The organism is Puia dinghuensis (assembly GCF_014642875.1).
Lineage (GTDB): Bacteria > Bacteroidota > Bacteroidia > Chitinophagales > Chitinophagaceae > Puia > Puia dinghuensis.
Window position 1 is genome coordinate 115,344 of record NZ_BMJC01000001.1, and the last position, 51,927, is coordinate 167,270.

General features: G+C 49.6%; 39 protein-coding genes. 27 read left to right on the top strand and 12 right to left on the bottom strand.

The features are described from left to right. Positions 1 to 29: 29 nt before the first annotated feature. From IEY39_RS00365 to IEY39_RS00375, 3 genes are read right to left on the bottom strand one after another with little or no spacing between them, the layout of a single operon-like run. Positions 30 to 1,844 (bottom strand): ABC transporter ATP-binding protein, encoded by a 1,815-nt coding sequence (locus IEY39_RS00365; RefSeq protein ID WP_188927416.1) that lies wholly within the window; start codon positions 1,842 to 1,844, stop codon positions 30 to 32. Between the two features lie 39 nt (positions 1,845 to 1,883). Next, complete coding sequence (locus IEY39_RS00370; RefSeq protein WP_188927417.1) at positions 1,884 to 2,672, bottom strand: bestrophin-like domain; 789 nt, start codon at positions 2,670 to 2,672, stop codon at positions 1,884 to 1,886. A gap of 28 nt (positions 2,673 to 2,700) precedes the next feature. Continuing rightward, complete coding sequence (locus IEY39_RS00375; RefSeq protein WP_188927418.1) at positions 2,701 to 3,519, bottom strand: hypothetical protein; 819 nt, start codon at positions 3,517 to 3,519, stop codon at positions 2,701 to 2,703. Between the two features lie 120 nt (positions 3,520 to 3,639). Between IEY39_RS00375 and IEY39_RS00380 the strand changes: the two genes are divergently transcribed. Then, on the top strand, positions 3,640 to 4,293 hold the full coding sequence (locus IEY39_RS00380) for an alpha/beta hydrolase family protein (RefSeq protein WP_188927419.1): 654 nt from the start codon (positions 3,640 to 3,642) through the stop codon (positions 4,291 to 4,293). A gap of 5 nt (positions 4,294 to 4,298) precedes the next feature. Here IEY39_RS00380 and IEY39_RS00385 read toward each other — a convergent pair whose 3' ends face one another. Further along, positions 4,299 to 6,548: a T9SS type A sorting domain-containing protein gene (locus IEY39_RS00385; protein ID WP_188927420.1), complete on the bottom strand. Its 2,250-nt coding sequence runs from the start codon at positions 6,546 to 6,548 to the stop codon at positions 4,299 to 4,301. A gap of 289 nt (positions 6,549 to 6,837) precedes the next feature. On the opposite strand from IEY39_RS00385, the gene IEY39_RS00390 reads away from it, so the two are divergent. From IEY39_RS00390 to IEY39_RS30145, 3 genes are all read left to right on the top strand, one after another. Next, a complete protein-coding gene (locus tag IEY39_RS00390) occupies positions 6,838 to 7,017 on the top strand; it encodes a hypothetical protein (RefSeq protein ID WP_188927421.1) in 180 nt (59 codons plus the stop codon). A 71-nt stretch (positions 7,018 to 7,088) separates the two neighbouring features. Continuing rightward, positions 7,089 to 7,595 (top strand): 2'-5' RNA ligase family protein, encoded by a 507-nt coding sequence (locus IEY39_RS00395; protein ID WP_188927422.1) that lies wholly within the window; start codon positions 7,089 to 7,091, stop codon positions 7,593 to 7,595. After that, positions 7,540 to 7,845 carry a nuclear transport factor 2 family protein gene (locus IEY39_RS30145; protein ID WP_373285406.1) on the top strand — a complete coding sequence of 102 codons (306 nt, stop codon included), beginning with the start codon at positions 7,540 to 7,542 and terminating at the stop codon, positions 7,843 to 7,845. The genes IEY39_RS00395 and IEY39_RS30145 overlap by 56 nt, the downstream gene beginning before the upstream one ends. A gap of 20 nt (positions 7,846 to 7,865) precedes the next feature. Here IEY39_RS30145 and IEY39_RS00405 read toward each other — a convergent pair whose 3' ends face one another. Next, positions 7,866 to 8,513: a putative polyvalent protein kinase domain-containing protein gene (locus tag IEY39_RS00405; RefSeq protein ID WP_188927424.1), complete on the bottom strand. Its 648-nt coding sequence runs from the start codon at positions 8,511 to 8,513 to the stop codon at positions 7,866 to 7,868. 206 nt (positions 8,514 to 8,719) lie between these two features. Here IEY39_RS00405 and IEY39_RS00410 point away from each other — a divergent pair, with 206 nt between their 5' ends. After that, positions 8,720 to 9,175: a GNAT family N-acetyltransferase gene (locus IEY39_RS00410; protein ID WP_188927425.1), complete on the top strand. Its 456-nt coding sequence runs from the start codon at positions 8,720 to 8,722 to the stop codon at positions 9,173 to 9,175. Between the two features lie 47 nt (positions 9,176 to 9,222). On the opposite strand, the gene IEY39_RS00415 is transcribed toward IEY39_RS00410, so the two are convergent. Then, positions 9,223 to 9,561, bottom strand: coding sequence for a VOC family protein (locus tag IEY39_RS00415; RefSeq protein WP_188927426.1), 339 nt, complete (start codon positions 9,559 to 9,561; stop codon positions 9,223 to 9,225). 116 nt (positions 9,562 to 9,677) lie between these two features. On the opposite strand from IEY39_RS00415, the gene IEY39_RS00420 reads away from it, so the two are divergent. The 4 genes from IEY39_RS00420 to IEY39_RS00435 all read left to right on the top strand — a co-directional run bounded on the left by IEY39_RS00420 (position 9,678) and on the right by IEY39_RS00435 (position 12,616). Beyond that, entirely contained in the window at positions 9,678 to 10,733 is a 1,056-nt protein-coding gene (locus IEY39_RS00420; RefSeq protein ID WP_188927427.1) for a Dyp-type peroxidase, read from the top strand. Continuing rightward, positions 10,726 to 11,532 (top strand): family 1 encapsulin nanocompartment shell protein, encoded by an 807-nt coding sequence (locus tag IEY39_RS00425; protein WP_188927428.1) that lies wholly within the window; start codon positions 10,726 to 10,728, stop codon positions 11,530 to 11,532. The genes IEY39_RS00420 and IEY39_RS00425 overlap by 8 nt, the downstream gene beginning before the upstream one ends. 153 nt (positions 11,533 to 11,685) lie before the next feature. Beyond that, positions 11,686 to 11,913, top strand: coding sequence for a hypothetical protein (locus IEY39_RS00430; RefSeq protein WP_188927429.1), 228 nt, complete (start codon positions 11,686 to 11,688; stop codon positions 11,911 to 11,913). Between the two features lie 160 nt (positions 11,914 to 12,073). After that, the gene (locus tag IEY39_RS00435) at positions 12,074 to 12,616 is read left to right on the top strand and encodes a DUF1801 domain-containing protein (RefSeq protein WP_229688702.1); all 543 of its coding nucleotides are present in this window, start codon (positions 12,074 to 12,076) and stop codon (positions 12,614 to 12,616) included. Between the two features lie 52 nt (positions 12,617 to 12,668). Here the strand turns inward: IEY39_RS00435 and IEY39_RS00440 are convergent, their stop codons facing one another. Further along, a complete protein-coding gene (locus tag IEY39_RS00440; RefSeq protein WP_188927430.1) occupies positions 12,669 to 12,920 on the bottom strand; it encodes a hypothetical protein in 252 nt (83 codons plus the stop codon). A 169-nt stretch (positions 12,921 to 13,089) separates the two neighbouring features. Here IEY39_RS00440 and IEY39_RS00445 point away from each other — a divergent pair, with 169 nt between their 5' ends. Together IEY39_RS00445 and IEY39_RS30150 are read left to right on the top strand one after the other, a co-directional pair. Then, entirely contained in the window at positions 13,090 to 13,392 is a 303-nt protein-coding gene (locus IEY39_RS00445; RefSeq protein ID WP_188927431.1) for a nucleotidyltransferase family protein, read from the top strand. A 29-nt stretch (positions 13,393 to 13,421) separates the two neighbouring features. Then, a complete protein-coding gene (locus IEY39_RS30150; RefSeq protein ID WP_373285428.1) occupies positions 13,422 to 13,568 on the top strand; it encodes a HepT-like ribonuclease domain-containing protein in 147 nt (48 codons plus the stop codon). Between the two features lie 75 nt (positions 13,569 to 13,643). On the opposite strand, the gene IEY39_RS00450 is transcribed toward IEY39_RS30150, so the two are convergent. From IEY39_RS00450 to IEY39_RS00465, 4 genes are all read right to left on the bottom strand, one after another. Further along, complete coding sequence (locus tag IEY39_RS00450; RefSeq protein WP_188927432.1) at positions 13,644 to 14,924, bottom strand: SH3 domain-containing protein; 1,281 nt, start codon at positions 14,922 to 14,924, stop codon at positions 13,644 to 13,646. 164 nt (positions 14,925 to 15,088) lie between these two features. Next, entirely contained in the window at positions 15,089 to 16,450 is a 1,362-nt protein-coding gene (locus IEY39_RS00455) for a DUF4236 domain-containing protein (protein ID WP_229688818.1), read from the bottom strand. Positions 16,451 to 16,550: 100 nt separating this feature from the next. Then, positions 16,551 to 16,970, bottom strand: a complete 420-nt coding sequence (locus tag IEY39_RS00460) for a hypothetical protein (RefSeq protein WP_188927435.1) — start codon at positions 16,968 to 16,970, stop codon at positions 16,551 to 16,553. A 12-nt stretch (positions 16,971 to 16,982) separates the two neighbouring features. Then, a complete protein-coding gene (locus IEY39_RS00465; RefSeq protein ID WP_188927437.1) occupies positions 16,983 to 17,204 on the bottom strand; it encodes a hypothetical protein in 222 nt (73 codons plus the stop codon). A 404-nt stretch (positions 17,205 to 17,608) separates the two neighbouring features. Between IEY39_RS00465 and IEY39_RS00470 the strand changes: the two genes are divergently transcribed. Both IEY39_RS00470 and IEY39_RS00475 read left to right on the top strand, forming a co-directional pair. Continuing rightward, a complete protein-coding gene (locus IEY39_RS00470) occupies positions 17,609 to 18,895 on the top strand; it encodes a metallophosphoesterase family protein (RefSeq protein ID WP_188927438.1) in 1,287 nt (428 codons plus the stop codon). Further along, positions 18,895 to 22,377 (top strand): ATP-binding protein, encoded by a 3,483-nt coding sequence (locus tag IEY39_RS00475; RefSeq protein WP_188927440.1) that lies wholly within the window; start codon positions 18,895 to 18,897, stop codon positions 22,375 to 22,377. Before IEY39_RS00470 ends, IEY39_RS00475 begins: the two co-directional genes overlap by 1 nt. A 1,269-nt stretch (positions 22,378 to 23,646) precedes the next feature. Here the strand turns inward: IEY39_RS00475 and IEY39_RS00480 are convergent. Then, positions 23,647 to 24,174 carry a hypothetical protein gene (locus IEY39_RS00480; protein ID WP_188927442.1) on the bottom strand — a complete coding sequence of 176 codons (528 nt, stop codon included), beginning with the start codon at positions 24,172 to 24,174 and terminating at the stop codon, positions 23,647 to 23,649. An 82-nt stretch (positions 24,175 to 24,256) separates the two neighbouring features. Between IEY39_RS00480 and IEY39_RS00485 the strand changes: the two genes are divergently transcribed. The 14 genes from IEY39_RS00485 to IEY39_RS00550 form a co-directional block, all read left to right on the top strand. Further along, a complete protein-coding gene (locus IEY39_RS00485; RefSeq protein WP_188927444.1) occupies positions 24,257 to 24,547 on the top strand; it encodes a hypothetical protein in 291 nt (96 codons plus the stop codon). Positions 24,548 to 24,730: 183 nt separating this feature from the next. Continuing rightward, a complete protein-coding gene (locus IEY39_RS00490) occupies positions 24,731 to 26,908 on the top strand; it encodes a glycoside hydrolase family 44 protein (protein WP_188927446.1) in 2,178 nt (725 codons plus the stop codon). 165 nt (positions 26,909 to 27,073) lie between these two features. After that, positions 27,074 to 31,129: a hybrid sensor histidine kinase/response regulator transcription factor gene (locus IEY39_RS00495; protein ID WP_188927448.1), complete on the top strand. Its 4,056-nt coding sequence runs from the start codon at positions 27,074 to 27,076 to the stop codon at positions 31,127 to 31,129. A gap of 155 nt (positions 31,130 to 31,284) precedes the next feature. Next, positions 31,285 to 34,617: a SusC/RagA family TonB-linked outer membrane protein gene (locus IEY39_RS00500; protein ID WP_229688703.1), complete on the top strand. Its 3,333-nt coding sequence runs from the start codon at positions 31,285 to 31,287 to the stop codon at positions 34,615 to 34,617. 16 nt (positions 34,618 to 34,633) lie between these two features. Further along, entirely contained in the window at positions 34,634 to 36,232 is a 1,599-nt protein-coding gene (locus IEY39_RS00505) for a RagB/SusD family nutrient uptake outer membrane protein (RefSeq protein WP_188927452.1), read from the top strand. A 31-nt stretch (positions 36,233 to 36,263) separates the two neighbouring features. Further along, positions 36,264 to 37,079: a hypothetical protein gene (locus IEY39_RS00510; protein ID WP_188927454.1), complete on the top strand. Its 816-nt coding sequence runs from the start codon at positions 36,264 to 36,266 to the stop codon at positions 37,077 to 37,079. Between the two features lie 17 nt (positions 37,080 to 37,096). Continuing rightward, positions 37,097 to 38,944 (top strand): cellulase family glycosylhydrolase, encoded by a 1,848-nt coding sequence (locus IEY39_RS00515; RefSeq protein WP_188927455.1) that lies wholly within the window; start codon positions 37,097 to 37,099, stop codon positions 38,942 to 38,944. Positions 38,945 to 38,965: 21 nt separating this feature from the next. Further along, positions 38,966 to 41,140 carry a beta-glucosidase gene (locus IEY39_RS00520; protein WP_229688704.1) on the top strand — a complete coding sequence of 725 codons (2,175 nt, stop codon included), beginning with the start codon at positions 38,966 to 38,968 and terminating at the stop codon, positions 41,138 to 41,140. A gap of 157 nt (positions 41,141 to 41,297) precedes the next feature. After that, complete coding sequence (locus IEY39_RS00525; RefSeq protein WP_188927457.1) at positions 41,298 to 44,492, top strand: SusC/RagA family TonB-linked outer membrane protein; 3,195 nt, start codon at positions 41,298 to 41,300, stop codon at positions 44,490 to 44,492. 26 nt (positions 44,493 to 44,518) lie between these two features. After that, positions 44,519 to 46,099, top strand: coding sequence for a RagB/SusD family nutrient uptake outer membrane protein (locus IEY39_RS00530; protein WP_188927459.1), 1,581 nt, complete (start codon positions 44,519 to 44,521; stop codon positions 46,097 to 46,099). 24 nt (positions 46,100 to 46,123) lie between these two features. Then, positions 46,124 to 47,608, top strand: coding sequence for a glycan-binding surface protein (locus tag IEY39_RS00535; RefSeq protein WP_188927461.1), 1,485 nt, complete (start codon positions 46,124 to 46,126; stop codon positions 47,606 to 47,608). Positions 47,609 to 47,623: 15 nt separating this feature from the next. After that, positions 47,624 to 49,108, top strand: coding sequence for a cellulase family glycosylhydrolase (locus IEY39_RS00540; RefSeq protein ID WP_188927463.1), 1,485 nt, complete (start codon positions 47,624 to 47,626; stop codon positions 49,106 to 49,108). Next, a complete protein-coding gene (locus tag IEY39_RS00545) occupies positions 49,105 to 50,697 on the top strand; it encodes a GH39 family glycosyl hydrolase (protein WP_188927465.1) in 1,593 nt (530 codons plus the stop codon). The genes IEY39_RS00540 and IEY39_RS00545 overlap by 4 nt, the downstream gene beginning before the upstream one ends. Positions 50,698 to 50,702: 5 nt before the next feature. Further along, a partial coding sequence (locus tag IEY39_RS00550) for a family 43 glycosylhydrolase (protein ID WP_229688705.1) occupies positions 50,703 to 51,927 on the top strand: 1,225 nt, incomplete at its 3' end.

Here is a 51,927-nt window from a genome sequence, read left to right on the forward strand (position 1 = left end):
AGGGATTGTAAAAAAAGGAACAGTGAGGTTCAGCGATAGCCTGCTGCCTGTAGCTCGAAAAGTTCGGCATAGCGGTTGCCGGCCTTCAATAGTTCTTCGTGGTTGCCCAATTCGGTTACCCGGCCGTCGCTGATGACGGCGATGCGGTCGGCGATGCGCACCGTGGAGAACCGGTGGGATATGACGATGCCGATGCGCCCTTTCAGGTTTTCTTTTAGTTCGGCGAAGATGGCCGATTCGGCTTCCGGGTCGAGGGAAGAGGTGGGCTCGTCCAGTATCCAGATATCGGCGTCCCTGTACATGATGCGGGCCAGCGCAAGGCGCTGCCACTCCCCGCCCGAGAGATCGTGGCCGCCTTCGAACAGTCTTCCTACCTTGGACTCCAGCCCGTTCGGCAATTTTTTCACCAGCCACTCGCTGCGGGAATCTTTCAGCGCCTTGGCTATCCTTTCCTCTTCGATATCCCTGTATGGCCAGCCCATGACGATATTTTCTTTCACCGAGAGCTCGTAAGTGGCATAGTCCTGGAAGAGGACCCCGATGCGGCTGCGCAATATTTCGGGGTCCATGTCTTTTATGTCGACGCCGCCGATGCGGATAGTCCCTTTTTCCACGTCATAGAACCGCAGAAGCAGTTTTACGAGGGTGCTTTTACCTGCGCCATTCTCGCCGACAAGGGCGATCAGTTCGCCGCTGCGGATATGCAGGTCGAGATTTTCCACGGCCGGGCCGTTGCCACCCGGATAAGAAAAGCTGACGTTGTCGAATACGATGTCCGAGATGGTGCCAGACGGGATAGGCCGGGGATCGGCGGGTACCGGAAGCAACGGATCGATGGCCAGGAAGGAGAAATAATCATCCAGGAAGGTGGTATGCTGGTCGACGGCGACAAAGGTGCTGGTGATCTGCCCCAGGGTTCCGGAGACGGCGGTGAAGGCGCCGATGACAAGGACAACACCTCCCGGATCGATGGTCCCGGCTATCCCGCGGATGGCAACGAACACATAGGCAAGGCCGAGGATAGTGCCGGATACGATGCCGCTGAGCATGGAAATCCGGGCGCCCGAACGGTAGATGGTCTCCCTTTGTTTGAAGAGACCTTCCGAGATGTTGTGGTGCCGCCCCAACAAATAGTCTCCCAGCACAAAGGCCCTTATTTCCTTGATCGATCGGGATTGGACGAACATATCGCCGATGTATTGGCGCTCCCTCTCTTCCGGGGTCTCTTTATAAAAATATTTGTACAGCCGGGAGGTGATGCGGCTTTCTATGGCCAGGGAAATGAAGGAGGCGGCCAGTGCAAGGACTACCAGCAGCCAGTGCAGGCTGGCCAGCAGGCCCGCCATCAGGACGATGGTTACGATATTCCCTGAGAGCCCCAATACCGACCAGGTGAGGTCGCCCGGCCGCCACGAGACATCGCGCCTGGCGCGGGAAAGACGATCGTACCAGTCCGAATTGTCGAAATGCCCCATGTCGATCTTCGCGGCTTTGGCCAGCAGCCGGCGTTCGGCCTCCAGTTCTACCCGGCGGATGTAAAGGTTGCGGCCGTAGCCGATGTAGGCGCCGACAGACCGTTGGATGATAATGGTGGCCCATAGCCCTAAGATCAATGGGAGGATATCCTGGAAGTGGGTAGCGTGTATACGGGCATTGGCGATCTTATTGACGAGCTGTGCGCTCAGATATACCGATATCGGCGGCATAACGGCGTTGAACATGCCCAGCAGCGTATAGCGTATTAAAAGACTCGGGGAAGCAGCCCAGGCCAAAGCCATGCCCATCCGCAGGTTTTTTCTCACCCTGTGGAGGCGGCTTCCCTCGCTAAAAAGACTGGTTCCCATTGCTCCAAGATAAGGGAAAAACGTGGAAACCGGAGAGTGCTATTTTTGCTCTTCCTTGTAGTGTTTCAGGATCTTTGTGAAAGCAGAAGGCTCGATCTTGAGCATGCCTTTGTAAGGGTGGTCCAACATGTTTACCAGGATGAGATTAAAGACAATGATGACGGAGAAGAGGATTATTTTTAAATAATGCGTCTTGTTATTGTTGGTCTTGAATAAGATGGCAAAAAGGATGATAATGAGCCCCCCTGCGATCAATATCTTCCACATGAGGGGTGGCAACGATGGATCGATGTCGGAGATGCGGATGCTCCTGGCCTCGGCGAACTGGTTGATGCTCGTGACCATGGATGCATACCAGACTTTTTCATTATCCGTCTGTGGCCGGATGGCGTAAACCATATCCCAAACCTGGTTATACCTTTTCTGCGTGATGGCACTGGTGGTATCATTCTCCATGGAGGGAAACTCATCGTTTACGACGGAGGTGACATAATTGATCACCGTGGTGCGGATCTTTTTTCCGGTCGTGGAGTCGGGGAAGGCGTAACTTGCCCTGTAGAGATTGAAGACCTTTGTCGACTCTTCCTGTATCCTGTCACCGGTGTTCTGATATTGTTGCCAGACAATAACGACGATGAAGGCCAGCAAAATGGAGTATACGGCGACGATGCCACCGTAAATGATGCCGCCGATATCCAGATCGAGCGAAAAACGTTTTAAAAGGGGATTCTTTTTGACAAGGAGGAAGACGGCCGTTATGCACAATAAAAAGATGCATGCGGCCAGATAAAAATGATTGAACATGATCGAGTCGATAAAGGGCGGCAAACTACAAAAAATTTTGCGATTTGACCCACTACATTGGCCTGTAATTGACGGCTTCCGGCTGGAGCGTCAGGAGAGGTTCATTGCTGCACCGTCCGGGCAATCTGGTGAGGGCGGAGGGTTTGTTGATCCGTTTCCCTGAAGCGGCAGGTACACGTTTGGGCCTGGCTGCTTTTTCCGCCTTTTGGATCTCCTGCTTTTGTCTTTGTTGCTCCCGTCCTTGTCTTTGCTGTTCCCGCCTTTCCTGCATCATCCGCGCATAGGGGGTCATCCGTTGTTCGCGTGTCAGCTGAGGCGTTTGGAACATTTGTGGCGTCCTGCTGATCTTGGCGATAAAGATGGCCGTACCGATGATAAAGCATAGCAAGGTGGGAATGTTCCCTTGCAGATGAACGGTCTTGTATTTTGTGTAAGGAAGGGAAATATCCGCATTTATAGCCAGAGAGCTGATGCCATTACGGATACTTTGGGGAAGATGATCGTGCACCAGGTATGTGATAAGGCCCCCAACTGTTACACAGATGAGAAAAATAAATGCACCCGCAAAAACTGCCCCTTGTCTTTGAGCGACCTCCCGCAAGGAAGGCATGCCCCGCCGGGAAGGATAGACCAGGATCATGACTGTATAAAGAATAATGAATAGGCCCGGCACCAGGATCAGATCGACCGTGAACGGCACACGAACGGGAATATCCAGGATGGTGAGGCTTGGATTGACTTTTGCGAGCCCGGATATGCCGGGAAGCAGCGGAGCGATCAGGCGTTGGCCCAGGAAGAGGCATGCCAACAACAGAATGAGCACGATAGCCACTGCGGGGAACGGCCTTTGACCGCTGGTTTTGATAGCCATATAAAAAGATTTGTAGATTTGGGCATATTCCTCCGCTACCATTGAGGAATCAAATATTGTACCAGTGGGGGTGGCTTATCGGCTGGCAAAGCCTAAATTTGATTTAACATTTCCGGTATTATGAACACCCGATCCTTATCATTGCAAGTTTCCCCCTCTATTGGCGCCGTTTCGGCCGAATATTTTATCCCTGAAGCAAGTAAATGCATCATGACGCTGGCGCACGGCGCCGGCGCCGGCATGAATCATTCCTTTATGGTGGAGCTGGCATCGGCGCTTTCGGAGGCTGGTATTGCGACCCTGCGGTTCAATTTCCCCTTCACCGAGAACAAAAAAGGGCGGCCCGATACCCCTGCGGTGGCGCACGAAACTATTGCGGCGGCTATTACCCATGCGCATGAATCGTATCCTTCCCTGCCGCTTTTTGCCTCGGGCAAATCCTTTGGAGGGCGGATGACCTCCCAGTATTTATCGGCGCATGCCCGGCCTGAAGTAAAGGGGATAGTTTTCTATGGATTTCCGTTGCACCCTTCGGGCAAACCTTCCATAGATCGGGCCGAACATTTAAAGGACGTAAAGGTCAAAATGCTTTTTTTGCAGGGTACAAAGGATGAATTGGCAACGTGGGATCTGATCGAAAAGGTATGTTCGTCGCTGCCGAAAGCACGGTTGGTGAAGATCGAGGGGGCCAATCATGCGTTTAAGGCGGGTAAGCAGGATGTGGTGGCCTTGCTTGTAAAGGCGACGCGGGAGTGGATAGAGAAAATGATATAACAGAATTACCTTGCTATCACAAGCCGCTGCAGGAAAGTACTTTCCCGCCCGATGAGCTTAATAAAATAACACCCCTGTTTCCAGGTGGAGGTATTGAGACTTAGATTGCTTTCATGATTGGTTTGTTTGGACAAGATCGTTTGGCCGGCAGCATTAGTCACTACAATGGAGGATATATCCACCGTTCCCGAAATATACACCACGTTGGCGGCAGGATTGGGATACAATACAATATTACCTGTGTTTCCGTTGAACGTTACCAATTGGACGTCTGAATAGAAGATATTACCGTCAGCGTTTACCATTTTCAACCGATAGTAATTGTATTGCTGATCAGGGTGCATGTGGAGATACTGATACCCGTTGACACCAGTCTGAACCGATAAAGTGGCGATCGGTTCAAAATGGCTGCCATTATTGCTGTACTCAACCACCGTTGTACCTGTTTCGGGGTTAGCGATGTTCCATGCCAACCGGACATTGCCTGCTTCATCGGGTGTGGCAGTAAATGCAGTGATAGATAGTGGCAATACCACGGCGAAAGAACAGGGGGTCAACGTGATATTGTCGATATAAAAATCGTTACCGGCCAGCGCTGAGCTGGAAGCAGTGAGGCTGACCGTGAAAGGTCCGCCGGTAGCCGGGGCGACAAAAGACATGTTGCCGAACTGCCACGGCGTTTCGGGCCGGTCTTGCGTGTAGGCGCTTGGGGCGTAGAGGGTGATGCTGGAACTGGCAATCACGGTTCCTGAATTGTCGGTGACCGTCGCCACAACAGGTGCGTCGCTGATATTGCCCAAGGCAACTACCTGTGCGTAGCTGTTTGCCGCTTTTCCAAAGAAAGAAAGGGAATAGCCGGTGCCGCCCGTCAATGCAATACCCGATTGCTGGAAAAAGGGTGTAACGGTGGATGCCGGTCCATTCACCGCCAGAAACTGGTCATACATATCACCGGTTGTTGCGCCAAAGGTTTTGCGCCACCCGGTGCCGATGTAGGTGTTAACCAAGGATGACATATAAGGCTGGTCGGTCAGGTCGGACAAGGTGCCCAGGTAGGACGTAACGGCATAGTAGCCGTCGTTGAACAATACACCGGAGTTATTAGATCCGGGATTGGCCTGGGCGTTGGAAAAAGTATAGGTGGTATTGGCGGCGGGTATGCTGCTGTATAAGGAACTGGTGGCTACGGTAAATGCCCGCTGGTGTGGATGTAGGGTAGTCCAGGTGCCGGATGCTGTCCCAAAAGTACCATTGTTGGCCACCGTGATCAGGTTTGTCCCGACGGAACCGGTGCCGCCGCAGGCAAGGGCCGCAGCGGGCGTTGCATTCATTAACCCAAAATCCAGGTTGCCGCCGGGAAACAGCATGCGGTTGGTCGCGGCCTGAAAGGTGGCCTGCTGATTCTGATAATAGTCAAACAATACTGCACCCGATGAAGACTCTTCCTCTGGCGAGGGCAGTGTAATAGTCGAGTTGAGCAAATTCGTGGTTTCGGTTACAAAATTCTTGCCGGCGGGCGGAGTCACGATCACGGAGAAATTGCCTGCCGAAGGGACCTGGGCGCTGGTAAAGGTATATACGCCCGCGGCATTGCTGGTAGTGGAGGCGACAACGTTGCCCAGCGTTTCATTTACTATGCTCACGGTAACGCTACTTAATGGTGCATCGGTTGCGGCATTATACACCTTGTCGCGATTGCCGCCGTCCTGAAAGACCGTTCCGGTGAGGCAAACGCTTTGAAACAATTGGATTTGCGCCACGCCCATAGTAGTAGTGGAAGAAAAAGTCTTGGTGATATATAATCGATATTTGCTGTAGGCGGTATTGTTTGCCGTGGTAAAGATGCGTGTCTGGCCTGCCGAAAAGGTGATGCCGGTGCGGGTATCCAGGGTAACCCATGTGAAGCCATTGAATGCCTGGAATTTCCAGTTGGTGGGTGCGATTTGGTCGCCGATGCCGCTGTAGTCCATTGCCGAGATGGAATACCCCCTCACCACTTGCGATCCGCCGGTAAAAGTAACGCTTACCCAGCTTGGGTTGCCGTTTGTCACGTTCTTGTTCTCCTGCCAACCGGCTGTGGCGTCGGTTGAATTGGTGAAGGCATTGGATGACGGAAAGCCAGCAGCCTGACCACTTTGGTTGAGTGTGTAAGGCTTGCTGTCTGTTAAATCCGTCAAACACTGGCTATAACCAAGTGAATGGATATGGATAAGGATGGCTATAAGAACTGGTTTCAGAGATAAAGTTCTGGTCATAGGGGTGTCGATTGGTTACGATGTTGGAAAGAAACGAGCTGTAATTGCGGGAAATTGTTCCTTGCTTTACTTGCCGAATTGTTCGACCGGTAAAATCGAAATACTTGTAAAAGAAAATCGAAGTACTTGTAAAAATGTCTAAGTGACGGTTAAAATGTGGATTCAGGGACATTCTGTCGGCTGATGTGTCATAAAGTGCATAGGGTTATATTGATAATCAGTAGACTAGGATCTGACAGATTAGTTGGGAAGGCTTTTTGCTTTATTATCACAAAAAAAGGAGTGTTCTATGGCAGAAACCTGGAACAAAAGAGAGCGGGAGAGAAGCAAACGACAGAAAAGAAAAGAGAAGTTGGAGAAAAAGCTGGATCGGAAACAAAACAAGGGCCACCATGAATGGACTGATATGCTGGCCTATGTTGATGAGAATGGGAACCTTTCTTCAACGCCATCTGATCGTCCGCAGTAATGAGTAAATAATGGTTGCGACGTTAAAGCCTTATGCCATTATATTTTATAGCGATAATAGCCCCCGATGAGGTGAACCAGCAGGTGCTGGAATGGAAAAGGTATATGCTGTATCGATTTAACTGTAAAAAGGCTTTGCGATTGCCGGCACATATCACCTTGATCCCGCCGTTTAACATGCCCTCCATCCTGGAAGTGCCGTTGGGACGTTCGTTGGAGGACTTCACGCGTCATCAGACGGCATTTTCGATCTATTTGAAAAATTTTTCGGCTTTTGCGCCGCGGGTTATTTATGTACACGTGGAGCCGGGGGTATCATTGCTGCAACTTAAAGCGGATCTGGAAGATCTTTTGTTGGAGAACGATTTGGACCTTCCTAAGAAAGAAGAGCGGCCTTTTCAGCCGCACATTACTATAGCAAGCCGCGACTTGAAGAAAGGGGATTTTGCTGCTGCCCAGGCATATTTTAGTGGCCGGTCGTGTGAGGCGCAATTTGAAACTGGTGCCGTTTCGCTGTTGAGAAATGCGGGTGAGCGGTGGGAAGTGGTGGGTGAGTATCCTTTTGGGGATTTGGCGTAAAACAACCTTCCTTAAGACATGGGAGTTGTTTTTTAGCTGTCTGGAAAAAAGCGACAAATCTTTTCAGATTGTTGATCTGCAAATCACGGCCGGTGAGGAAGTGGCGTTTTGCTATGCCTCGATGAGATGCATTTATTCTGATAACGGCCATGACCGAATCGAGCTTGATTTCCGGCTAACCATTGGATTTAAGAAGATTGAAGGAGAGTGGTGGTTCATGCATGAGCATCATTCGGTGCCTGCTGAATAGGATGATGATAGGTTGGTCTGTTATTCGGATACCGTATAGAATACCGTGTCTATAAAAAATAGCGTATTGGAATTGACAATGATATTCTCGTCATGCATGTCTTCGAGGATCAACCCCAATTCCCTGTTGAAGTAGTCGTTTCGTTTGGTATTTACGAAGCCGTTGAAAGCCAATAGCTTCTTTACATCCTCCAAGTCGACCGGGGCATCCGATGTTATAAATGGCTGCTTTAAAACAGCCAATAAGGAGCCGTCTTTTTCTTTGAAGCCCAGGAATGTATATGCTGTATCTACGAAAAGGAGGTTGTGAATGACAAGGCTATTGAAGAATTCGAGCCAGGTAGCATAATAAACGGCATCATTAACCTTTATTACATTTCGGTGATCAGGTGCAAGGTATATTTTTGCTTCACCTCCACGGGTCAAAAAACTACTTTCATCCGGTAGATCATTTATCCACCATTTGCTCAGTGAACTGTGATGTCTTAGGAATTCAGCCTGCTCCGTTTTAATTCGGGATTGACCTTCGAAATCTTTTTTAACCGTTGTACTTGTTCTAAAGCTTGAGCAAAGGAGATTTCGGACTGCTGTGCAATGATCTTTTGCCCCCTCAAGGATAGTTCCTTTAACGATATTTTCAAGTCTTTTTCGGGTATCATCGTTCAACATTTGTGGCAAAATTAAGCAAAATCGCCGTCGCCGGCAACGCCTTGGAAAATATTGATAATTAATCAACTAAGGCGAGGTGTGAAATTAAGGGCCTTTGCGATATGGCTTCATAGTCACAATATCGGTACAACGAAAAGGTCTCTTATGGCTACTCCTCAAGGTAAGTCTGAATATAGTACCTTCACAATTGAACCCAATTCTCCTAAATGCTAAATAACGGGGTTGATCTAGTCGCTTTTTCCGGTTCTAATTACCTGCTTATCGAAAGCCTGGTCGATGAGTCAAAGCAGGAAGGATTTGAATTTGTGCAGCGGACTATTCACGACTGGAACAGCGGCACCAACCGTTTTTCCCAAACCGGGGAAGGCTTATGGGGACTGGTTTCAGGTACCGAATTGATCGGCATAGGCGGCCTTAACATCGATCCTTATGTCGACGATGCGGGTGTCGGTCGGGTCCGCCACCTGTACATCCGCCAGGCTTATCGCCGGAAAGGCTGCGCGGCCTTGCTGATGAACACGATCATCGAGCGGGCCCAGCTTTATTTCCACATACTCCGCCTGTTTACGGCCAACCCAGCCGCCGCAGCGTTTTACGAACAGCTGGGGTTTGAGCATTTACCTGGTTATAAAGTAAGCCATGTGCGGCGACTGTGGCTATAGCTTACTGGTAGAGCGCCAGGCTGTGAACCCGGAGAACAGGGTCATTCTTAAGGTCTTGCATGTTTAGGTTCATAAATTCCAAGTTTTCCGCCTCCAGGGAGCGTTATCTGCACAACCGAACCCCAGCGCTGATTTGTGATCGGGCTGCATGGAATCTGTTGATCCTGCATTTCGTTAACAAAAGCCTGAATGTCGTCACATAGCAAATAAAACTCGTGTGGTCCATTTTCAGATGAGGGGTGTATAGCGAGCTCGGATGGCGGCAATCCAAAGATCAGCCAGCCATGCCCTACGTCTACGTTTGGAAATTTGAGGACGGTTTTAAAAAATTGCTTGTCTGCTTCAGCGTCTGCGCTGTAAATGATAGAATGTGCTCCTGTGATCATGGTTGTTGTGTTTTACAATTTACGTATAAAATGGGTGGCGCCGTGCATTTCGATCCGGACGAAATCATAAAAAGAAAGTGTAAATTCGCCAATAAACATTGATATATAGTAAATATATGAACGCAGAGCCGCAAACCGTGCTGGATTATCGTGGTGATCATACTATCTTCCTCGTCTATAATTTTAAGAAGGATCAGGAGGTCGGAGCCGTCTTTCAAAGGATATGTGCATTAGTTATCAATCTTAATAATTCTGGCGAGACCCGGTTTCCCGACTCCGGCGCAATTTGTGTGATGGGCATTGGGTTTGATGCCTGGTTGCGGCTTGGTCTTCCGGAGCCGCTCCCGAAGGAGTTGCAGAATTTCACGCCCATTGTCGGCGGGAAACATGTGGCCGTGGCTACCAGGGGCGATCTGCATTTTCATATCAAGGGGAGCTCCAGCAGCATTTGCTACGATATGGCCGCCACGCTGGCTCAAATTCTGGATCCGGTGGCGGTCCCCGTGGAAGAAATTCATGGGTTCCGGTATTGGGACGGCCGGTCTATTTTAGGATTCGTTGACGGTACCGAAAATCCCCAAGGGGAGAAACGCGCCTTTTTTGGGTTGATCGGGGATGATGACCCGGGCTATAGGGGCGGGAGTTATCTGTTCGTTCAAAAATACATTCATGATCTGAAGGCGTTCAGGGCGCTGCCTGTCGAGGAACAGGAAAAAGTATTCGGAAGGTCTAAAGAGAATGACGTTGAAATGACGGATGAACAAAAGCCTTCCAATTCTCATATTGCTTTGACGAATGTCGGTGACGATCTCAAGATCATCCGGGACAATCTTCCTTTTGGGAATATGTCGACCAATGAGATGGGTACTTATTTCATCGCTTATATGAGTACCTTCAGCACGGTCAAAAAGATGCTGGATAATATGTTTATCGGCGTACCGGAAGGGAATTACGACCGATTGTTGGATTTCAGCAGCCCAAAGACAGGGACCCTGTTTTTTGTTCCTTCGGCGACCTTTTTAAAGAATATCGCATCGGGGTCACCAGCTCTGGAGGTCGTTCCTTCTGTCCCTGATGCAAATGGGGCCATCCCGGAGGCTGGATCGCGGTCATCTTCGAGCGATGGGTCATTATCTATCGGATCACTAAAAAAAGAAGCAGGATATGAATAATCTTTATCGGGAGCTGGCTCCGGTTTCAGAGGCGGCATGGGCGGCAATCGAATCGGAGGCACGGCGTACACTCAAACGGCATCTGGCGGCGCGACGCGTGGTGGATGTTGAAGGACCGAAAGGTTTTGACTTTTCGGCGGTAGGCACGGGGCATACCCAGGGAATTCCGGCGCCCGGGGAAGGGATCCAGGCTGTGCGGCGCGAAGTGAAGGCTTTGGTGGAGCTTCGGGTTCCGTTCGAACTCACACGCCAGGCGGTTGACGATGTTGAGCGCGGTGCGACAGATTCGGATTGGTCATCGGTGAAGGATGCTGCGCGCAAGATAGCGTTTGCAGAAGACAACTCGGTCTTCGAAGGATACGACGCAGCGGGTATCCAAGGTATCCGGCAGGGTACCAGCAACCCGGCATTGTCGCTTCCTTCCAGTGTGCGGGGTTACCCGGATATCGTAGCACAAGCGGTGAGTCAATTGCGGCTTGCCGGTGTCAATGGCCCTTATGCACTCGTTCTTGGCTCCGAACCATACACGGCTGTCAGCGGCGGCAGCGATGAAGGATACCCCGTTCTGCAGCATATCCATCGGCTTATAGATGGGGATATCATCTGGGCTCCGGCAATCAGGGGCGGCTTCGTGCTTACCACCCGTGGGGGAGATTTCGAACTGGATCTTGGGCAGGACATATCCATCGGTTATCTTAGTCATAGTGAAACGAGCGTCAGGCTTTATCTGCAGGAAACTTTCACCTTCCGGTTGTTGACGACGGAAGCTGCGGTAGCGCTTTCACCTGTGGGGAAATAGGTCACGCAAGGCTATCCAACGAAAATACTCGAAATAAAAAGCCTTCAAATCCATTGACTTGAAGGCTTCTTTTTACCTATTTCCCCGATTTAAAGTAGATTTATAAGGTCATCAAAATTTCGGTGAATTTATATGAATCGAAAATGAGTGTATATGGCTGAAGTTAAGACCAAGAAGGAGATCATTGATGAGATAGTCAGGGAGGCAATGAAGCTCGATAAATTGGAGCTTCAGATTCTGCTTGCAAAACTCAGAGTTCGAAAAATGCATAAGGACGGCGTGCGCCCTGCTGCCCGGCCCCGTAGAGGTGTAAAACCACCTACCATGGAAGAAATTGATTTGTGGAAGCACGAATCCCGGAAGGCCCATGCGGGTAAATAGATTTGACGCAATTAGGGTAGTAAGGAAGGCCACTGCACCTTACGAACTTACTTATCCGATAAAGTGATATATCCCAACCGATAAAGATGAGGACTATTTGGTCGCGCTTGCGCTTCAAACCTCAGCTGGTTTCATTACCTCTGGGGATAAAAATATCCTCTTGGAAAAGGCAACGCTGGAAAAGTCCTTGATGTGGCCCACTTGTGAGTTCAGAAAGGGTGCGATATATTTTGAAAACAAATCTTTAACTAGTAATTTAATATTTTATATGAACGTACAAGAACAAATCAAAAAGTATATTACTAGCCAATCTGAACCAAAACGTAGTGAAATGCAAGAGTTGCACCTGCGTACACTTCAAGCGCGACCAGGATGTAAATTATGGTTCGATGATGGTAAAGACAGCGAAAACAAAACTGTTAGTAACCCTACTATAGGATATGGATTGCAGACAATAAAATATGCCAATGGAAAAACCAGAGAGTTTTTTCAAATTGGTATAAGTGCAAACAAAACCGGGATATCTGTCTATATCCTCGGTATTAAAGACAAGAAATACTTGGCCCAAGCGTATGGAAAAGAACTAGGCAAGGCTAGCGTCACTGGGTATTGCATTAGGTTCAAAAGTCTAAAAGATATAAACATTGATATACTTGAAGCGGCGATACGATATGGGTTTGAGGCTCAGAATGAAAAAAAGTGAGCTGATGAAATAATTATCGAACTGACCGTTTGGAGTTTTTCGCAAAGGTCCATTACTTGAAGGCGATTTCATAGTCAAATCCTTTGGTCCGGATCTTCTCAAGCCATTGTTGGAAAGTATTATTCCCCATGACAATCTTCCCTTCGTGAATCGTGAGCGTCTCTCCCACAATAAAGCGTTGCAAATCAGGCCGGAATTCCTCTCTGAGATCACTCAGATAGACGGTGGTATTATGCGATAGTCGCTGCAGGTCTTCAAACCGTTCTGGTATGATGGCGAGATTGGGCATATGGTAACGTAGCAAAGATAACATTTTCATACATCCGCGTACAGCTTATTTACTAAATAAATTAGTTGCGTAAGAAGGGGGCAGAACCCGGAACATGTCGGGATCACTTCCAACGATTCACCTTCTCCTGATGGCCTTATCCTAACCCATTGTATGACAAGGAAGAGTTAATTACGTTTGTAGTATGGCTCTCTCCACTCATGATACGAACCTCCTTCGTGAATACTTCGCCGGCAAGCCGGTGAAGAGGGCCTATTTATTTGGATCATACGCGCGAGATACTGCTGTAAAGGGCGCCAGTGACATCGATATATTATTGGAACTGGATTACTCCAAACCCATCGGTATGAAATTTTTCAGCTTTCAGCGGGAACTCGAAGATTTATTGCATAATAAAGTAGACGTCGTCACCAGTGATGGCATTTCTCAATATGTTCTTCCATACATTGAAAGAGATAAGATCCTGATCTATGAAGCCACCGCTTAGTGATGAACTGCGAGTCCGGCATGTACTGGATGCTATTAATTAAAGAAATTGAGTCCTATCTGCAAATTGTATCGCTGAATGACTTTCTCGCCAACTCAGAAAAGCGCTTCGCTACCATTAAACAACTTGAGATCATCGGTGAGGCATGTGCCTGTATTGGCGTTTCCTTTTTTTAGCTAGGGGGCACAAAGACTAAAGATCATTTCCCCGGATTTCCTTACGATCGAATCTGTCTGAAATCCGGAAAGGTTTTAATTCAATTCCTTACCCAGCCCTTTCGTTTCACATTGGTCCGCATGGATGAAAATATACCCCGACCAATGAAACTTTTTCCCGATGGCTTGGACAAGATGTTTTCCTTCCACATCAATAGTCGAGATCATACCTGCACCACCACAGGAATTTGGCTGCTCTGAAAAGTAGGTAGTAAGCTGTCCTTTATAGATGTGGTCGATATATAGAGCAATGTCTTCGCCTGGCAGACTGTTCCAGAAATTGATTTTGCCTTTATTGGGACCATACGGCTGGATAGAGGTGTTTGAAACGGAATGTTCCGGCAGGGTTTGTTCTTGTCTTGGGGACGAAGCACAGACAAAAGTTGGCGCTGTGGCAGACAGGTCGGGGCCATAGACGTAGGCGCGTGTAGTACTGCGGATATAACCGGATTCGTCAAGGTAGGAAATATTGACCTGATACCAGGGTGAATGTGCTGTAGAGATTACTTTGACACCATCTTTGAAGGTGAGGTGAGTTAAGATATCAGCGTTGGAATAAGGTGCAGATAGCACCTTAAGGTCTATCGTGGTGACAAAATACAAATCGCCTGAAGGATCGTATGGGGCTTGTGTTGAAGGACCAGGATTGGATGCGGATACACCGGAAAAATTAGCCGAATGGTTTGTCAAATCAGAAGATGTCGTGGAGTACGAAGTAGTTGACAAGTCAGGATAAGATGTAGTGGAATACGAAGGGGCAGTGACAGGCATTGACAAATAGGAACTATGGAGGTATCCAGACGTCGTTTTGTAATATTGGAGATTGGGATCGTAGTAGCTGAATTGCACATAGTACCACGGGGCCAATGATCGGTTGAGAATATATACTACGTCTCCGTAATTTAATGTAGTAATGATCAGCGACGAAGACCCTGGGCCGAAACGGACATTGAGTTTTTCGGCGGATACCGTTGCTTCGGTAGTGTTCAAATATGCGCCATACGTATTTGTTGGACTATACAAGCCGCTTGCGGGATAAGTTGTGGTTGGGTAATAGGACGATGGTGTATTTGAATAGGAGTTGCGATTGTAATAATGGTAAAGGTAGGTGTCGGTATTGCCGGGGGCTACTTTTCCGGTGTACGGATTGACATTGCCGGGATAGCTGTAGTTGTTATACGGATTGCCGTCGGGTGATGACCGATAATGGGATTGCACATAAGTGCCATCTTTTCGGTAATAGCCATTGACGTGAACCTGCGAGAATCCGGTGATGCCGAGAAGATTACAGAGCAAGAGGATGAGTAGTGGTTTCATACTCGTTGGGTTTGAGGAGATAGTCAAACAAAGATATTTAGAATGTCGGGGATTTGCAAGGAGGACATGCGGGAGCCGCCGCTTGCACAAAGTGTTGATGAACAAGCGAATTGACTTATGGAAGACAATAATGCCCCCATAAGGCGCACTATGGGTAACCCCGTTCAATGCGCGGCATAGTATTGTTGGAGCTTCGCAATGGCTTTGACGATGTGTGCGAATTCATTGAATGCACCTTGTTTGGAGGTAGTGATGATCTCGTTAACGCCGGTGCCGGAATTGATATGGTACTGTGAATAGAGACACTTAGGCAGTCTGCGATTATTGTTAAACCGTCTATCAGGCGTGCCATTCTTATTCAAGAAGCGCCAGGTATAGTCCACGACCTGTGCGTCTGACGCTACGGGTTCGTCCTCAATAAAGATGATGTCTGCGCAATCTATGCGCAGATGTTTATAAAAAATAGCGGCAAACTGTTTGTCTCGTTTTATAATCAGGCGTTCAGGAAAAAAGTAGAGATCGGAATTGCGCAATTTTATATTGGGGACAGGAATATTTGTTCTAAAGAACGGAGCCGGTTTGTGATTCGTCGAAACTCTTTTGATCGATATACGTGTAATGAGTTTTCCCGCGCCTGCGTGATGTTTGTAGTCACTGGTTCGTTCGGCGTGCAGATATTGCCACACTTTTTGTGACGCAAGCAATTCGGTGAAATTCCTGAGAAACTTGTCATATACCTCCTTAATATGATCATCAATTTCATAGTATATTTCAACTAGGAGTCGTTGTTTGTCTTGCTTATAGAATACAATGCCGATATATATGAAAAAGGCTGCCCCGATAATGCTCAAGGAAATTAAATCCCTCTTATTGGTTTCGAATCTAGCATAAGTGTGAATGGGTGTTTTAATGGAATCTATCCGGGAGTATTGTTTAGCGATATATCCTACTGTGTCACCAAATTTGATTTTACTCCACCCTTTGCCCAACGTATCAATAATAGCATAGTATTGCTTGTTATCAGCGCTGCCGATAATATTACCATTTTTGTTCGGGTTCTGGCGCACATTCACTTTATTCAGTGAGTCGACAGCTATGAAATAGGTTGTCTTTTCTTCCGTATAGGAATCCTGGCTGAAATATACAAAGAGACAGATGAGAAAAAGCGTTGCTGGAAAGAGGCAAAACCACCGGAAATAGGAGATCCGATTTGTTTTTGCATTTAGTTCTTCGACAAATGCTTTTGAGTCACTATCCGTTAATTGATCGATGGCTTCCGAAGTTATGGTATGCAGGAGTGGTTCAGTCAGTTCGTCGTAGCCCGGGACGGTTGGGGGTCGATATTTTATTGTTGAGGTTATCCTCTGTCGGTAATATAGCCCGTGGAGGCCAAGAGTGACATATGTTCCGCGCGGCCCTGTAGTAATTCTGGCTCCCTTTGTTCCTATGGAATAACTGACACCAGATTTGGAAAAAGTCAGTCTTCCCGGACCGAATTTTATTGATTTTCGAAAATTGAAACTCATAGCAGCCACATGTTGAGTTTAATCAGACGCATCGGACAATGTAAGCATTTTTTGCCAAGGCTGGTACCGTGAAAAGACCCATTTCGATTAGTTAAGGGTTCTACACGTCGTTATCGGCCATGTAATAATGGATGGCAGGCGTCTTAGGTGTCGGGCTGTGCAGGTCAGGCCGAACGATCTCCCTATTCGCAGCGACCTGCTTATCAAAGTGGCGAAAAAGGTGTGCCAGATGCCGATAATTCTGGTCGAATTTCTCCCGCTCCTCGCTTGCTGATAAATGGCTCACTTCGATACAAACCTCAACTCCCGTTTTCCTATCGGTTACAATAACATCGCGGTTCCTCTTGCTCGGGTTTGCCCGCGGAAAATGTACATGAAAACCCGCCCCGATCAACTGGCCAGCAAGGTCAAGGAACGGCATTGCTTCCGGCGCAGCGTCGTTCGATCCCAGTTTGCCCACCAAGATTTTGTGGTCGGGGTCGTTTGCCACCAGGTATCGGAGCGTCTGAGCAAGCTCCATAAGACGACGGCCCTACCAGGGCGCTGTACCCGTCAACAAGCGGAAAAGAGGATGGCCATCACCGGCGCGCATTAAAAAATCCCGGCCAACTGCTTTCATCATATATTGATGAGCATCGATCCATTGACGCTTGAAATCGGGTGGTAATTCTACCTGGCCCTCAATGTATCGAATATATTTTTGCCGATCATAGAGGTCATTGGGCTCCTGAAAGATCGAGAAATATAAATCCATATACGTGTTTGCAACCACCATCAGTCTTGGCGATCTTATGTGCAAGTTAAGAAATTTTATGGGCCTATTCCCTGGTAAATAAGTCAATTTTGGAGTGGTCAGCTATTAATGGGCGACGATGGGCGTCACCGGGCTGACACCGGTAGCCGTGGTGGTTTATCACATCCTAATTGTAGTTTATCAGTAAAAGATAGAATGCTCATGTGGTTATCCGAACTGGTTTGTGGAAGGTATGAACGGAGTAATGCTATGTGTCAGATCCGTGGGGCAAGGGATCACCGGCATCTATGCCAAATATATTTGACTTTCTTCCTATACATTTGTGGGTCTTCGGGCGTTGCGCCGGTAGAACTGAACCATACAAATGCGTGTCGACTAACTTTCATTACAGAATTTAATTTTTTATGGCAATAAAGATTTTGGCAGCCGCCGACCTTCATCTGGGCAAACGCTCATCGGGGTTGCCGGACGATGCGACGGATATTTCCACGAAGTATACCTGGGACCAGTTGGTTCGATGGGCCATAGATAACGAAGTGGATGTTGTCGCGCTCAGCGGAGATATCGTCGACCAGGAGAATGGTTATTTTGAAGCGGTTGGCCCCTTGCAAGCCGGGCTTAATGCGCTGGGTCAAGCGGGGATCGAGGTTTTCATTGTGGCCGGAAATCATGATTACAAAGTGCTGCCGCCATTGATCAACGTGCAGTTGCCGCATGTTCATTTGCTGGGCCGGGCAGGCGAATGGCAATTGGTGCCATTTACAAAGAATGGCGAGACAGTGCAATTTGTGGGCTGGTCATTCCCTCATCAGTATGTCAAGGTGAGTCCTTTGGGGACAATAGGACGCCTTAACCCCGATCCGAACCATGCGGTTATCGGGCTATTGCATGCGGATCTCGATATTCCTGACAGCATCTATTGCCCGGTGAGTCGGCAGGATTTGGTGGCTACAGGCATCCGAACCTGGGTGCTGGGTCATATCCATAAGCCATGCGCGTTGGACTTGGCTGGAACAACGATTCACTACCCAGGGTCGTTGCAGGCGCAGAGTGCGAAGGAGCCAGGGGCACATGGGTTCCTGCTGATGACTGTATTGGAAAAGGATCGGATCAATATTGAGCCGGTGTTCCTTTCGACGGTGAGGTATGAGCGACTCGATGTGGATATCAGCAGGGCGGATACGCGGGAAACGCTTTGGGAGTTGATCCACTCGGCAGCGATGACCGATGCCCGGAGAAGATTGCCGGAGCTGGACAATGTGAGACACCTTACTTACGATCTTATTTTTACGGGTGAGCATGCGAATGGGATGCAGGTGAAAGGTTGGGCCGAAGCAAGCCAGGGAGACCTTGCAAATCCAGTGAGTCCAGTGACGACCGTCTATATCCGGAAGGTTAGTTCCGCGATCCGGCCGGCAGTGGGAAATCTACGGGAGTTATCGGGTGAGCCTTCCCCGGCTGGTATGCTGGCGTCGTTGATCCTCGCGATCCGCGAGAACCGGTCAACACCCTTGTTATCAGAGCTGGAGGAGAAATGGCGGAAGGCCGAAAGAAATCTTAGTGTTGCTGCTGTCTATCAGCCTTTGACGGAGACCGGAGCAATGGAGCCTGCAGATGCCAGGGAGTACCTGATTAAGGAGCTGAACCGGTCGCTTACAGAGCTTTTATTACAAAAATCGACAATGCAGTAATGATGGAACGAAAGACCTTTCTTCTGCGCGAGTTACATATCCAGAAAATGCCGGGCCTGCCAAGGGGGCTGCCGGCTTACCGGCGGTTTGCATCGACTATTAATATCATCTATGGCAAAAATGGTTCGGGCAAGAGCTCGACGGCTCGGGCAATCCGCGAATTGATCTGGCGACAGCTACATGTCCGTATTCAGGCGGAGGCGACGGTTGAGATTGGCGGGGAAAGATGGGACCTGAAGATCGATAGCGGCCAGGCGTTGGTCCAGCGTGGCGGGGTGGATGCAGTGTTATCGGGCTTGCCGGCGGTGGAAGGCCGGGACCGCTATATGCTGGCTCTGGATGAATTGGTTACCGGAGATGATCGGGACCTCGCGGCGGAAATACAACGGGAGTCGATCGGAGGCTATGACCTGGATGCAGCGAAGGCTGCGCTGGGATACTGGGATGGCATAAGGCCGAAGAATTCGAGGGAATACAAGGATTGGCAGGCAGCACATGCTAAAGTGGAAACACTCCGGCGCGAACAACAGGGGGTGAAGGATCAGGAGGCGAAGTTGACGGAGTTGGGAAAGCTTGCGGAAGAAGGTGAGGTAGCCGTCGGGCAGTTGGGATGGTATAGACGGTTGTTGGCCTGGCGGGAAACAAAAAATAAGTTGGATGAGGCGTTGGAGCGATCGAATAGTTACCCTGCCGTTATGCAGATTCTGACAGGAGAGGAATATGATCAAATCCTGAAGCTGGATGAACAGCTGGGAATCGTGAACGGAGAGTTGGAGACCCGCCGAGAAGAGGTTTTGAAAAGCCAGAAACTCCTAGCGGAGATTGGGGTTCCGGAAGGCGGGATCAGGAACATGGTCTTGCCAGAATTGGATGAGCGGGTAGGCCGTCTCGGTGACGCAGAAAAGGAGTTGAACAGGAAGGATAAGGAACGACAAGGCATCTTAAAAAAGGAGCAGGAGATGTTGAAGCGACTTGGTGATCCGGCAAATCTGGAGGATTGGCCGGGAATATCCACCGGAGACATTCGGGTGCTGAGTGACTTATTGCGGCGGCAGTTGGAAGCACTTAGTGAACAGCAGGCGCTGAACTCGCTCATCGGGCAGCTATCGGGCGCTTTGCTGAAAGAACAGCTCACGTCGATAGAAAACCTCAATCTCGGAATTCATACCCTGAGTCGCTGGCTGGAGGAACCCGAACAAAAACCGCGGCTGCCGTCGTGGTCGATCTGGGTATTGCTGATAATGGGTGCGATCGCTTGCGTTTGCGTGTGGCTGTTGGGACCCATCGGCTTTCTGGGCATCTTTTTCATGGTCGCGGTAGCGATAGTGGCGAAGCGAGGAAAAAACCAGCCGCAAGGCAATCGATTGGCGGATTTTCAGCGGACGGGATTGCAAGTTCCAGTAGCCTGGACTCGAGAAGGGGTGGTTGAGCGTCTGAATGAACTTTTGCTGCAGGTGAAAGAGGCCGAATGGGCTCTTGAGGTCGCCGCGAGACTGAAACTGCATCAGGACGGAAAAACGAAGGTCGAAACCCGGCTGGCGCAGATCGAAAAAGAGTGGGGTGAATTGTTGCAGCGGTTGAAAGCTTTGCCGGAAGCTCCGGACGCGGACTTGGAGAACTACGCCGGACTGTACTGGTTTCTCAAAAGCGTTGAAGAATGGCAGGCATCTCATGATGAAAGATCCGCGGTGGAGGCAGAGATAGCGCAACTGGAGAGTTCCGTGCAGGAAGAATTGGCGCGGATCAACGAGTTAATTACCGGTTATAATTTGGCAGCGGCTAAGGATGGCCCTTCAGCGAAGGGCATGTTAGCAGCCCTTAGGGGAATGGACGAAAGCTGGGGAAAGCTGACAAGCAGTATCGCTGTTGAAACGCAGATGCTCGAAGAGGCAACTCGGATGCAACTGCGACTTCAAAATGATCGTAAGGAACTATACATCAAGCTGGGATTGACTGAAGGGGATAAAGGTGCGGCGCAACAGCTGATCGGTCGGTTGGAGGCCTACAATGGGTCGGTGAAAGAGCGGGACTTTCAGTTGCGGGATGAGCCGGAGAAAAAGGCAGATTTGGAGCGGCATCCGATCCATGCTGCGATGAGGGAAGAGATGGAGCGTCTGGAGCCAGCAGCAATAGAAGTAAAGATCAGGGAGTTGGAAGGTAAGGCCAGAGGGCTGAAGGATACCGAGGCGCAGCTCAATACCATTAAGGGAATGGTGAATAGCCGGAAGAAGGGAAATGAGCTGGAGGAAGCCCTATTAAACCGGGAAGAAACGGTAGAAGGATTGCGGACAATGTACGACGCCAATCTTGCAGCGATCACCGGTTCGCTGATTCTCGATGCCGTCAAGAAGCGGACAGGGGACGAGAACCAGCCTGCCGTCTTCCGGCGGGCGAAGCATTTGTTTAATCGGATCACCAATGGTCGCTATGAGCTGATCGTGGACGAAGATGACAATCCTTCCTTCCGCGCTTATGATACGGTGTTGCGGGCTGGCCAGGCCTTGTCGGAGCTGTCGACGGGCACGCGGATTCAGCTCTTGCTTGCGGTGCGGTTGGCCTTTATAGAAAAGCAGGAGGTAGGGATGAGCCTGCCGGTGATGGCCGACGAACTGTTGGCCAATAGCGACGAGGAGCGGGCGCGGGCAATCATCGAGGCGATGGTGGAGATCGGTCGGGAAGGCCGGCAGGTGTTCTATTTTACGGCACAGAAAGACGAGGTGCAGAAATGGGTGGAATATCTGCAAGATAGGCCGGAGATCACAAGAGAAGTGGTGGAGCTGGACGGCCGGCACAATGAAGTGGTAGCCTATCTCCAAGAGGCTGGGGCAGCCGGCAACTTCGTGTTTACGACGGAGATACCTGATCCGGACGGAATGGGCCATGAAGAATATGGAAACCTGCTGGCGGTGGATAGCTTCGATTTGCAGGCGGAGGAACCAGCGGCGATTCATCTCTGGCATCTGGTCGAGGATACTGGAGTGCTGGCCGGTTTGCTGAGGTTGGCAATCAGCCGTTGGGGGGAATGGGAGTCGATTTTGTCGCATGATGCGCTGCAGCCCGAGTGGACGGAGGAATTGTTGGCAGGGGTCCGGGCACGGGTTGACCTGCTGGCACGATACCAGGAGCTTTATCGACAGGGGCGGCCCTGGCCGATCGACCGGCAGGTGTTGGAGGAATCAGAGACGATCTCCCCTCGCTTCCTGGATGAGGTGACGGAAAAGTTGAAAGAGGTAGGGGGTGACCCGTGGCGGCTGCTGGCAGCCTTGCGGAACAAGGAAATCCCCGGCTTTCGGGTATCCTATGCAGATCAATTGGAAGAATTCCTTCGCGGAGAGGAATATATCGATGATTTGGAGATAATTTCGGATCAGGAAATCCAGCTCCGGCTTAAGGCCTTCTTGACAACTAGTGTATTAAGCGCGGAGGAGGCGGAACGATTTCTTCGGCGGGTGGTGCAGCGGCAGCCAATGGTCAATGGTTGATCTTTTCTACGGGTTTAAAATTGCTGGTCTATGTAAAATGCATATGAATGCAATTCTTAGTTGTCTACTAATACGGGCAAGCCGATGGCTGGCAAAAACCGCGGGTTCGGAATATCCATTTAAAAATGGTTGAGTGCCGGGGGGATTGCTAACTTGATCAAACATGAACGGACAATTTGATTCATCAGGGATGCTCATTGCAGGTTTAGGGTCTTAAGGTTTGACACCGGGCCTGTAGGGTTGTCAATTTCATTTTTTATTGCTTGGAAAAACAACATGTTATTTTCTATTTCACGAAGAAAGAAGAGGTTAAACATGTGTACTAAGTAAAAAATAGCACAAAGAATTAGCAATATATCTCCAAATGAAGTTTGATTGTATGTAAGTAAATTAAGAAAAGTGCACAGCACAATGGAATTCAATCTTTCAGCAAAGATCAACAAATCAAACTCGTCATGGTTGAAGGCTTTCATAAGTTCTTCGAAGATATAATATCTATTGCCTTTCCTATAACCGCTATTTTGATAAAGAAACCATCGCCTGGTTTGTGCGATAGAAATGATGCCCTGTTTGACACCCCTAAAATATGTAGTTTTCCTCACTATGTAGCGATAGAGAATGTTGTTCAAAGTTGCGTTGGCGGAATTGAAGAAAAAGCAGACAATCATAAATGTTACTAGAGGTATCAGAATTTGCCCATGGAAGATAAATGAGAGGATTGTCGCTGTTTCAATTTTTCCCGGATAATTGTAACAAATACCTTGGGAACAAAGCAACTTGGAAGTCAGCAAAAAGCACATCAGCCAATAGGTTAAGTCAAACATAAGTTTGTACCTATTCTTAGTAAAAAAGAGTTTTATCAATTCTTCCATAAAAGATCCTTTTGTTTGCAAAAGATAACAACTAATTGCAATGTGGCTGTCTTCTTGTCGACTAAAAAGACAAGAAAAAAGCGTCGGGTTCTCCGGTAGTGGATTAATAATTTCTTGAAACGAGGAGCCTGATATTCAATAATCTATTTGCGGCGTTCATCAGCTCGGGCGAACAGCTGGGTATTTGATGAAAGAACTTTTTGTGCGGCACAAGGTAACCTACTTCTTAGCTTTCTTTGTCGCGCGACGGGCTCGCTTGGGCTTAGGTACCCTTTTGAATTTTCCCGTGGCCTTGTAGTGAGCAATGGCCTCGCTGATAATTCTCCTGTCTTCCTCTGTTACAACATGTGGTTCGACAACGAAATCCACACCTTTGGGTTCTTTGATATATCCCATTTTACTTGGGTTTAAAATACTGATTGATAAGTTTTGCGGCCGCTTCCCGACCTATTGCCATCCGCTGACCTCCAATGAAGTGGGCACCAAGGGTATCTTTATAGTGCCGCATCAATTTCGTCTTGGAGACAAAAGCAACGAATCCTTCATATCCCTTTTCCACTGATTCCTTACAAGCAAACGCGACCAGGTTACCGGGGACTCCTTCGTATAATTTCGGCTTTCCAAAATTAAAGGGGGCGCTTTCGATCAGGTGCATAAAAACATGGTCGTCATAATCGCTGATGCTCAAAAGGCCCTGAATAATAGTTGGGTTCCCTTCAATGGTCAGTTTGTATACTTTCCTATCAGCCAATTTGGCTTCAGCTTTCCAGTTAAATTTCCAGTCTGCTTTCTTTGTTACGCTTTTGAGATCATCCTTGGTAATGGGTAATATTTCGGTCTGAAAACTATCACCCGAAATGGTATTTACGATACTGTTGGTAAGCCTATCTATTTCAATGCCAATATGATATTTGTGTCCCTTCACCTATAACAAATTTACTAAAAATCTTCCCATTTTTCGAAATAAATCGGTCTTCCAAAGCCGGGAAACATTGCGATTAGCGCTTATGCCGATGCCCCAAGGATTGGTCCTCTCCGAAGTGATTGGGGCCGGCCAGGTCAGTGTGAAGGACAGCGGAAAGGACCTGCGGGACATTGGCGCTGTAGCGGGTATCTTGCTGAGGCCTTGCTTGCTGCCGTTTCTGTTGTGCGGGCCGCTGTTGGCTGTCAATGGCTGCCGTAACGGCGGCAGTCATGTAAGCGGGCCCCAGGGTTTCGCCGGTGACGGCGGTGCGAGTCAAGTGATCGACGAAGACCTGGTCGTGGAGTTCCTGCTGGCGGCCGGACGATCTCAATAGAGTCTCGTTGCAATATCAATTGAAGAAAGTGGTCAACCCTTTTGCGATTGATTAGTTGAGGGTTGTTGAACATTTTGTGCCCCAAAATAACAGAATGATATCCCTGCCGCTAACATTTTTGGCCCTTGATTTGCAGGTTTGGCTACCATGATTTTGAGCGCAGTCGTCTATTTTTAGGTCGTTATGGAAAAACTAGCCGTGTCCCTGCTGCTCCTTTCAATTTATTCGGTGCTTTTAGGCCAGAATGTACAGGTAACTGTAGACCCGCAGTTGAACCGAAAGCCTGTTTCTCCTTTTATTTATGGAAGGAATAACTCTGTATCGGACGATCCTTCCAACCCGACGAGCGCCGCCACCTGGCAGCTGTATAAAGATGCGGGGCTCAACTTCTATCGTGAAAACGGCGGTAATAATCTTTCCACCTACAATTGGCGGCTGCAACTAAGCAGCCATCCCGACTGGTATAATAATGTGTACAAGTCCGACTGGGATTTTGCCGCTGCATCTTTGCAACAAAATATCCCCTCTGCACAGGCCTTATGGGGATTTCAGCTCCTGGGCCAGGCGGCGTCGAACCTTAACCATAACTTCGACGACTGGGCCTATAACCAGTCCCAATATTGGTCGGGCACTCAGCAGAACCTCGCGGGCGGCGGCACCGTTAACCCGGCCGGAGGAAGCCAGGCCCTGGTAAACGGCGATACCAGCCTGTATCTGGAACACTGGAATGAAGATTCCACCACCGGCATCCTGAACCACTGGTTCCGCAGCGGGGGACAAGGGTTGGACTCTACTCATCTCCGCTACTGGAATATGGACAATGAGGTGGAGATATGGTCCGGAACACACGATGACGCCATGCCCGTTCAATTGGATGCGGAATCGTTTATGCAGCGTTTTTTTGCTGTAGCGAAAAAGGCGAGGGCTTTCTACCCTGGTATCAAGCTAAGCGGCCCGGTGAGTCCCAACGAATGGCAATGGTATGCGTGGAAGGGTGGGCCGGTAACGGGTTCCGACGGCGTGAGTTATCCCTGGCTGCAATTCTTTATCAAGCGGCTGGCCGAAGAGCAGCAACGAACGGGGATACGCCTGCTGGACGTAATCGACCTGCACTTTTATCCGGGTAGTTCAAACACCTCCGACATTCTGCAGTACCATCGGGTATTTTTTGACAGCAGTTATGCTTTCCCTGAAGCTAATGGGGTACATTTAGTTAATGGCGGGTGGGATAATTCCATACAAATTGAAGATATATTCGGAAGGTGTCAAAACTGGCTGAACCAGTATATGGGGCCGGGCAACGGGGTGACTTTTGGTATTTCCGAAACGGCGGTCAATCTCAATAACAATCCCAACGCACAGGCGGTGTGGTATGGCTCCACGTTAGGTGAATTTATGAAGCATGGCGTGGAATATTTTTCACCCTGGAACTGGGAAAATGGCATGTGGGAAACACTCCACCTGTACAGCAGGTACAATAAAAAAAATAGCATTAATGCGCTTTCCGATGATGAGCTTGATGTATCCTCCTACGCTACGGCCAGTGATGCTAATGATTCGATTACGGTGGTGCTGGTAAACCGGTCTCTTACTCTCACCAAAACCGTCGCGGTAAACCTTGCGCATTTCAAATTACCCAACCAGCCAGTCCAGGTGCTCACCTTGTCTAACCTTCCGGCGGGTACGGAAACATTTATTTCGCATACCAATAACGCATTGCAGTCGTCAACGATAATGCCGGCCAGCGATTCCACCCTGCAAGTGACCCTGGCGCCGTTATCTATCAGTTCGCTGCAACTGGCGGGCAGCTTACCTGTCTTATCGGTCGGCCTTGTTTCCTTGACGGCGGTGAAAACGGGTAATGACGTTCGGTTGGATTTTACTGTCAGTGACGACACTGGGGTAACATCGTTTGACATTGAAAGGAGCGCTGACGGGGTGGCATTCAACAGCATTGGCACCGTTGCCGCTACGGCGACCGTACCCGGCAATGCCGGTCCGAATAAGAATTATTCGTTTTACGATAACCGGCCATTGCGTTCGGTAGACTATTATCGGCTGAAGATCGTTGACCGCAATGGCGGCTACACCTACAGCAAAACCGTAGCGGTAACTTTTGATGATGTTACTGCCATTACCGTTTTCCCCAATCCTGCAAACGATGTGGTATACGTTCAGTTGCCTGCGCAGCAGGGGCCGATCGTACTGGAATTGCATGAGAGTGCGGGAAAGCTGGTCAGGGCAATCCAATTGCAATCGACAGGCGGCGTCATCTCTACGTCACTTGATATCAGCGGCCTTGCCAGGGGCGTATATTATTTGAGTGCCGGGGGAAAAAACGTTCCTCTCGTAAAACAGTAAAACAAGCAGGACTCCAGCAATTGGCGAATCAATTAACAGATAAGGTAATAAGTGTATATTTAGGGCGTAATTCTGCTTATATTAGAAATGACTGTTCCATTTTTTGCAGCTTGGGGGCGCCGCGATATATATTTAGTTACCAGATGGCTAGCGCTTTGCTGGTTGATGTCGGCTAGTATCGAGGGATATTGCCAGGTGAAGGACTATCCTTTTTCGAGACTGAATGACCAGGATGGACTGTCGGATAACCACATAAATGTGATATTCAAAGACCGTCAGGGATTCGTATGGGTAGGGACGAATTCGGGTCTCAACAGATACGATGGGTATAATTTTAAGGTCTTCCGGCACGATGACAGGGATTCGACCTCTCTCTCGGACGAGCTGGTGGAAGGCATATTCCAGGGACCGGAAGACAAGTTGTATGTCACTACAGCGGGCGGTATCAGCATCTATGACCCTTCCACCGGCGCCTTCCTGCCGCACATTGCCGCTTATCTACAGGCGCGTAATATCTTGTCGTATGGATTGATAGGAATCGTCCATTGCGAGGACGATCGTTACTATTTTGTTTATCGCGATTCGGGCCTTTACCGTTATGATCCCGGGCAGGGAGCGGTTCGGGTGCGATCGGCGGTCCCGGGGGCAGGCGGGATAAACAGCCCTGTTGCCGATGTGGCTGTCGACCGGGCGGGCGGCATCTGGCTGTCAGAATACAATGGGATATTGCAACGGTTCGACCCCGGTAGCCAGACCATATCCATGGTTACGGATATCCTGCAGCGTTCGGCGCAGCGGGCACCCTCCGGATATAAAATGTTTCTTGACCGCGAGGACAGGCTTTGGCTATATGCGCAGGGGAATCTTTCCGGGCTATGGGTGTACGATCAGCATACGGGCGGGCTCCGGCATTTGAGCAGGGATTCGGGTGTAATAAGGCTAAGCAGCAATAACATCAGCGACGTTATCGAGGATGGTAAGGGGCAGATATGGGTCGCAACCGATCAGGGCGGCCTGGATATTCTTGATATGGCACAGGGGGTGGTGCGGAACCTGCGACACTCGGACGAAGACAGAAGCCTTTCGGAGAACACGGTGACGACACTGTATATCGACGACATAGGCGCGGTTTGGATAGGAACACTAAAGAACGGGGTCTGCTATTACCAGCAGCACATGCTGCGTTTTCCGCTATACAGGCGGCAGCCGGGCCAGCCGGAAAGCCTGCCCTATGACGATGTCAACTGTTTTGCGGAGGATGCCAGGGGAAACCTCTGGATAGGCACGGACGGCGGCGGGCTCATCTATTTCGACCGGGCCGGAAACAAGTTTAAGCAATACCGCCACGAGCAGAGCGATCTCAATAGTCTCGGAAGCGATGTGTTGGTCTCGTTGCTGTTGGATCACCGGGGAATTTTATGGATAGGCACCTACCAGGGAGGGCTCGACCGTTATGACGGCCGGACGTTTACCCATTACCGGCACAGCGATACGGACCCTGCCAGCCTGGCGGATAACCGGGTATATTCGCTGCGGGAAGATGGAGCAGATCATCTTTGGGTGGGTACCATGGCCGGAGGGTTGGACCGCTTCGATGAGGCGACGGGCAAATTCTATCACAATACGCCGGATATGCCGCGTTCCATCCATTCCGACTATGTCCCGGCCCTCGCTGAGGATTCCGCCTCCAACCTGTGGATAGCAACGGCATACGGGCTCGATGAGTTGCAACGGAATACGGGCCAATATGTCCACTACATCGCGGGGAATAGCAGGCTCAGCGATAATACCGTATTCAGTTTGACATGCGACCACCTCGGAAATATTTGGGTAGGGACGCGTCAGGGGCTAAGCGTGATACAGCCGGGGAAGGATACATTCCAGTCGTACACCATAAAGGATGGGCTGCCATCCAACACGATCCTGAGCGTGCTGGAAGATAAAGCCCACTTCTTGTGGGTCAGCACTTCCGCCGGCATCTCCCGGATCTCCATTTCCCGGGAAGGGGCGGCCTTGAAGATCAGGTGCCTGAATTTCGATGAATATGATGGTCTGCAAGGCCGGGAGTTCAACGCGAATACCGCGTTTCGGACGAGAGAGGGAGAGCTTATTTTCGGCGGACCCAAGGGCTTCAACCTCTTCCGGCCTGAATCGATACAGCTCAACGAACACATTCCGCCGGTAGTCTTGACCGGTTTGCAATTATATAATAAGGAGACCCCTCTGCCGGCTTCCGTCCCCATGGACGGCAAACTGGTGTTGTCCTACGATGAGAACAATTTTATCCTTGAATTCGCAGCGCTCAGCTATATCAACGCCCGGAAGAATCGTTATGCCTACCAGTTGGTTGGCTTCGACAAGGACTGGATGATGACGGATGGCCACAATCGGCGCGCCGCCTACACGAATATCGATCCGGGAGAGTACGTCTTCCGGGTGAGGGCGTCCAACAGTGACGGAGTATGGAACGAGCAGGGCATCTCGATCAGGGTCATCATAAAGCCGCCGTTTTGGAAGACAACCATTGCCTACATCCTCTATGTTCTGCTTGCGCTGGCTATCCTCTACGCAAGTCGCATGCGTATCATCCGGCGGGCCCGTGCGCGGTTTGCGCTGGCCGAAGAGCGCCGGGAGGCTATTCGGGTGCGGGAGTTAGACCGGATGAAGATCAAATTTTTCACTAATCTCAGTCATGAGTTCCGCACACCCCTGTCGTTGATCCTTTCGCCCGTGGACAAGTTGATCCGCAGCAGCGGGGAGCCGGGCCATCGGCAACTGGCAATGACGATCGAGCGCAATGCCCGGCGGTTGCTGCACCTGGTGAACCAGCTGCTCGACTTGCGCAAAATGGAGGTCAATGAGCTGAAATTGAATATGAGCAGGGGAGATATCGCCTCCTTTATAAAAGCTACTACGCAATCCTTTGCAGACCTCGCTGAAGAGCGGGGTATTGGCTTTACCTATCAGGGGGACACCGAATATCTGCCTGCTTTGTTCGACAAGGACAAAGTAGAGCGTATCCTGTTCAACCTCCTCTCCAATGCTTTCAAGTTCACGTCGCCCGGCGGGTCGATCGGCGTAGAGTTTACCGTGTTGGAAAAGGACGAACAAGGGGCCTTGCTGCAGCTTAAAGTGAAAGACACCGGTATCGGGATCCCGGCCGACCAGCAGGAAAAGATATTTGAATCCTTTTTCCAGGGAGAGCTACCAGGCCATGTGCGGAGCCAGGGAACGGGAATCGGATTGGCCATCACCAGGGAGTTCGTGGAAATGCATGGGGGTACGATCAAGGTAGAGAGTGCACCGGACATGGGAAGCTGCTTTACGATACTGTTACCGGTGACGGTTTTGCCGGGAGGATCACCGGAGCCGGCGGTACCTATTGTTGCGGACGACGCTGACGGAGCTAATATCTCTGCGCCATCTCAACCCAGGGAAGACGGGACGAAACAGTTCAAGGTGCTACTCGTCGAAGACGACGAGGATTTCCGGTTCTATCTCAAGGACAATCTTGCGCCCCTGTTCACCGTGCTGGAGGCGGCCAATGGACGGGAGGGATGGCAAAAGGCACTTTCTGCCCAACCGGAACTGGTGGTCAGCGACGTGAACATGCCGCTGATGGATGGACTGGAGCTTTGTAAAAAGATAAAAAGCGATGAGCGGACTCGCCATATTCCAGTGATCCTGCTGACGGCTTTGTCCGATGAGCAGGATCAACTACGGGCGCTGGGCATAGGGGCGAATGACTACATCTCGAAGCCCTTCAACGTGGAGATCCTGGTCTCCCGCATCCGGAATCTGTTGGAATTTAAAGATTCGGTAGAAGAGACGTTGAAAAGAAGGGTAGTGGCCGAGCCGGGCGAGATCGAGGCGGAGCCGGAGAAGACCGAAGAAGATTTCATCCGCGAGGCCGTGGATGTGTTGGAGAAAAACATCGCCAATGCCGATTTTTCCGTGGACGAGTGGTCGCGGGAAATGGGGCTCAGCCGCACCACGCTATATAAAAGGATACTGGCAGCGACCGGAAAGACGCCGATAGGGTTTATCCGCCATTTCCGGATGAAGCGGGCGGCCCAGCTGCTGGAAAAGACCCAGCATAATATAGCGGAGGTGGCCTATATGGTCGGCTTCAACAATCCCAAATACTTTGCCCGGTACTTCAAGGAAGTCTATGGGGTATTACCCAGCGTTTATCAGTCCGAAAAGCGCAAAAAGAAATGATCCGGCAACCCTGACGGGGTCGTTTAACAATTTTTACCCCAAAAATACCGGAATCATACCGTCGGGGATAACAATCCAACCACTTGATTTGCAAGTTTGACTACCCTCCATCAGGGCATGGCGATCTATTTTTACAGGAATTACAACCGATTGCTATGTTCCTCCCAAAGCTGCTGATCAAAGAAGGCTCCATCCTTCCCCTGGCGCCCGACCTTCAATACTGCTTTTCTACCCTCACCTTTCATTATGGCCAGTCTATTCATTTAACCAAAAATTGCTTGTTTATGCTAGAAAAGAAAATCAAACGGAAGTGGGCAAAACCAATCCTCATGCTTCTGATGCTGGTGCTTCTAAGCGCTCACAATTTTGCGCAGACCAACGAACGAAAAATAACAGGCAGGGTAACCGATGCCAGTACAGGGCAGCCGGTTGCAAATGCTTCGATCGTCGTAAAGGGCAGGCAAAATGCCGTTACTTCCGATAGCAACGGCGTATTTACTGTTACGGCTAAAACGGGTGAAACCCTTGAGATCAGTTCCGTAGGCCACGTTTCACAAACGCTTAAAGTAGAGGCGGGAACAAACCAACTGGTTTTCCGGTTGGATCAAAGCTTTGCAAAGCTGGATGATGTCGTAGTAATCGGTTATGGGGTACAAAAGTCGAAGGCAGTCACGGGAGCCACCGCCCACGTCAAAGGCGAAGACCTTGCTAAACTCAACACCACCAATGCCTTGCAAGCATTGGAGGGGCAGGCGGCCGGGGTTAATATTACATCGACTTCAGGACAGCCCGGCGGCGGTTTTAAAGTAAATATCCGCGGGGTCGGCACCATCGGAAACGCCAATCCGCTGTATGTGGTAGATGGGGTAATATCCAGCGATATCACCTATTTGAACCCTTCCGACATCGCTTCGGTCGATATCTTAAAAGATGCCGCATCAAGCGCCATCTACGGGATCAATGGAGCCAACGGTGTCGTGTTGATCACCACCAAAAGCGGGAAAATGGGTGCCAAGAACAATGGGCAAATTTCATTTGACGCCTACTACGGTTACCAAAACGCTCCTCCGAAAACAAATCTCCTGAAAGCGGAACAATACGCCACTATGCAAAATGAGGCCGCACTCAATTCAGGGCTCGCCCCTCTTTTTACTCAATCGCAAATCAATGCGCTGGGCAAAGGAACGAACTGGCTGGACGAGATGTTTGCCAAAAATGTACCGGTTCAAAATTATAACTTATCTGCCAATGGTGGGACGGATGTTTCGTCCTATTCATTGGGGCTGTCCTATACCCAGCAGGGTGGTATCGTCGGCGGGCAAAAACTTTCCAATTACGAGCGCTACAACTTCCGCACCAACTCCGAGCGCAAGCTGTATGACGGAGCTTTGAAAATAGGCGAGCATTTGACTTTCTCCTTTATTGATCAATACGGTATTCAGGATGGTGGAATATATGGCAACACCCTGCGCAGCGCCTTTCAAACCAGTCCGCTGCTGGCCATGTACGACTCAGCCGGAAACTTTCTGAGCAGCCTTAATTCTAAAGTATATAACGGTGGCCCATGGAACGTAAACGAAGCGAATCCTTACGCATTGATGGTCTACAACAATCAAAATGATACAAAGACGCAAAAGTTGTTCGGGGATGTGTATGCGGAATTACAGCCGGTGAAAAATTTAAGATTCAGGACTTCTTTCGGTTTGAATTATTCTTCCTCAGCGAATCATAGCTATCTTCCGGTTTATGCGAACCTGTCGGTATTCGCTTTTAATAAGTACGAGAGCATTACTCAGGGAAGTTCCCAGGGATATACCGTGAATTGGGATAATACGGTCAACTACCTCCTTAAAATAAAAGACCACAAATTTGACTTTTTGGCAGGCAGTGCCGTTCGTAAGTATAAGGGATCGTTTGTGGGTGGAACTAATACAGGGGCCACATTATTCGGCACTTTTGACCGCGGTTATCTCAGTACGTCAAATGTTACAACTATATCGATGAGTGCCGATACGACTGCTGCCAACAGGCAAACGGTAACGCACGGCATGTCACTTTATGGAAACGCAAATGCCGTGTATGCGCAGGCCTCTTTTTTCGGCCGGATCAATTATTCGTATAAGGAAAAATACCTGGCTTCCGCCATTTTCCGGGCAGATGGTTCAACTATGTTCGCCCAGGATCATCAATGGGGATACTTTCCATCGCTGTCCGTAGGTTGGGTGGCCAGCAGCGAATCTTTCATGGAATCGACGAAGGACTGGTTGAACTTCCTGAAGCTAAGAGCAAGTTGGGGGTCAAATGGTAACGACGGCATCACTGCTTTTAATTACCTGTCCCTGATCAGCCTGGCAAATGCTCAATATAATTTTGGGAACTCCAATACGGCCTTAACCAATGGTGCTTATCCTTCCACCATCGGTGTTGGAAAGACCAAATGGGAAACATCCCGTCAAACCAATATCGGTATTGACGCCCAAATGCTCGACAATAAGATAACTGCAAGCATCGATCTTTACGATAAAATAACGAAGGACTGGTTGGTGGCAGCGCCCTTGCTCGCGACAGCAGGGGTATCGACAAACCCATACATCAATGGGGGAAATGTTACCAATAAAGGAATAGAGCTCCAATTATCATACAACGACAGGATTGGAAGGGATTTCTCCTATTCCGTCTCGGGTTCCTACGCCTATAACAAAAATGTAGTGAATAATATTCCTACGGCGGATGGGATCATTCATGGCGGCTCGAACAGCCTGTTTGTAAATGCCCCCGAATTTTTCCGTGCATCCTCCGGAAACCCCATCGGGTATTTCTGGGGATATAAAACTGCCGGCATCTTCCAAACAGAGGCGGATGTGCAGGCATGGAGGGGTAAAAACGGCCCCCTTCAACCCAACGCCCATCCGGGTGATATAAAATATGTGGATTTGAATGGTGATGGCACCATTACTGCCGCCGATAAGACAAATATCGGCGATCCAAACCCACACCATGTTTTTGGAATAAGGTTTTCCGGCAATTATAAAAATTTTGACCTGTCCATAACCACAAACGGCGTTGCGGGAAATAAGATCGTTCAATCCTACAGAGATTTAGGCGCCTTTGGTAACTGGACCACAGCTATTTTGAGCCGTTGGCATGGAGAAGGGACTTCCAATTCAATGCCCCGGGTGACGCAAAACAATGTTAACTGGGCTGAGTTCTCCGATCTCTATATTCACGATGGCAGCTATTTGAGGGTCTCGAACATTACACTGGGATATGACTTTGCAAAATTGGTGCGATGGAAAAATTTGACGCAATTCCGCGTGTATCTGGCAGCTGAAAACCTGGTGACTTTTACAAAATACAATGGGATGGACCCCGAAATAGGCTATTCCTCGAGCGATGCCAGCGGAGCTTATTCCTTTGGACAAGGTGTTGATTTGGGATATTATCCCCGTCCAAGAAAGACGATGGTTGGGGTTAATATTATTTTCTAATCGCAAAAAAAACTACATGAAACGCTATAAAAGTATAACGATTGGGGTTATGGCATTGGCAATGCTGGCGCTGAATTCCTGTAAGAAATACCTGACCACCGAACTCACCTCCGCCTCGCAGACCGATGTCTCCTATTATAAAACACCTGCCGATGCTTTCACCTCCCTGGTAGGATGCTATAACGGACTGGATGTAATTTATGACGGTGAGCAACTCCCTGCAATGATGGAGGTTTTTTCCGACGATGGCTTTGGCGGCACCGGCGCTTCGGACGGATATGGATGGGAAATGCTGGATGAGTTCAATAAAACCGTTTCACCCTCGGACGTCGCTATTCATAGTGCCGGATGGAAAGGTTATTATCAGGCCATCTATCGCTGTAATGCGTTACTTCAGCATATGAATCAGATCAACTGGGGCGACAGCAGTTTATTGAGAAAGCAATACACGGCGGAAGCTAAATTTATCCGTGCTTACTGTTATTTCGATCTGGCCCGGCTATTCGAGAAGGTTCCATTGCTGACGACGCCCTCGCTGGCAAACGTGCCCCAGTCCGACCCTGCGCTGACGTATGCACAGATCATGAGCGATCTGCGCTATGCCGCGGACAGCCTTCCTTCCGCCCCTTATACGAGCGTGCCCAACGGGAGGGTGACCAAGTGGGCGGCGGAATCTATGCTGGCACGCGTTTACTTGTTTTATTCGGGTTACTACGGACAAGCTACCATCGGTAATGAAACGGCCGCTACCGCATTGGCCGCTGTCGAGGATGTGATCGCTCACAGTGGGCATGGACTGGTCACTAATTTTACTACCCTTTGGCCTGCCGCATCCCTGGCCAAAAAAGTTACCTATGCGGGCGAAGACAACAAAGAGGTGGTTTTTTCGATCAAATATTCATCTACGGGTGACTATAATGGAAATACCACAGGCAACGACTGGCTGGTAATGATGGGCGAGCGCGATCAGAGCATGTACCCCTATGGGTATGGCTGGGGAGCATGTCCGGTGGACCCGAACCTGGTCGCACAGTTTGACCAGACCAATGATAGCAGGTATTTTGCTTCCTTTATATCGATAGCCGGGGAACATTTGCCTTACACCAAGGCGTCGGACAGTCGCGAGTACACAGGCTATTTTATGAAGAAATACAGCCCGATCTGTGACTCCCTGAACAACCCCTTACCCGCCAACAACTATTTGGTCGCGCAGGACCAGGATTATTTCGTCATCCGGTATGCGGATGTTTTATTGATGGCAGCTGAATTGGGAAGCCCCAATGCCGTAAGCTATTTCAACCAGGTGCACCAGCGGGCAATTCCTTCCGCCGCCGCTGTTACTTCCGTTTCCAAGGCGCAAATCCTGGCTGAACGCAGGCTGGAATTTGCAGGGGAAGGTATCCGGTATTGGGATGTATTACGCCAGGGTCTTGCCACAGCTGCATCTACCATCGCGGCTAATACTACGGTGTCCCTGATCAACGATGGCACGGGCGCCCCACCGTCCGCAGCGACCTTGCAGGCTAATATTACTGCTACCCGTGGTTTCCAGCAAATACCTGTCGATCAAATTACATTGTCGTCAGGGGTATTGAAGCAAAATGCCGGGTGGTAATAATCATCTAACTATCTAAAATAGCATAAACATGAAAAATATAATTAACAGTGTCTGCGTGTTCATTGGATCCGCACTGCTATTTTCGGCTTGCACCAAGCAGAAATATGAATTGGGTGCATTGGCCAGTAAAAGCGCCTTGTTCTTCACCATTGCGCCTTCGTCGGCAAATCCTAATAATATCGTTTTGACCAGTTTGACGCCTAACCTTACTCCTGTATGGGTTACGCCTTTCGGTCAATCCCAGCGGGTGAAGGATACGGTCAACATTCCGTTTCCGGGGACATATAAATTTGTTTATGGGGTGGAGAGCGCCGGTGGGTTCGTCCAGGCCGACACGACTACCGTAACGATAAATACGCTGGACGCGACGGCTGTGAGCTCCACTCCGTGGGTCAATCTTACGGGAGGATATGGGAAATCGAAAACCTGGGTCCTGGACATAACGCCTACGGGCACAAGTAAACTATTCAACGGGCCTATCTACTTCGGTGGGACGGGTTGGGAATGGGATGCCGGGTGGGCTTCCTGGATCTGCCCCGTGGGTGATTACGGATCCATGACTTTTGATCTGATAGGGAATGCAAATTTTAGCTCCAACAATAAGATGCTGCCCCTGGGACAAGCCAATGGCCATTTTATGCTCTATACGAACACCAACCAGCTGGCCACCATTGGAGCAGAGCTGATCCATGATCCAACCCAGGGCCCCAATATTGCCAACTGGTACGCAAAAATGAGCATAAAATCACTTACGGCCGATGGCCTGCAAATTATTGCTTTAAAGGATGCCAACGATTGGTGTATTTACAACTACGTGAGCCAGGATTACTATACTACACACTAAATACAAACGATTGCACCATGAAAAGAAAATATGTCCGGGGGACTTTAATGCGCCTGTATTTCGGTGCACTGGGATTGTTATTCTCCATAAGTGCTTTGGCTCAACTGCCCACCGCCCAGTCCATTGCTGCGAAAATGAAGATCGGCTGGAATCTCGGTAATACCCTTGAAGCGGTTTGTAGTGCAACGGCATGGGGTGGAGTGACACCCACCCAGCAACTGATCGACCAGGTGAAGGCTTCGGGGTTCAATACGGTACGACTGCCCTGTGCCTGGGATTGTCATGCGACCAACGGCGTCATCGATCCCAATTGGCTGGCCACGGTAAAGCAGGCAGTGGACTATTGTATAAACGACAGCCTTTATGTGATCATAAACATCCACTGGGACGGCGGCTGGTTGGAGAATAATGTCACGACGAGTGCGCAGGCGTCGGTGAACGCCAAGCAAAACAGCTACTGGACGCAGATCGCCAACTATTTTAAAAATTACGACCAGCACCTGCTCTTTGCGAGCGCCAACGAGCCGAACGTATCCGACGCGACGGGGATGTCGGTACTGTTATCGTACCACCAGACGTTCGTCAACGCCGTTCGGGCGACCGGTGGCAACAACAGCTCCCGTACGCTCATCGTCCAGGGGCCCGCAACGAGTATATCGCGCACCAATACCCTGATGAATACGCTGCCGACGGATCAGATCGCCGGCAGAATGATGGTGGAGGTGCATTATTACGATCCTTATCAGTTCTGCCTGATGACGCAGGACGCCAGCTGGGGCAATATGTTCTACTACTGGGGCGCCGGCTACCATTCCACCACTGACGTCACCCGCAATGCCACCTGGGGCGAGGAGAACTATGTCGATTCGTGTTTTTCGCTGATGAAGGCCAAATTCGTCAACAATGGGATCCCGGTGATCATAGGGGAATTCGCCGCCGAGAAGCGGACGCTGAGCCCGCCGTCGGATCAGACGCTTCACAATGCGTCGCGCCAGTATTGGTACCGGTATGTGGTGAGCTCCGCAAGGGCCAGGGGCCTCGTCCCGTTCTGCTGGGACATCAATCTGGGTATCTATAACCGCAGCACGCCGACGGTGCTCGACCAGGGGATCATCGATGCCATGAACCAGGGGGCGGGTAGCGCATATGTGACGCTGACCAATAATGCCAGCGGGCTGCTGGTCGACGGGATGTACCGGTCGTCCAATGGCTCGGCCTGCGGACAGTGGAGCAACAGCGGCAGTGATGCACAGCAATGGCTGCTGCAGCCGGCCGGCAGGTATGTGAACCTGATCAATAAGGCGACGGGGCTGTACCTCGATGGCTTTTGGTTGACGACGAATGGCTCGACTTGCGGGCAGTGGAGTTACAGCGGAAGCGATGGGCAGCAATGGCTGATCCAGCCGGCCGGAAATTACTTTACCCTTTCCAACAAGGCCACCGGCATGTATATCGATGGGTTGTACAGTTACTCGAATGGGTCCAACCTGGGCCAGTGGACGGGGAGTGGCAGCACGGCCCAGCAATGGACGCTCGGTACCGTCGGGCATATACAACCGTCAGCCACGACGGTGACATCGACCTCCCGGCAGATGGGCAGGCAACTGAATGAACCGGCGGGTAATGGGCTGCAGGCTTTCCCGAATCCCTTTACCTCCACCCTGCACCTGACGCTGGACAACCCCGACTCGGTAAAAGAGATCGCGATCGTCGACCTCTCGGGCAGGCAGGTGCAACTCATCGAACATGCCGCGATATCGAAGTCGATGTTCATCGGCGCTTCGTTGAGCACGGGCACCTATTTCATCAGGATCTACGGGGTCAACGGACAGAGAATGCTTACAGTGATAAAGATTTCCAAATAACTAAAAATCTCGCAATAGGTAATGAGTTATAGGTGTAGAAAAGCAATGCCGGCGTTGCTGCTGGCATTTGCTTTCATCATGGACGCCGGCGCGGCATATTCACAACCGGCACAAACCGACGACACGCTTTACAGACAGATCAATGCGCGGATAAAGCAAATGACCCTCGAAGAAAAGGTAGGAATGCTGCACGCTAATTCCTCCTTCACCTCCGGCGGCATTTCCCGGCTGGGTATACCCGAACTGACCATGAGCGACGGCCCCCACGGGGTCCGCATGGAACATGGCCGCGACTGGCGGACGGATAACGATCACGTGGATGACAGCGCTACTTATCTCCCTACGGGCGTTTGTCTCGCCAGCACCTGGAACCCGGCGCTGGGCTATGCTTATGGGGCCGTATTGGGAAGCGAGGCCAATGCACGGGGGAAGGATGTTATACTCGGTCCGGGGATCAATATCATCCGTTCGCCGCTGAACGGCAGGAACTTCGAATACCAGAGTGAAGACCCTTACCTGGTTTCGAGAATGGCAGTAGGCTATATAAAAGGGGTGCAGGACCAGGATGTGTCGGCCTGTGTTAAACATTTTCTTGCCAACAACCAGGAAACGGAGAGGGGGCGGGTGAATGTCATCATGAGCGAAAGAGCCTTGCGTGAAATATACCTGCCCGGTTTCAAAGCAGCTGTAACCGAAGGCGGAGTGTATTCGGTAATGGGGGCTTATAATAAGTTCAGGGGCGAATGGTGTACCGAAAACCGGTACCTGGTGAATGACATTCTAAAAGGAGAATTTAAATTCAAGGGCCTTCTCATGAGCGATTGGGGTGCGGTGCATAATACGCAGGAAGCATTATGGAACGGCACCGACCTTGAAATGGGCACCGATCTCATGGGAAGGGCTTATGACAAATTCTTTTTGGGAGATACGGTGATCTCATTGGTTAGGAAGGGCATGATCGACGAAAAGCTGGTTGATGAAAAGGTGAGGCGCATCTTGTATGTGATGTACAGGATCCACAAATTTGGCGGCAGAAAACCAGGCGCCTTTAGCACGAAAGATCATTTTGCAACTGCCCGTAAAGTGGCGGAAGAGGGTATTGTGCTCTTAAAGAATGATCATCTCCTGCCGTTGAAGGCATCGGATATAAAAAAGCTGGCGGTGATAGGAGCGAATGCGGTGCGGCTCCAATCGGAAGGAGGGGGGAGCTCGCAGGTGCGGACCAGGTATGAGATCACCTTGCTGGATGGGTTAAAAAACCTTGCGGGCAATGCGGTCGATATTTCGTATTCGCCGGGCTATGCGATCGTCAAAAATGCGGGTATAGACCAGGAACTGATCGACTCGGCAGTGGCGGCGGCCCGGAGGGCCGACGTAGTGGTCTTCGCCGGCGGTTGGACACATGGTTACAACAACTATTCGTGGACGGATAATGCCTTTGATGCCGAAGGAACCGACAAGCCCGATATGACCCTGCCGTTTGGACAGGACCAGCTGATTGCAGCCGTCCTGAAAGCCAATCCCAGGACGGTGGTCGTAATGATGGGCGGCGGACCGGTAGATATGACGGCATGGGTGGAAAAGGCGCCGGCTGTGATACAGGCCTGGTATCCGGGGAGTGAAGGTGGGAATGCATTGGCAGAGATACTGTTCGGAGTGGTAAACCCTTCGGGAAAGCTACCCATGACCTTCCCGCGGCGCCTGGCGGAGAGCCCGGCTCATGCATTGGGGCAATTCCCCGGGGATTCCGTCAATGTGCATTATACCGACGACATATTTGTCGGCTACCGGTATTTCGATACCTGGAAGATACGGCCGCAATTTGCATTTGGCCATGGTCTATCCTATACGACATTTGGCTACTCTGACATGCAGGTTACCGCCGGCAAACAAGGTGCTACCGTTGGCGTGACGGTTTCCAATACCGGTAGGGTAGCGGGGGCCGAGGTGGTGCAAGTGTATGTCAAGGAAAATGTAAGTGAACTAAGAAGACCGGAAAAGGAGCTGAAAGGCTTCGTAAAGGTATTTCTTCGGCCCGGGGAAAGCAGAAAAGTGACCATTTCCCTGAACAGGCAATCGTTCGAGTATTACAACGACCTGAAAAACAGGTGGGTGCTCGAGCCCGGGGCTTTTACCATTCTATGTGGCAGCGCTTCCGATGATATCCGGATTACAAAGGTGGTCCGGATAAATTAGGCGTTTAAACCAATTTTACCCTAAAAATAACAGAATTATACCGTGGGCAGCAACGATTGAACACCTTCATTTGCTAGTTGCTGTACCCTGTCTGTCCATATATCAAATTATTTTTGCATTGGTTGCCGATCTTAAATTAAAATCAAGACGATTGCGTATGAAAAAGCAGACTCTCAAAAGAGCGACGATTTACTTTGTGTGGTGCGCGCTCATCCTTCTCCTGTTTTGCACCGGCGGAAATGCACAGGCTCCGCCTTCCTCCCTTCAAATTACCGGTAAAGTAGTGGTCAGTCCGGGCGACAAACCCCTCCAGGGCGCCACTGTCATGATCAAGGGGCGCACTTCGGGCACGCAGACAGACAAAGACGGCCTGTACAGTCTGAGCGCTAAAGAAGGTGATGTGTTGATTATCAGCTTTGTGGGCTACTCAGCCCAGCAGATTAGGGTAGGCGCCCGGCAGGTGATCAACGTCCGCCTCGAGGTGGAGGATAAGAGCAAGTTGAATGACGTCGTTGTCATCGGGTATGGAAAGGTTCGCCGCGGGGATGTGACCGGGTCGATTTCTTCTCTCTCCGGCGCGGAGCTGATGAAGACCCAGCCGGCAACTTTCGATCAGGCCCTTCAGGGAAAAGTCGCGGGCGTAGTGGTACAGCAGGTGTCGGGACAACCCGGCGGCGGCGTATCCATTCAAATACGGGGCGTGTCTTCGATAAGTGGCTCCAATTCACCGTTATATGTTATAGATGGGGTTATTATTCCTCCCGTCAACGACCCTGGTAGCGGTTCTAATCCGTTAAACACGATCAATCCTGCTGAAATAGAATCGATAGATGTGCTGAAAGACGCTTCTGCGACTGCCATATACGGGTCGCAGGCAACCAATGGGGTCATTGTAATTACTACGAAGAGAGGCAGAGCAGCGGCGCCCCAGATAAATTATGATCTCTATGCCGGATACCAGGAGTTACCCAAGAGACTCCCGACCATGAATCTGCGGCAGTTTGCCACTTTTATTAATGACCGGGCACAAGTATGGGGCTTCGGCGCCAGACCCGAATTTGCGAATGCGAAATACTTAGGCGCCGGTACCGACTGGCAAAAAGAATTGTTCCGGAAAGCACCGGAAATGAATCATACCATTTCTGTAAGCGGTGGTGATGCCAAGACCCAGTATCTATTATCGGGCTCTTATTTCGAGCAACAAGGAATGGCGCTTGGCTCGGATTTTCAACGATTTTCGGTGCGGCTGAATCTGGATAATAAGACCACCAATTGGCTAAAAGTAGGAACCAGTCTTCAACTGGCGCATGTTTACGAAAATCTGAATACGACTGCCTCCAGCGTGATCAGCTCTGCACTGAATCTTACACCCGATGTTCCGGTACAGAACCCCGATGGCTCCTGGGGCGGTGTAACCAACACCAGCGGCTGGGTGAGTGGGGTCGTCAACCCGGTGGCAATAGCACAAATTGTCAAAAACCAAAAGAAGAGAAATCAGGTATTTGGCAATGTGTATGCCGAGATACAATTTTATAAAGATCTGTCATTGCGAAACGAAGTATCCGGCAATTTCGATTTTAATACACAGGATAATTTTACGCCTACGTATACTTTTGGTAAAGTTGTTAATGGCACCAACTTCGGCTCCACGGCTATCAACCAGAACATTTATACGGTGATACGCAATTACCTGACGTATAATCACTATTTCAGTAATTTTAGTCTCAATGCATTAGCAGGGCATGAAGCGCAGTCGTCCAATTTCGAAAATGCCGGTGGCCAACGATCGAATTTCCCTTCCAACAATGTGCAGGCCCTTAATGCCGGCGATGCTACCACAGCCAAAAACTCGGGCGACAATGGACTCGGTTCTTCACAGGAATCCTATTTCGGTCGCATCAACTTTTCCTGGGATGATAAATATCTGATCACCGGTAATCTGCGGAACGATGGTTCATCTAATTTTCCGGCCCGTAACCGTTGGGTTACTACCTATTCGGGGGCATTTGCCTGGAAGATCAATAATGAGGCGTTTCTGAAACCTATAACTGTTATTAATGAATTGAAATTGAGGCTTGGTTATGGACTTACCAACAACCAGGGCATACCGGGCAACACCTTCGTAACGCAACTCCAAACAGTGGCTAATGGCTTGTCGGGTATAGCACAGTATCAAAGCAATCTCGCAAATCCCAATGTAACATGGGAAAAGACAAATTACTATAATGCAGGCCTGGATGCAACGTTGCTTAATGGCCGGCTAAGTTTTTCAGTAGATGCTTACTACCGTAAAACGGACGGGCTTTTATTAAAGGTTCCGCTGCCGATATACTCCGGTACTTCCGCCGGTTATTCCCCGGGATCGATGGCGGCGCCCTATGTCAATGTCGGTGCTGTCAGCAATAAAGGGTTCGACTTCAGGATCAGTTCTACCAACCTCAATTATAAAAATTTTACATGGAAAACCGATGTCACCGTATCGCGTAATATCAATAAAGTACTCAATTTAGGTGCCGGAGATCAGGCCAACTTAAGCCAAAAGTCCTATGTGATCAACGATATCGTCGAAAAGACGGTGGTGGGTCAGCCCATCGGCGAGTTTTATGGCTATATATTCGATGGAATATTTGCAAAACCAGCAGATTTCCAAAAGCATGCCCTGCCGGTCGACCAGAGTGGCAAGGCTTATCCGATTTCTCCGGCGGGCGGGGGGATCTGGTACGGCGACCGGAAGTTTAAGGATTTGAATGGCGACGGTGTTATCGACACAAAAGACCAGACCTTTTTGGGCTCTCCCATTCCCAAATTCCAATTCGGGATCAATAATACCTTTTTCTACAAAAATTTCGACCTGAATATTTTCTTTAGCGGCAGCGTCGGCAACAAGATATTCAATGAGTTGGCCGTAGCCCAGACCAATTCGCAAAATAATACCAACTATTTTTCATCGGTATTGAATTATGCACGATTGGCTTTGATAAACCCCAATGGCTCTGCATCCGATGTCAACAATGTATATGTTACCAACCCGAATACGCATGTTGTAGGATTGAGGAACGATAATACCAACGGTAATAACCGTTCTTCCAATTTGTTTATCGAAGACGGTTCATTCCTGCGGTGCAAAAACATAACATTGGGTTATAAACTGCCGCCAACTGTCTTGTCGGCAATGCACTTGCAGACATTCCGGGTATTTGCTACTGTGTCCAACGCATTCATCATTACCAAATATTCGGGCATGGATCCCGAGATCGGATCATGGAATCCCCTCCAGGCAGGTTGGGACCAGGGATATTACCCTCAGTCAAGAATATATACTGTTGGTGCAAACATCACATTTGCTAAATAAGGCAATCACTAAGAAAACGCATTATTATGAAATCGATCAATAAAATAACGATCTTTTTGCTATTGGCGGCAGCAGCGGCGGGATGCAAAAAGAGCTTTTTGGATCGTCCGTCGACCTCGCAGATAAGTTCTGCTACTTTTTACAAAACCACATCCGATCTGCGGCTTGCTACGGCCAGCCTGTATGGCGGTTCGGAGTGGTGGCAATGGCACAATGGAGCTTTGTTGCCGTTTGGCGACGTAATGAGCGGAAATGCTTATTTCCCGTGGTATGGCGACCTGGTTCAGTTGTATACACGTACTATAACAGGGCAGAATGGCATTGTGTCAAGTGGTTGGACAGGTCTGTACAATGTGATAGCGCAATGTAATACGGTGATCAATGCGATAGAACAACAGGCCTCTTCATCTATTTCCGCCACCGATAAAAATGCAGCCATCGGCGAAGCAAAGTTCGTTCGCGCAGTTGCGTACTACCATCTGGCAGTGTTGTGGGGTGCTGTGCCTATTATCGAGGATAATAGTAAACTGATCAAACAACCGTTGGTTTACAGGAATACCGTTTCGGACGTATATAAATTCATTGCCAATGACCTGACTTTTGCAGCGCAAAACCTTCCCAATGCCGATGTAGCGGGACGGGTAACTACCTGGTCGGCGCAAGGAATGCTCGGCAAAGTGTATCTGACGGCGGCGGGTTTGGGGCAAAGTGGCGGCGGCGTACGCGATCAGGCTTTACTCGACAGCGCCGTAAAATATGCCGGCAATGTGTGTAAGAACAGCGGATTGTCGTTGCTTCCCAGCTATTATAATCTTTTCAGGGCGCAATACAACGATAATCCGGAATCGCTATTTGCCCTTCAGTGGACAGCAGGGGTGGGTTATGGCAATGGCAACGATTGGCTAACTTATTCGCCCAGCAACGACATAAATCCTCTAAAGACGGGTGCATGGACACCTTTAGCGCCAACCTACGACTTATACCAGAACTATACATGGAAAGATACAGTCCGGCGAATAGCTACTTTCATGATGAATGGAGATTATTATCCCGAATTGAATGCGGCAGGTGGCGGCTATAAGGCGACTTCAGTGTCAATGAAAAAGCACATCATCGGCAACGAAAAAGATAACAATGCGCCGACAATGGATATCTGGTCGTCCATCGAACACAATTCAATTCTCAGATTGGCCGATGTGTACCTGGTATATGCCGAAGCCATTTTGGGCAACAATGCCAGCACAACCGACGCTGATGCCCTGTTGTATTTTAACAAAGTGCGAACGAGAGCCGGTGTAGATCCTGCTCCAATGTTGAACATCGACACCCTGCTTCGGGAAAGAAGGGTCGAATTTGCCTTTGAAGGACAATATTGGCTCGACCTGGTGCGGCTTTCTTATTATAATCCGCAAAAAGCGGTCGGTATCATCAATAATCAGCAGCGGATGACATTTAGTTATGATCCTGCTGCTCGTGTAGCCAAGGCAGATACTACCACTCGTCCAGCTATTATTCCTGCAACGATCAGCGCCTTTACCTTACAAATACCCGCATCGGAGCTGACGTCTGATCCGAAACTGGCCCAACCGCCGGTGGCCTATTATTAATTTAAACATCTAAAATATATTATTATGAAAAATATTTCATATGGCCGCTGGTATTTGTTGCCGCTTTTTATAATGACGGTTGCTTTGCTTCCGGCTTGTAAGAAAAATGCCGGAAGCCCTCCTGTCATCACAGGCGTCAGGAACTATGTTGCTGCACCAAATGATACAGTATTTACCAGCCTTGTGGCAAATGGCCAATGGGTGGTTATAACGGGGGTGCATTTACAAAATCCAATCCAGATAGAATTTGATGGAGTACCGGCTGCTTTCAATAGTGCTTTATTTGCATCGACCAGCGCAGTAGTACAAATACCTGCCATACTGTTCTCATCGATCGATACCAATCAGCTCTATACTGTAAGGTATATAACACCGGCGGGTACGACAACGTTTCCTTTTAAATTAGGTCCGGCAGCGCCGACTATTACCGCCATATCCAATGTCTTTGCCAACCCGGGTGATTCTGTTTTTATTCTCGGTACCAACCTGGTATTGGTTCAACAGTTTTCATATGGGGGGACTGTCATTTCATCGTTTAGATCAAATAGCGACGGAACTTCGCTTGGCTTTGTCATGCCTGCGCAAACACCCACCGACCAGGTAACAATAACCACCCGGAGCGGCACGGCTAATTTTAAAATTGTAGCAACTCCGACTATCAGCGGTGTCTCCAATGAAAATGCCAACCCCGGCGATTCGGTCTATATCTATGGTACGTATCTTAAGAATATTCAATCGCTGTCTTTTGCGGGTACCACCATTACTTCATTTGCTTCCTCCAGTGATGGAAGCTCGGTCGGTTTTGTTTTGCCATCGCTGACGCAAAGCGGGCCCGTGTCCATTACGACAAAATTCGGCGCAACAGCGACTGTTTACAACGTGAATGATATTGCGACAGGCGCGATATCGAATTGGGAATGGAGTGGCGTGTTTAATTGGAAGTGGTGGGGTGGCGCCAGCCTGTACTGCGGTAATCCAAGCAGCGGATGGCCACCATACAATCCTGATTTTAAGGGTAATTCAAGTCAATACATGGTGCTGAAGACAAACATCCTGGCCAGTGGCGAAGGAAATACGTATTCTAATTATGCGATACTCATGAATTCAACACAGTGGGTGCCGGCAGCCCATCTTGGCGACTCGATCAGTAAGTGGGCGTTTAAATTTGAAGCAAGTATCCCCAATGGCTGGAATGGCGGCACGATCGATATTCAAAGCACACTCGGCACCTATGTCGCCCGATGGGAACCGTGGCAGGTTTCTTCAACCGCCACGGCGCCGTATGCTACAAAAGGATGGATCACGGTAACCATGCCTTTCACATCCTTCCGGGCAAAAGACGCTACGCTCGGGGATGGTAAAGGGGCTTCCATATCCAGTTTTGCCGATCTATTGGGGGCTACTGGTAAAAGCGAGTGCACTATGTATATACATAACTATAGCACCTCTTCGACACCCACGGGCTTTTATGGGGCCTTTGATAATTTAAGAGTCGTACAAATTAAATAATAAAGCAAAGCGAATATGAAAACTGTAGTAATGAGAATGGAGATGTTGTATAAAGCGTTTGGGCTATTTATGGCGATTTTAGTTGCTGTTTCCTGCAGGAAAGCTGAAACGGCGGCGTCACCGATCACGCTTACCAATATATCGGATACTATACCGGAAAGTGGCGGAACCGTAGCTTTGTCATTTCATAGTAATGCCGCATGGAGTGTCGATACTACCGGTGCCGGATGGCTTCAACTAAGCCAGACATCGGGCAATAGTGGTGCGGCGACCATCAACTTAACGGCAGCGGCTAATTTGTCGGGCATTAGCCGTTCGGTTCTCCTAACTGTAAATTTAACCAACGGTGAAAGCAGGCGAATTACAGTGATACAGCTTCCCCCAATTTTTCCATCTTACAATACATCTCCGATTGCCGCCGATGGAACAGGCACCGGTAGTACAGCTGCTCAAATAGTGGGAAATATTAAATTGGGATGGAATATCGGCAATTCATTGGAAGCCCCTGGCGGTGAAACAGGATGGGGAAATCCCGTAATCACACAAGCACTCATCGATCTGGTAAAGAACAGCAGGTTCAATGCTATCCGGATCCCGTGTGCATGGAATCAACATGCCGATCAAAAGACAGCGGCCATCGATACTGCCTGGATACGCAGGGTCAAAGAAGTAGTGCAATACTGCATTAATGACGGCATGTATATTTTGCTGAATGACCATGTTAATGACGGCTGGCTGGATTGTACCGCCACCGGCGCGAGATTGGATACTATCAAAGCAAAACAAAAAGCCTATTGGGAACAGATAGCTACGGCGATGCGGGATTTTGATGAACATCTGATGTTGGGAAGCGCCAATGAACCGAATGCTACCGACCTGCCTTCCAGCACGCTGCTGGAGAACTATCACCAGATATTTATTAATGCCGTTCGCTCCACTGGAGGAAAAAATGCTTTTCGCACGCTGGTAATTCAGGCGCCGAGCACCTCTATCGATCTGGCTGATTATTTCACCGCCGTACCGGGGATGCCGGTGGATAAGGTGCCGAACAAGCTGATAATGGAAGTGCATTGGTATACACCTTCTAATTTCTGCCTATTGACATCCGATGCCAGCTGGGGACCGGAATGGTGTTATTGGGGCGCCAACTACCACTCAACAGATGACATTACAAGGAATGCTACAGCAAACACCGAAGAGGCATATGTCGATAGTTCGTTGGGATATGTGAAAAGAAGGTTTATAAATAACAATATACCCTTTTTGATTGGTGAATTTGATGCAGCGCGGCATAATGCCACGCTGACGGGTCATCCACAGGATTCTGTCCTGTCCTTGAATTCCAGATCGCATTTCTTCAGATATCTTACACAAGCCGCCAGGGCAAATGGGATCCCGGCTTTCCTTTGGGACGCTTACTATGATCTCATCGACCGGAAGAACAACGTCGTATACGATCAGCAAGCTTTGGATTCTTTAAAAGCGGGTGCGGGGCTATGAGAAAAGTTATTATGTCAATGGCGGTGCTGAGTTTTTGCTGTTCAGGCCCGACAATTGCCCAACAGTCAAAGCTCAGCGGCCCGGAGATGCCACAGCGGCTGATAAGCGCCGACTTCACGAGGATGGAAGGGAAGTTCAACACTATGTTCAATGAATGCGTCGGCGCCGGAAGGGCTAATGAAGGACTTCGGGCCGACTGGCAACAGCAGCTTGCCTACGTAAGAAAAGAATGTGGGTTCAAATACATCCGCATGCATGGGCTTCTATCGGATGATATGGCGGTTTATCAGGAAGATAAGAATGGAAAACCAGTTTATAATTTCATGTACATCGATGTTTTATTCGATTTTTTACACAGCATCGGCATGAAGCCCTTTGTGGAACTGGGCTTCATGCCGTCAGGGCTTGCCAGCGGCAGCAAGACCATCTTCTGGTGGCGAGGTAACGTAACTCCCCCCAGAGACTACGAAAAGTGGGGTGCGTTGGTAAGGAACCTTGCCCTGCATTTTACGGAACGGTACGGCGCCGATGAAGTAAAGACCTGGTATTTTGAAGTTTGGAATGAGCCTAACCTGGACGGTTTCTGGGCCGGCACCCAGCAAGATTACTTTAAGCTGTATACGTACAGCGCTAAAGCCATTAAGAGCGTCAACCCGGCCTATCGTGTTGGGGGGCCTGCAACTGCCGGCGCTGCCTGGGAGCCGGAGATGATCGAATATTGTCACAGGAATAATGTGCCCCTGGACTTTATCAGCACCCATTCCTATGGCGTAAAGCAGGGATACCTGGACGAATTCGGCAATTCAGGCACCGTACTGGATAAGAATCCTATGAGCGTCAGCGGGGATGTGATCCAATCCCGCAGGGAGATCGCGCATTCGCCGATGCCCGGGCTGGAACTGCATTATACGGAGTGGAGCTCGTCGTATACACCTGCCGACCCCCTTCATGATAGCTATCACGAGGCTTCCTATGTATTGCAAAAGCTGAAGCAGGTGGGTAAGGCCGCCAATTCCATGTCGTATTGGGTCTTCACGGATATTTTTGAAGAGCCGGGCCCTCGTTTTACGCCATTTCACGGAGGCTTTGGAATGCTGACCATCCAGGGCATCAATAAACCCGTATTCTACGCCTACAAGTTCATGAACCAATTGGGGGATATGGAATTGAAAAATAGTGATTCCTCTTCCTGGCTTTGCAGGGATTCCGCGGGCAATATGCAGGCATTGATCTGGGATTTTACCAATACGCATCCGGGGGATTCGGTACACAACCAGAAGTACTACATACGGGACCTGCCGGCCAAACCCAAAGGCAAACTGAAGGTCCGGGTTGAAAATGTGCCCGCCGGAATGTATTCGCTGGAATTGTATAGGGTGGGGTATAAGTGCAATGACGCATATTCTACCTATCTGTCACTCGGCAGGCCGGCGCAGCTCAGCAGCCGGCAAGTGGAAGCGATAAAGAGCCTGAACGATGGGTCCCCCATCCTGAAGGAGATAGTGGAAATCAGGAATGGAGCTCCTTTTGTGAAAGATTGGGAGATCAGAGAGAACGATGTTTTCTTGCTGAACCTCATCAAACTTTAAAGATTATGACGATGAAAGCAACTGTTGTACTATTTTTTCTTTCCCTGCTGGCCACCGGCAGCAGCGCACAATACAGCAACCCCATTTTCGCCGGGGATTACCCCGACCCGAGCATCCTGCGGGACGGCGGCACTTATTATATGGTTAATTCCTCTTTCGAATATTATCCGGGTCTGCTGATCTGGCAATCGAAGGACCTGGTCAATTGGACGCCGGTGGGCAATGCCCTGCACAAATACGTAGGATCGGTGTGGGCGCCCGACCTCGTTAAATATAAGAACAAATATTATATCTATTTCCCCGCCAATAATACCAACTATGTCGTCACCGCGGATTCGATAGGCGGCAGATGGAGCGATCCGGTGGATCTGAAGATCGGGGGGATCGACCCGGGCCATTTTGTCGACACGAATAATAAACGCTATTTATATTTCAGCAACGGGGGGTATGTCCCTTTGTCCGATGACGGACTCACTGTCACCGGCGATCTTTCGCACGTATATAACGGCTGGGTCTTTCCCCGCGAATGGAGTATCGAATGCTTTTGCCTGGAAGGCCCGAAGATCACCAGGCGGGGTAATTATTATTATCTGACGGTTGCGGAAGGGGGAACGGCAGGGCCTGCTACCAGCCACATGATCGTATCCGCACGTTCGAAGTCTCCTTTCGGCCCCTGGGAGAATTCGCCGTACAATCCCATTGAAAGAACTTGGAACAGATCGGAAAGATGGTGGTCGAAGGGGCATGGTACTTTATTCGAGGACGCCAGGGGAGGATGGTGGATCGTATGCCATGGATATGAGAATGGGCATTACAACATGGGGCGTCAAACGCTGCTGGAGCCTGTGGAGTGGACCAAAAACGGCTGGTTTAGGGTCACCAAAAGAGTAAAGACGAGCGGGCCGGTAAGAGGCATCCTGGGTGCACCAAAGGTGGAGGCTTTTTCATTGAGCGACAATCTAGGAGGGCCTGCCCTGAGGCCGCACTGGAAATTCTTCGGCGCGGATGATACGGGAAGATACGAATTTGCCGATCACTGGCTGGTTATCAAAGGTAAAGGCCGGAGTGCCGGCGACTGTTCCCCGCTGTTATGCATTCCTTCAGACCATTCATATACGGCCCAGGTGGAGCTGACCATCGAGGGGAATGCCACCGCGGGGCTGGTGCTTTTTTATAATAATAGTTCCTGTTCAGGGATCCTGGCGGATAGCGCCGATGTTATAGCAGACC

Coding starts and splice junctions, on each gene's coding strand:
- IEY39_RS00365 (WP_188927416.1), bottom strand. CDS start 1,844: ATGGGAACCAGTCTTTTTAGCGAGGGAAGCCGCCTCCACAGGGTGAGA.
- IEY39_RS00375 (WP_188927418.1), bottom strand. CDS start 3,519: ATGGCTATCAAAACCAGCGGTCAAAGGCCGTTCCCCGCAGTGGCTATC.
- IEY39_RS30145 (WP_373285406.1), top strand. CDS start 7,540: ATGCGGGTGAGCGGTGGGAAGTGGTGGGTGAGTATCCTTTTGGGGATT.
- IEY39_RS00510 (WP_188927454.1), top strand. CDS start 36,264: ATGAAAAATATAATTAACAGTGTCTGCGTGTTCATTGGATCCGCACTG.
- IEY39_RS00500 (WP_229688703.1), top strand. CDS start 31,285: ATGTTCCTCCCAAAGCTGCTGATCAAAGAAGGCTCCATCCTTCCCCTG.
- IEY39_RS00465 (WP_188927437.1), bottom strand. CDS start 17,204: ATGGATTTATATTTCTCGATCTTTCAGGAGCCCAATGACCTCTATGAT.
- IEY39_RS00390 (WP_188927421.1), top strand. CDS start 6,838: ATGGCAGAAACCTGGAACAAAAGAGAGCGGGAGAGAAGCAAACGACAG.
- IEY39_RS00415 (WP_188927426.1), bottom strand. CDS start 9,561: ATGATCACAGGAGCACATTCTATCATTTACAGCGCAGACGCTGAAGCA.
- IEY39_RS00530 (WP_188927459.1), top strand. CDS start 44,519: ATGAAATCGATCAATAAAATAACGATCTTTTTGCTATTGGCGGCAGCA.
- IEY39_RS00430 (WP_188927429.1), top strand. CDS start 11,686: ATGGCTGAAGTTAAGACCAAGAAGGAGATCATTGATGAGATAGTCAGG.
- IEY39_RS00470 (WP_188927438.1), top strand. CDS start 17,609: ATGGCAATAAAGATTTTGGCAGCCGCCGACCTTCATCTGGGCAAACGC.
- IEY39_RS00490 (WP_188927446.1), top strand. CDS start 24,731: ATGGAAAAACTAGCCGTGTCCCTGCTGCTCCTTTCAATTTATTCGGTG.
- IEY39_RS00505 (WP_188927452.1), top strand. CDS start 34,634: ATGAAACGCTATAAAAGTATAACGATTGGGGTTATGGCATTGGCAATG.
- IEY39_RS00495 (WP_188927448.1), top strand. CDS start 27,074: ATGTCGGCTAGTATCGAGGGATATTGCCAGGTGAAGGACTATCCTTTT.
- IEY39_RS00410 (WP_188927425.1), top strand. CDS start 8,720: ATGCTAAATAACGGGGTTGATCTAGTCGCTTTTTCCGGTTCTAATTAC.
- IEY39_RS00540 (WP_188927463.1), top strand. CDS start 47,624: ATGAAAACTGTAGTAATGAGAATGGAGATGTTGTATAAAGCGTTTGGG.
- IEY39_RS00455 (WP_229688818.1), bottom strand. CDS start 16,450: ATGAGTTTCAATTTTCGAAAATCAATAAAATTCGGTCCGGGAAGACTG.
- IEY39_RS00535 (WP_188927461.1), top strand. CDS start 46,124: ATGAAAAATATTTCATATGGCCGCTGGTATTTGTTGCCGCTTTTTATA.
- IEY39_RS00525 (WP_188927457.1), top strand. CDS start 41,298: ATGAAAAAGCAGACTCTCAAAAGAGCGACGATTTACTTTGTGTGGTGC.
- IEY39_RS00485 (WP_188927444.1), top strand. CDS start 24,257: ATGCCGATGCCCCAAGGATTGGTCCTCTCCGAAGTGATTGGGGCCGGC.
- IEY39_RS00545 (WP_188927465.1), top strand. CDS start 49,105: ATGAGAAAAGTTATTATGTCAATGGCGGTGCTGAGTTTTTGCTGTTCA.
- IEY39_RS00515 (WP_188927455.1), top strand. CDS start 37,097: ATGAAAAGAAAATATGTCCGGGGGACTTTAATGCGCCTGTATTTCGGT.
- IEY39_RS00405 (WP_188927424.1), bottom strand. CDS start 8,513: ATGTTGAACGATGATACCCGAAAAAGACTTGAAAATATCGTTAAAGGA.
- IEY39_RS00460 (WP_188927435.1), bottom strand. CDS start 16,970: ATGGAGCTTGCTCAGACGCTCCGATACCTGGTGGCAAACGACCCCGAC.
- IEY39_RS30150 (WP_373285428.1), top strand. CDS start 13,422: ATGCTATTAATTAAAGAAATTGAGTCCTATCTGCAAATTGTATCGCTG.
- IEY39_RS00380 (WP_188927419.1), top strand. CDS start 3,640: ATGAACACCCGATCCTTATCATTGCAAGTTTCCCCCTCTATTGGCGCC.
- IEY39_RS00475 (WP_188927440.1), top strand. CDS start 18,895: ATGATGGAACGAAAGACCTTTCTTCTGCGCGAGTTACATATCCAGAAA.
- IEY39_RS00420 (WP_188927427.1), top strand. CDS start 9,678: ATGAACGCAGAGCCGCAAACCGTGCTGGATTATCGTGGTGATCATACT.
- IEY39_RS00520 (WP_229688704.1), top strand. CDS start 38,966: ATGAGTTATAGGTGTAGAAAAGCAATGCCGGCGTTGCTGCTGGCATTT.
- IEY39_RS00445 (WP_188927431.1), top strand. CDS start 13,090: ATGGCTCTCTCCACTCATGATACGAACCTCCTTCGTGAATACTTCGCC.
- IEY39_RS00450 (WP_188927432.1), bottom strand. CDS start 14,924: ATGAAACCACTACTCATCCTCTTGCTCTGTAATCTTCTCGGCATCACC.
- IEY39_RS00425 (WP_188927428.1), top strand. CDS start 10,726: ATGAATAATCTTTATCGGGAGCTGGCTCCGGTTTCAGAGGCGGCATGG.
- IEY39_RS00385 (WP_188927420.1), bottom strand. CDS start 6,548: ATGACCAGAACTTTATCTCTGAAACCAGTTCTTATAGCCATCCTTATC.